Here is a 57,671-nt window from a genome sequence, read left to right as displayed (position 1 = left end):
TAAGACACAATTGTCTTCGTATTCCCAAAAGCTGTTTCCAATTTCCATATGGCTGCAAAAATTTTTTAAAATGTTTTTTCTTTTTTCTTCGCTAATAGGGGAATTTATGTAAAGATACACGTCATAGTCTGATTTTTCATCATAATTTTCTCCAGCACGTGAACCTCCCAATGCGATTGCTTCAACTTCTTCCAATAAAGATAATTCTTTAAATAATTGTTCTACCATTTTTCCTCCTAAATTTTAAATTTTATAAATTTTAACTATGTGAATATTTGCATAGTAAAACTATTTTAAAACCAAGTTCACAAATTAATGACTTTCCTGCTCAAATTCTTGACTAGATTGATAGTGAACTACTCCCGCTTTTAGAAGCGGGAGCTTCTTGGGAAGTATCTGCTTTTGCTAGCCAAATATATTTACCAAGCTCTTCGGGTAGTTCCTACCCTGCTTCCTTTTATTTCCCTAATATTTCAACATCGCTTTTCCAATGTCTCTTATATTCAATGCCGCATTGTAATCTCTGTCAATTTCAATTCCACAGCACTCACATTTATAACTTCTTTCTGATAATTTCAGCTCTTCTTTAACGTTTCCACATTTACTACAAGTTTTCGACGATGGAAACCACTTATCTATCTTCAAAAATTGTTTCCCTGAAAATATCAGCTTATACTCAAGCATCCTCAAAAACATTCCCCATCCATTATCTCCTACACTTTTCCCAAAATTTAATGCCTGACTCATCCCTTTCATATTCAAATCCTCAACAACCACAGCATTATACGTTTCAGACAATTTTTTTGATAATTTATGTAAAAAATCTTTTCGACAATTTTTGATATACTCATGCAATTTTGATATTTTCTCTTTTTGTCTATACCAATTTTTAGAAAATTTTACTTTTCTCGATAATGATTTTTGTAATTTTTTCAATTTTTTCTCCAACATCTTAAAATATTTTGGATAATCAGCTCTTTGGTTTTCAGAACTGACAAATAATTCAGACATTGAAAAATCAAGTCCAATCACTTTATCATTACTTGGATTTTTTTGGATTTCTTTTTCAAATTCCGTCAAAATAAAAACATAGTAATTTCCATTACTGTTTGTTAGTGTTACCGACTTTATTCTATAATTCTTTGGTATTTCTCTATGATATTTCAATTTTACTCTTTTCAATTTTGGCAAAACCAAATATTTGTTTTCCTCTATTCGTATCGAATTGTTCACACAATTTGTCGTATAACTTTTAACATTATTCTTTTTAGATTTGAACCTTGGAAACTTTGCTCTCTTCTGGAAAAAATTCGTAAACGAGCGTTTTACATTTAATTGAGCATTTGCAAGTGCCAAACTATCTACTTCTTTCAAAAATTGATTTTCACTTTTCAAACTGGCAGGTGTAATTATTTTATTTTTTCCAGTTTCTTCATAAATTTTATTCGCAGTGTACAAAATTGTATTGTAAACAAAACGAACACATCCAAAAGTCTTGTTTATCAATAATTCTTGATCTTTATTTGGATAAATTCTGTATTTGAATGCTAAATTATATTTCATAAAATTACACCTCCTTTTGATTTTGAGTATTATTTTTAATTATTTCTTTAGAAATTTATCATTAAGATTTCTCTTCAATATTTTATACAAAAATTGTATCATAGACGTATCCTTTTTTCAATTTTTTTACAAAAAAAGCAATTCATCTCCCACTTGTAGAAAGCCTACGACTTCTTGCTGTCTTTTTGTTAAAAAAGTTCGAGTATATTTTATCACTAAATAGTTAATTTTTCTATAATTTTTTGGTTATCAAAAGTATTTAAAATTTATTTGAGAATCGTGCTTATTTTGTTTAAATCTGGAATTTGCTAAGTTTTATCAGTATAATATTATTTCCTATTTAAAGAAATGTGTTTAATCAGTTTCATTCCAAAAAAATCACGACATTCTATACTAAATTATAAAGATTATTATATTTAATACTAAACCCTTTTTGAAAATAGGAATAAATTTTTATAATAGAGTTGTTTGATAATTAATTCATAATCATTCAACTAAATTATTTTTTATTATTTTTTGGACATTTTATTAATAAATATTTTTTCATATTACTATGTTTTTTCTTTTTTATTTTCGTAGGATTGCTCATTGCCGCAAATCCTACAACCTATGGCTAGTCTACGACATTTTTCTGCACTGACAAAAAACTCGCTATGCTCAAACAGTTTTGCCAGCACAGAAAAATGCTCCGACGGATTAATTTATACTAAAATCTGTTTAAAAAGTAAAAATTATGTTTTAATCATTTGAAAATATTAAATAAGCAAAATTGTAAGGGCATGGCGTCTGATGCCCTTACGTTACAAAAAAATTGAATAAAAAAAAGTCATAATATTTATAAATAAAATTATAAAAGTCTTTAAGATGGATACTTAAGAATTAAATTTGATTTTTTAACAAAGTTATCAAATTAATTATTATAGAATTTTACTTCTATTTTTTAAATGAGATTTAGCATATTTATAGAAGTGAAAAAATAATTTGATTATCAAAATAAACAGTGGTATAATATTCATAAAGTTTGAAGTAAGTATAAAAAATCTTGAGTAAATTTAGCATAAAAAAAATCAATCATTAATTAAAGTAATAAAAAAGGCTGGATTATTTATCTTATTATTCATTTATTTTATTCTTCGATGTATATTTACTGGACAAAAATATATGTATGAGTTATAATAATATAAAAAATATATGATTGGAGAAATAAATGTGGATGTACATCATTTAAAAATTTTTTTTGAGGCGTGCAAGGAAAAGAGTTTTACTAAAGCTGCAAAAAATTTATTTATAAGTCAATCTGCGGTATCGATACAAATAAAAAAACTGGAAACAAAATTGGGAATCCAGCTTATTGAAAGAAATTCGAAAAATTTCAGGCTAACTTTTGCAGGAAAAGAGCTTTATCGGATGTCAAAGGATGTTTTTGACAAGATTTTACGGGTGGAAAAGGAAATGGAAAAAATTTCGCATTATGGCAAGGGTAAAATTTGCATAGGGGCGACTCATAATATTGGAGAGCCTGTGCTGCCTAGAATTATGGTGGAATTTAAAAAGCATAATCCCGAGATTGAATTTGACTTGTATATCAAAAACCGTGAGTCGCTTGTAAAGCATCTGAAGGAAGGAACAGTTGACGTTGCACTAATGGAGGAATATTTCATTGAGGATAAGGAAATAAAGGTTATTGAAACTGAGGAATATCCATTTGTTGTCGTAGCAGGTAAGGAAATATCAGATTACAGGGAACTGAAGGAAATGCAGCTGTTAAAGCGGGATACTGTGCTGACAAGCAAATATCTGGATTTGTTTGAAAAAATAATAGGATTTAATCTGGAAAACAGAATTGTCATAAATGGAAGCATTGAAACAATGAAAAATCTTATAAAAAGCGGGCTTGGGTTTGCAGTTCTTCCGTATTACAGCGTTTATGAAGAAATCGAAAAAGGCGCATTAAAAATTATTCATAACTTCGAAAAATCTGAAGATAAGTTCCAAATCGTCTATATTCGTGAAAATGGTGAAAAAACAGGAATTTCTAAATTTGTAAAATTTGTGAGAGATTATAAGATTACTCCAGCATTATTTTCAGTAAAAAATAAGTAATAATTTAAATAAATAATTTATAAATAAATTTTGGGAGGAAAATTATGTTAAAAGAAAATATAAGAAATTCGTATTTAACAGCTTTTGAAACTGTAAAGGCATTTGTAGAAAATGATGAAAATATTGAAAAGACAGAAAAAATATCGCAGGAATTGGCACAGGCTTATAAAAACGGCAAAAAATCAATGATTGCAGGAAATGGTGGAAGCAACTGTGATGCGATGCACTTTGCAGAAGAATTTACAGGAAGATTTAGAAAAGATAGAAAAGCATTGCCATCTATAAGTATTAGCGATTCTTCACATATTACATGTGTTGGAAATGATTACGGCTTTGACTTTATTTTTGCAAAAGGTGTGGAAGCATTCGGGCAGGAAGGTGATTTCTTCTTTGGAATCTCAACTTCAGGAAATTCCAAAAATATAATCGAGGCTGTAAAATCAGCTAAGGAAAGAAATTTGAAAACAGTGGCATTACTTGGAAAAGATGGGGGAAAATTGAAGGGAATGTGTGACTATGAATTTATAATTCCCGGTGAAACATCAGACAGAATTCAAGAAGTTCATATGATGATTCTGCATATCATAATTGAAGGTGTAGAAAGAGTTTTATTCCCTGAAAACTATTAAAAAGCAGTATTTATATAGCTATCGAATAGGCCTAAATAATTTAAAATAAAATCTAAAATTAATAGGCTAGACAATTAAGTAATTTTACTACAGTTTCATTTTTAATAAATAGTATTTTATAAGAAATTTAACAGTTTTAGGTGGTATACTTCGTATCGAAATAAATTTTGAGGAAAAGAGATGGTGTAAAAATGAAATTATTGAAAAAATCTATGCTAGTATTGTCTGTAATGACATTAATTGGAGGAATGAGCTTTGCTGCAACAGCCAAGAGAAGAACGGGTAAAAAACCTGCTGCAAGAAGAGTGGCTTCAGAATCATATACTTGCAGTTCTGAAAGAATAACAGTTTCATATCCGGCAACAAACGCTGCCAGAGTAGTGACTAAAGCAGGAAATGTTTATAACTTGAAAGTGGCAGTATCAGCCAGTGGAGCAAGATATGTTTCCAAAAATGGAAATATCGAATTCTTTAAAGGTGGAAAAGATGCTATTTATAGAGGGCCTAATGGCATTGAAAAATCTTGTAGAAGAAGATAATAAAGCTAATATTTAAATGAAAAACATAATTGACAGATCGGCTAAATTAGAAGATTTGAAAATTATGTTTTTTTTGCTATGTTAAAAGCGTAATTAAAGATGCGGATTTATTTCGGGATTTTCAATCTGAACTGTCACATGCTCTATTCCATATTCATTTTTTAGGAGTTTTACCACATTATTTACAATCTCGTAATCATTTACGCCATCATATTCGTCAAGCAAAATATGAAATGAAATGCTTATGTTCTCTTCTGAAATATTCCATAAATGAAATTCGTGAATATCCTTTATTTTATCAATTGTCAAAATTTTATTATAAATTTCGTTAATGTCTAGATTGTTTGGAACAGCTTCCATTAAAATAAAAAACGCCTCTTTTGCAATTTTTAGCCCTCCAGTGAAAATAACAACGCTGATAATCACACTTATTATTATGTCAAAAATAACAAGATTAGTTAATTTCAAAATAACTGCAGCAATTATGACTCCGACAGAATTTAATGTATCGCCTAAAAAATGCCACAAAGCACTTTTTACATTAAGATTCTTTTCTTTTTTCAAACTTCTCATAAGTACAAACATAAGTATGATATTAACTAGAAGTCCAATTACTGCAATTGTAAACATTGTAAAAAAATCAACATGTTCTGGATTGAAAAGCCGTTTTATAGCTTCAATAACTATTCCAACCGATATTATCATAAGAGCCAGTCCATTTATGAATGCAGAAATTATCTCGATTCTCAAAAATCCGTAAGTAAAATTTTTGTTTGGCTTTTTAGCTGAAAAAAATACTGCAATAATGCTGAATAAAAGTGCAACAACATCCGAAAACATATGAAATGAATCTGAAATAAGTGCAAGCGAACCGCTAAATATCCCGCCAAACAATTCAACTAAAGCAAAAAATAATGTCAGTAAAATTGAAGTTATCAAAGTTTTCTTTGATTGTGCCTGATATTTATAATGCTTTATATGATGATATTTAAAATCAATTTTTTCTTTATTCATCTTATCTTTCCTTCTTTCCTCTAAAAATATTTAATCTATTTTAATTATATAATAGGAGTTTTTTTATTTCAACAACATAATTTTATTTTATAGTAAAACTATTTTAAAATCTTAAAATTATTTTTAATATTGTTGCAGATTGCAATTTTGTATGGTAAACTTTTGTTAGAAATAATAAATTTAAAATTGAAATGTATTCAAATTATATTTTTGTAATACCAAAGTTAAGCAATAAATTTAAGATAAAGGAGAAATATAAAATGTCAAATATATTTGAAAAAAAAGTCAGAATAAACGAATTGACAAACTTGAGAAAAGAACTTATGCAGCAGGGGAATGTTGTGGAAGAGGTTAAAGTGTTAAAGGAATTAGCAGAACTTACAGAAGAGGTTTTTGGTGAGGAAAGTGATGAAAATATTAAAATTTTGAATGAAGTTGGGGGAACTCTTAAATATGTTGGGGAGTTTGACACAGCGAAAGATGCTTTGCTGAAGGCACAAGGCTTTATTGAGAAAAAGTACGGCAAAGACAGTATTCCATATGCGACTTGCAGCCTTAACCTAGCCGAAGTTTACAGATTTATGAAAAAATATGATGAAACTGAAGATATGTACCTTAATACTATGAAAATTTATGAAAATAATAATTTGCAAAATGACTATGTTTATGCGAGCGTGTGCAATAATTTGGCTTTATTTTATCAGGAGCTTGAAAGATACGAGGAAGCGATTGAATTACAGGAAAAAAGTCTAAGGGTACTGGAAAAAGTTGGAGAAAATCCTATTCAGTATGCGATTACATTAAGCAATCTTGTACAGCCTTACTTGAAAGTAAAAAACAAAGAAAAAGCAGAGGAATACTTGCAAAAATCACTGGAACTAATCGAAAAGGAAGTTGGAAAAACTCATAATTTGTATGCGGCAGTTCTGAATAATATGGCGACTTTTTATTTTGCAGAAAATGAATATGAAAAAGCATTGGAATTATTTGAGGAAAGTTCTGAAATTTGTGAAAAGACGTTTGGTAAAGAAAGCAATAATTACAAAAATATTTTGGAAAATATTGAAGTTGTGAAGGAAAAAATGGTTTAGATTTTTGGAAGAAGGAGAAAAAATGGATTCAAATAAAATAAAAGGACTGGAACTTTCAAAAAAATATTTTGAAGAAGTTTATCTGCCAGTTATAAAAAGTGAATTTCTAGAAGTTTTTGAAAAAATGGCGGCTGGACTTGCGGGAGAAGGTTCAGAGTGTTTTGGGTTCGATGATGAAATTTCGCAGGATCATGATTTTGGGCCGTCCTGCTGTATTTGGCTAAGTTCAGAAGATTATGAAAAATATGGACTAAATTTGCAAAAAAGGCTTAATGAATTGCCGAAGGAGTTTTTGGGATTTAGAGCATTGAATGTGAGTGAATTTGGAGATGGACGGCGTGGTGTCCTTAATATGGAAGACTGGTTTTTTAAATTTTTGGGGGATGTAAAGGCGCCTGAGAATTTGTATGATTGGCGGTTAATTCCAGAAGAATTGCTAGCAACGGCGGTTAATGGAGAAATTTTTATGGATAATTTAGGACAATTTACAAAAATTAGAAATGATTTAAAAAAATATTTTCCAGAAGATATACGGCTTAATAAAATTGCCACAAGATGTATGAAAATGGCACAATCTGGGCAGTATAACTATTTGCGGTGCATGAAAAGGAATGAAATTGTGGCAGCAAGGCTGGCAGAAACCGAATTTATAAATGAGGCAATACATATGATTTTTTTATTAAATAAAAAATATAAACTTTTTTATAAATGGATGCCAAGAGCCTTAAAAAACTTGAAAACCTTGGGAGAAAAAACTTATTTTCTAATTGAAGAACTGGTAAAATTGCCAACTGGTGCAGTTAATCGGAAATTTCAAATTATTGAAGAAATAAGTGCTAATGTAATTTTGGAAATGAAAAATCAAGATATTGTTCCAAGACAATTAACAAGCGACTTTTTACAGGATTATGGGTCTTTTGTGCAAAATAAAATTGAAGATGAAAAATTAAGGAACTGGAATCCTGCGATGGATTAAAATAGAAAATTTAAAAAACAATCGACAAAATTAAAGAATATTGGATTTTAAAATAGGAGAATTGAAAATGGAAAGAGAAATTAGTAAAAAAGAAAGTTTTATTAGACAAATTTTAAAAAGGGAATGGGAATTTTTTCAAAATGTGCATCATACGGAAGGAAGGGCAGAATGTCAGGATAATCCGCAGGAATTTGAAATTATGAGAAGAAGCCAATGGGAAACATTGCCTGATGAAATTCTGGAAAGTTATTTGGAAGACTTGATTTTGGCAAAACATCGTGGCGAAAACATTGTTCAGGATAAATATGCCAGAATGATGAAATACAGTTCGCCAAAGGAATATGAAATAATTAAGGGTTACTTGCCTGAAATCTCGCAGGAGAAAGAAGAATTGGTGCAAAAAATAGTAGAAATTTATTTGCATTGGGAAGAAGAAATAATAAAAAAATATCCAAAAGTTACTTCAAAAGGGCGCCCTTTATACTCAAAATATGACACACCAAACTATACTTCAATTGAAACTTACTTGAAGGGAGAATTATCATCATATTCAGTAAAAACATTGAAATTATATTATGAGTATATCCAAAGCTGTGTTACAAATAATGTAAACTTGGCAGAAAATAATTTGGAAAATATTGTACTGGAAAAAGGATATAAGACGATTGATGAAGCAGAGAAAAGTTTATAAAATTTGGAAAATAAAGTTGTTTAAAAAACGGGGAATAATTATTTAGTTAAGGAAAAGGGGAAATTTATGAATGCTGTGTCAGTAAAAGGAATTGTGAGTATAGATGGAAATTTTTTATTGAGGCAGAATGAAAGGAACGAATATGAACTGTTGGGAGGAAAGCTGGAAAAAAGTGATAGTGATTTGGAAAGCAGATTGAAACAAGAGTTTTTGGAAGAATCAGGAATAAAAGTGGATGTGGAAAAAGGATTGGAACCTTGTTTTTTAAGTGTGAATAATAAAAAAATATTGATTGTTCCTTATATTTGTAAAATAAAGTTTATTCCAGATATTTTGTTTGATGAAGATGGCGGAAAATTATTTTGGATAAACAAAGCAGAATTGGAAAATTTAAATATGCTAACAAGTTATCTTGATTCAATTAATCAGGTTTCTCCAAGAGATTCGGAAATAAAAATAAATGGAATAAAACATTTTTATGAAGATTATCAGTTTTCTATTTTTGTCAGAATTTTAAATCAAAATTGTGAAGCGATAGAAATAGTAGAAGTTGAAAATCAGATGCTTTTTGAGATAAAACAAAAATATGAAATTAAAAAAAATAATAAATTAGTATTCAATAACTGTGTTGTAGAAGGAAATAATCTGTATATTGATTATAGTTATAAGGTATAAAATTGTGGAAAAAGTTTCTTATTCATTGAATGAGGAATTTTTTTTGTAAATATATTTTTTATAAAAAATAATTTGATTTTTTCAAAAAATGATGTATAATAATATTAATTAAAAATTAAATTTTGTATAAAAATAGTTTTTTAAAAGGGGGAAAAATGAGAATAAAGGGGAATAACAAGGGGTTTACACTCATTGAGGTTTTATTATACATTTCGATTACGGCGATTTTATTTATGGTGGTTTCTGTGAATTTACAGAAACAGAGGCAGAATCAGGAGTTCGCAATTCAAAAGAGGAATATTAGCCAGTTTATCAGAAAAATTCAGCAGTATGCACAGCACAACAGGAAGGAATATGTGCTGGATTTTAAAATATCTGAAAAGACAGCTTATTTTCTAGACGAAAAAAATGGGAAAAAGGATATTGTTGATAAAATGAAGATTTCCAAAAACTTATCTTATATGACAAATAATTCTAATAAAAATGCTGATTTTAGAAGACGTACTACAAATGAAGGGAATTTTGAAAAAGGATTTTCCGTTTATTTGTTGGATAAAAAGGGAGAAAAAATTTATTACAGAATTTCTACAAACACAATAAATGCGGCGAAATATCCGATTATAAGTATTTACAGGGCTAAAAAGCCGATTAATCTTTCGGATGACTATTCAAAGGCTAACTTGTGGGAGGAGGAAATTTAGATGAAAAATGGGGGAAATGTTGAGAATAATACAACAACTGGACAAAATAATAAAAAAAGAGATTTTGAAAATATAAGATTTCGTAAAATTGTGAAAAAATCTAATAAAAATAAGAATTTGAAAAATTCTGGAAATACAAAAGTGAGTAAAAATAATAACAGTAGCAAAACTCAAGAAAATGTAAATAAATTTGAAAATAAGGAATTTGACAAATATATTTTGGAAATGCAAAAATTGAGGGAAAAAGAAGCTAGAAAAAAGCATATAAAATCTGAACTTTCACGCAAGAAACAAAATTTAGTAAAATTTTTTAATATGCAAGTTGGAATTGAAGAAGTGAAAAGAACTTGGCAATTTGGAATTTTAATTTTGGCAGGGATTTTTTTGTTTGCGTTTTATTTGAATTTTGTTACTTTTAAGGGGGAACTTTCTGGAGAAAATACACTTTATGTGAAAATTGATGGAAATCGTGGAAGTGTCTTGAAGGTTAATAACAAATATTTGAAAAACCAGGCGAGTATTGAGAATAAGAAGGGGCTTGAATATGGATTTTACCTTATGCGGTACAAAATTAGGAAAATTGTAAATAAAAATGGCAATATTAAGATTGAAGGGAAACTGCTGGGATATAAAGAATCACGATTAAATGGAGTCCGCAAATATATTTTGGAGATTTTTGATAATTTATTTATAACTGAAGAAAATTTGTATGCTTTTTCACGTGCTGCGGTTCTGGGAGAAAAGGCGGAGGTTTCTAAGGATATGAAGGATAAGTTTAAATACACGGGACTGGCTCATTTGATTGTAATTTCTGGGACTCATATAAGTCTGGTTGTTATTGGAATTGTGAAAATTTTGGATGGGCTGTCGCTAGGGTACAGGTTTAAGTATTTGATGGCACTTGTTGCACTCACTTTTTACTGTGCATTAATTGGATTCTCGCCAGGAATTTTACGTGCCTATATTATGGGAGCGATGATGATTTTGGCAAGGATTCTTTTTGAGCAGGAAGACAGTAAAAAATCCCTTCTGGTGTCGTTTATTGTTATAATTGTGCTAAATCCGTATTCACTTTTTGATATTTCAATGCAGCTTTCGTATGCGGCAGTTGTGGCAATAATATTTGTAAATCCTGAATTTAAGAAAATTTATCAGGAAAAAATTTTGGATAAAATAAAAAACGAAGTTTTGAGAAATACTGTAGATTTGATATTTTTAAGTTTAACAATACAAATTACAAGTATTCCATTATTTTTTTATTATTTTGAAAAACTGCCTTTATTTTCGTTTTTATTAAATATTGTGGGAATACCAATCGGAACAGTTGTTATACAATGTTTATTTTTTATTGTGCTTCTAAATATTTTTAAATTATCTTTATTTAACAGCTCGATTGTTTTTGTTACAGAAATTATTTTTAAGGCTTTTGAAGGATTTATTTACGCTGGGAGCAAAATTCCGCTTTTGCAGCTTAATATTAACGGGAAAGCACCATTATGGACGGTTTTTGCATATTATGGAATGTTATTTTTTATAACATTTTTTATAATGCCGTTGTTTACTGCAAAAATTGATATGTACTCAAGCTCCTTTAATACTGAAACAATAAAATAATTTTGGAAATTGATTTTAAAATATCATTACTATAAATGAAAATTATAATGATAAACATATTTTATAACTTTCTGTTTCGTGGTATAATAAAAAATAATAAAATTTGAAAGGAATATAAAGTATGAGTTTATCAAATTGTCCTAAATGTGGATCCGAATATGTTTATGAGGATGGAAATATGCTAGTTTGTCCAGAATGCTTTTACGAATGGGCTGAAAATGGAGAAGAAAGCGATGATGAAAACGTTGTAAAAGATTCAAACGGAAATATTTTGCAGGATGGGGACAGCGTTACAATTATTAAGGATTTGAAAGTAAAAGGTGCATCATCAGACTTGAAAAGAGGAACAAAAGTTAAAAATATAAGATTAATTGACGATGGGATTCATAATATCGACTGTAAAATAGATGGTTTTGGAGCGATGAAACTGAAATCGGAATTTGTGAAAAAAATATAAAAAACAGAATTGGAGAAAGAATGAAGTCAGGATTTATAACAATTGTTGGACGTCCAAATGTTGGGAAGTCTACGCTTATGAATAAGCTTGTGAAAGAAAAGGTTGCGATTGTGTCGGATAAGGCTGGGACGACTAGAGATCAGATAAAAGGGATTGTAAATATTGGAGAGAATCAGTTTATATTTGTGGATACGCCGGGGATTCATAAGCCTAAGCATTTACTTGGGGAACATATGACTAATGTAGCGTTAGAGGCACTTGAAAATGTGGATTTGATAATGTTTATGCTGGATGGGACACAGGAAATTTCAACTGGGGATATGTTTGTTAATGAAAATGTGCGAAGTGTAAATACACCAATTGTACTTGTTATTAACAAAATTGATAAAATGACGGATGAGGAAATTGAGGAGAAGAAAAAGGAAATTCGTGAAAAATTGGGAGAGTTTGATGAAATAATAACTCTTACGGCGGAATATGCGATTGGGATTCATAAAATATTTGAAGTTGCCAAGAAATATTTGTCAAATGATGTATGGTTTTATCCAGAAGATTACTATACAGATTTACCAGTAAATAAAATCGTTGTGGAAACAGTCAGAGAGAAAATTTTACATCATACAAAAGATGAAATTCCGCATAGTGTAGCTGTGGAGATTATTAATGTAGAAACAAAGCCTACAATTAGAAAATATGATATAAATATTTATGTTGAAAGGGATAGTCAAAAAGGTATTATTATTGGAAAAGATGGGGCTATGCTTAAGAAAATTGGGATAGAGGCTAGACGTGAAATTGAGCATCTGATTGATTTGAAGGTTAATTTAAAATTGTGGGTAAAAGTTAAGAAGAAATGGAGAAAAAATAAGAAATTTCTTGATGAAATGGGTTATGGGAAATAATTTTATTTTTAGGTTATATTAAATAATTATAAAAATTGAATAATAACAATCTTTATATTAAACCCTATTTAAAAATAGGAATAAATTTTTATAATAAGGTTGTTTGATAACTAATTCATAATTATTCAACTAAGATTGTTTTTTATCCTTTGTTAGAAAAGATTGTAATAAATTCGTTATTTAAATGGGGGTTAGTATTACTATAGCAGGGGCTTGTCAGAAAGTAATAAAAAATAAAAAAATCAAAAATTGTATTATTTGAGAGTTTATAAACTTTTATAAATAACCAAAAGGTTTGTATTGAAAGGAGGAAAAATAGAGATGGATTTTAAGATACATTCAAAATTTAAGCCCACTGGAGATCAGCCTCAGGCTATCCAAAAAATTGTGGAAAACTTGGAAGATGGTATTACAGATCAGATTTTGCTTGGGGTTACGGGTTCGGGAAAGACATTTACAGTTGCGAATGTTATTGAAAAAATAAATCGTCCAGCTTTGATAATGGCACCGAATAAAACACTTGCAGCACAGCTTTACAATGAGTACAAGCAGTTTTTTCCTGAAAATGCTGTTGAATATTTTGTGTCTTATTATGATTATTACCAGCCTGAAGCGTATATTATGCAAACTGATACGTATATTGAAAAGGACTCTTCAATTAATGATGAGATTGATAAATTACGGCATGCAGCAACAGCAGCACTTTTGAATAGAAGAGATGTTATTATCGTGGCTTCGGTTTCGGCAATTTATGGATTGGGATCGCCAGAGGCATATAAAAAGAGATCGATTCCGATTGATGTGGAAACTGGGTTTGAGAGAAATGAGCTTATAAAAAGGCTGATTTCACTTAGATATGAGAGAAATGATATTGCTTTTGAGCGTGGAAAATTCCGTGTGAAAGGTGATATTCTTGATTTACATCCATCTTATCAGGATACAGGATACCGTTTTGAATTTTTTGGAGATGATTTGGAAAGCATTTCAGAGATTAATACGCTTACTGGACAGAAAATTAGAAATATAAAAAGAATCACAATAATGCCTGCAACTCACTATTTGACAAATGAAGATACAAAAGTGATGTTTGAGGCAATAAAAAAGGAAATGGAAGAAAGAGTGCATTTTTTCCAAAAGGAAGGAAAACTGCTGGAAGCACAGAGAATTGAGCAAAGGACAAAATATGACTTGGAAATGATTGAGGAAATTGGTTATTGTAAAGGTGTGGAAAACTATTCCAGATATTTGACTGGAAAAGGTGAAGGAGAAGCGCCTGATACGCTGATTGACTATTTTCCAGAGGATTTGGTTGTATTTTTGGATGAGTCGCACATTTCAGTTCCGCAGATAAATGGGATGTATAAGGGAGATAGGGCAAGAAAGCAGTCTTTAATTGACAATGGATTCAGGCTTCCAAGTGCTTACGACAACCGTCCATTAAAATTTGAGGAATTTTTTGAAAAAGTTCCGCAAGCTGTGTATATTTCAGCCACTCCAAGCGATTATGAGCTGGAACATTCAAATGGTGAAGTTGTAGAGCAGCTTGTACGTCCAACAGGAATTGTAGAGCCAAGTATCGACATTCGAGAAACAAAAAATCAAATTGATGACTTGATGGATGAAATAAAAACAAGAACGGCAAGAAAAGAACGGATTTTAGTTACAACCTTGACAAAAAAAATGGCAGAAGAACTGACAGATTACTATTTGGAATATGGAATAAAAGTAAAATATATGCACTCTGACATTGACACGCTAGAAAGAACAGAGATAATAAGAGGCTTGAGGAAAGGTGAATTTGATGTTCTGGTTGGAATAAACTTGCTGCGGGAAGGGCTGGATATTCCAGAGGTTTCATTAGTAGCAATTTTGGAAGCAGACAAGGAAGGATATTTACGTTCCAGAAGATCTTTAATTCAGACAATGGGACGTGCTGCAAGAAACGTGGAAGGACACGTTATCCTATATGCTGACAGAATAACAGGTTCTATGCAGGAAGCCATTGACGAAGTAAACAGGCGGCGTGAAGTTCAGGAAAAATACAACTTGGAACACAACATTAATCCAAAATCAATCGTAAGAGAAATCGCAGAGTCGATTGTAGACTATGAAATTGAAAAAGAAAATGAAGCAAACAAAGCAATTAAGCAGTATAAGAGTGAAAAAGATGTGGAAAAGGAAATTAAGAAACTTGACAAGCAAATCAAGAAATTGGCAGAGGAACTTAATTTTGAGGAAGCTATTAAGTTGAGGGATAAAATGAATGAATTGAAGAAGTTGTTAATTGAACTGTAATTTTTATTTTTATAAGAAATATATATTTAAGAATTTTGGATTAATGATTTTTATTAATATTTGTTTTTTTCTTTCTTATAAAGCAAAGGGGAACAGTCGCCATCCCCTTTGCAAACCCGGCTTGTCTAAGAATTTTTTGGGAATAAAAACTAAACTCGCTTTTTAATAAGAGTTTTTGCTAACTCTTTAAACGGTTGTAATTTTAATCTTTTGAAAAAGCTCAAACAGTAGTTTTTATTCCCAAAAAATCACGACATTTTTAATTTAATTGTAGTATGCAGCTTAATTAATTTTTAATAAAAACTTTATTAAAAAATTATTTAAAATAAAGTATTGAAATTTTTGGTAGGAGTAATAAATTGAATAAAAACAAAAAAATAAAATTTCCAGATTGGATGTCGTTGTTTCCGTTTTTTATTTCACAATTAATATTGTATCCGATAGCTTTGTATACAAGAAAAGTAATAATAGAAATTAATAGTGCTAGTCCGATATTAGTATTTTTGCTTCATTTTTTGAATTGGCAATATTTTTTGTAATAACTTTGGCTTTGCCACTAATAGTGTTTTTTGTACTTGGGGTAATGTATGATTTTGAAATTAAAATGAAAAGTGTTTTTTATCTTTTGGGCAGTTTAATATTGATGTATATTTTTTTGATATTAATTTTCAATATGAAAGAATTGTTATTGTTAATAGGATGTTGTATTGCATTTGGATTGGGATTATTAGTAAAATAGTTTAAGAATAAAAAAGGGAGTTGATATGATGTTTATTTTGAAAATGTTGTTAGAAATAGTAATAATGCTTATTTTGTGTGTGATTTTAAATCTAATTTTTATGAAGAAAATTCTTAGAGTAAAAAATAAGAAGAAATTGCCTTTAAAAAAGGTAAAAACTGTTGTGTTTGATGTAAAAAAATTGAAGGAAGATGTGGCTATGCCGGCATTAAAGGGGAAAGAGAAATTATCGTATTATCAAATATTGCAAGGATTAAATAATCTTGCGGAAGATAAAAATATAAAAAAAGTGATTATTGATGTGGATAAGTTGAATTTGACACTTTCCCAGCTGGAAGAAATTTCTAAAATTTTTGATAAGATTAGGAAAAATAAGGAAGTAGTAGCGATAGGAACGCTTTTTGAGGAAAGTCGATATAGACAGGCTATGCTTGCTGATAAGATTTTTATGTTTGACACAAGGCAGTCAACTCTTATTTTTAGGGGATATTTACATAAGGAATTTTATTTGAAGTCGTTTCTGGAAAAGTTTGGGATAAGGATGAATGTGCTTCATATTGGTGATTATAAGGTGGCTGGAGAAAAATATAGCCATAACCAAATGTCAGAAGAGAAAAAGGAATCAATTAAAAATATAAAAGATAAAGTTTTTAAAGATTTTGTGGAATTGGTAAAAAGTAAAAGAGGGACTGATATTGAAAATGAGATATTGAGTGGAAATTTGATTTTTGCTGGGAAGAAAAAGGCTTTGGAATATAAATTGATTGACGGTGTTGCTGATTATGATGAGATTGGGATAAATTATAAGGAAGACACTGTTTCAATTGAAGATTACATTATAATGTCAAAAAATAAGAAGGAAAAGGCGAAAGATACAATTGCTGTGATAAATCTTGAGGGCGTTATTGATATGAAAAATCCCAACAAAAATATTACCTATGATAATGTTTGTGAAAAACTTGAGGAATTAAAAGAAATAAAGAATTTGAAAGGGTTAGTATTAAGAATAAATTCGCCTGGTGGAAGTGCTTTAGTTTCTGAAAAAATATACAAGAAATTAAAAAAATTGACTGTGCCGATATATGTTTCAATGGGAGATTTGTGTGCAAGTGGAGGTTATTACATTGCTACAACTGGAAAAAAATTATTTGCAAATAACTTCACTTTGACAGGTTCAATCGGTGTTGTGATGATGTATCCTGAAGTTGTAGGAACAATAAAAAAGTTAGATGTTAATTTGGAAGGATTTGGAAAGGGTGCTGGCTTTGATATGCTGAATCCATTTGAAGAATTAGGAGAAGATTCAAAAGAGAAATTAATCCATAATATGAATGAAGTTTATGGCGAGTTTAAGGAACATGTAATGGTAGCCAGAGGAATGAATGACGAGGAACTTGAAAAAATTGCACAAGGAAGAGTGTGGCTTGGAAGCGAAGCCAAAAATATCAATTTAGTTGATGAAATTGGAACTCTTGAAGATTGTATAAAATCAATGGCAAATGATTTGAGGTTAGATAAATATAAAGTAAAAACTGTGAAATTGACACAGACTTTGAAGGAAACTTTGTCAGATATAAAAATGCCGTTTGTATCTGAGGAAATTAGAGAAAAGGTTGAATTTTTACAAGGGAATATGAATAAGGTTTTGTATTATGAGAGTGATTTTCAACTGTAGGAAGTTTTTCAATTTGGAAAGAAATGAAACTGTTCAGTAATTATATAAATTTGGACATATAGTAAAACTGCCTTAAAACTGAACTCAGAAGCTATGACTATTTTACTCAAACCCTAGATTTTTATAATTTTTAACAGTTCTATTTTAAACGGGTTCGAGTATATAATGAAATAAATATTATTCGCAAGGGATTAAACACAATTGTTAAAGATAAAGTGTATTGAATTGTCAGACAAGTCTAATGAAGCAAAAATGCAGATTTTTAATAGAACCTTTTTAAAATTTAGATATTTTTATATTTTTATTATAATTTTAGCTAAAATATCTAAAAAATACTATATTTTTTGAATATGATAAACTTTATAAATTAAAAAATTTGAAAAATGTAAAATTTTCAATTATAAAAAATATAATTTTAGTGTTAACTTGAAAAAAACTTTATTTTTTTAGAAATATAAGGTATAATGTAATAAATATTTAAAAAATAGGAGTTTTTTTATGAATAATTATTTGGAATTGTCAAAATTATACTATCAAAAAGCTAATATTGAAGGAGAATTGAATAAAAGATTTGAAAATCCATGTGTTTATAAAACATCCTTATATATTTCGCCAATTTTACGAGGAGAAAGAGTTTCGGAGGAAGTGGAATTGTTTTTTTTACCAATAAAAAATGTATTAATGTTACAAGATGAAATAATCCAAAATAGTAGAGATATTTTAAATTTGTCTAACGAACTGCCTGAAGTGGCTTTAAATTATTGTGTAAGAGAAATTATGGTTAATGAAATAATAAAAAGTAATGGTATTGAAGGGGTTTATACAACAAAAAAAGATGTGTATGATAGCATGAATTCCAATAAAAAATATAGATTTTCAGGAATTGTAAAAAAATATAAGCAAATAACAGAAAATAAGATTGAAAAAATTAATTCAGCAGAAGAAATACGAAAAATATACGATGAAGTTTTTAGTGAAGAAATTATGATTAATCCAGAGAATCAATTAGATGGAAAATTATTTAGAAAAGGATTGGTTTATGTTACAGATTCCAGCATGAAAAATGTTCATTTAGGCGATTCAAATGAAGAACTGATACTGAAGCATATTCAAAATCTAATAATATTTATGAATAAAAAAGATATAAATTTCTTGTTAAAAGCGTGTATTACTCATTATTATTTTGAATACATTCATCCGTTTTATGATGGAAATGGACGATTTGGAAGACTGATTTTCTCAATGTATCTGGCAAGAAAATTAGATGTATTTACGGGATTGTCACTATCTTATGCAATTTTTTCTGAAAAGGAAAAATATTCAAAGTTATTTCTGAATACTTCAAATTCTAAAAATTTTGGTGAAATAACATTTTTTCTTATAGGCATGTTGGAACTAATAAAAAAAGGACAAGAAAGTATAATGAAAATGCTGGAAGATAAAATGGAGAAATTGAATTTTTCGAGAAATTATTTGAATAATCTTGATTTAAGCGATTTGGAGAAAGATATAATGTTTGTATATATTCAAAATCATATTTTTTCTAATTCTGATTTAGAAGATAAAGAATTATGTAAAATAATAAATATGAGCAGACCTACACTAAAAAATAATATAGAACAATTAATAAAAAAAGAATACTTGACAAAAATTTCTAAAAAACCAATAACACATGTTTTAAGTGACAAATTACAGAAAGTTATTGACTAAAAAAAATTAGTAGATATTGATTAAATTAATAAAGTTTAGATTTTAAAAATTAAAATTGAAAGAGGAGATAAAAAAATGAACAAAATATATTGTTACCCAAGATGCACAACTTGTAAAAAGGCTGTAAAATGGCTGGAAGAAAATGGGATTGATTACGAATATAAGCACATTGTGGAAGAAACACCATCGAAGGAAAATATTAAGAAATATTATAAAGAAAGTGGATTGCCGTTAAAAAGATTTTTTAATACAAGTGGAAATGTTTATAAAGAGCTGAACTTGAAGGAAAAATTGGCAGAGATGTCAGAAGATGAACAGTTTGAGCTACTTGCAAGCAATGGGATGGTGTTGAAAAGACCGCTTTTGGTAGGGAAAGATTTTGTGCTGGTTGGCTTTAAGGAAGCTGAGTGGATTGAGAAATTGAAATAAACTTGAAACCGTTTAGAATTTATGACTAAAGATTGAATAAATGTAGAGATTTGAAAATATAGCTATAATTTTTGAATTTGAAATATTTAGGATAAAAAGGTTTATTTTTAGAAAAAAGAATATTATTTTTAAAATTTTAAAAAATTGAAAAAATTTTTGTAATTGTATTGAAAATTAATGGAAAATATGATAAACTTAATAAGTTATTGAATAAGGGGATATTCCGCTTTTATTGTTGCTACCAGCTCTGGAATAAAATTTATAAGCAAAAAAAGTTTTTAAATTGGTGAGACTGGTATAGATAGAAAGAATATCTTAGAAAGAAGGGAGTGAATTTCTTGAAAGAGAAATTAATCGAATTAGTAGAAAAAGATTACTTGAAGGCTGACGTACCTCAATTTAAAGCAGGGGATACAGTTGCTGTTCACTACAAAGTCAAAGAGGGAAACAAAGAAAGAATACAGGTTTTTGAAGGTGTAGTTATTAGAATTTCTGGTGGAAGCGTTGCTAAAAACTTCACAGTTAGAAAAGTATCGCAAGGAATCGGTGTAGAAAGAATTATTCCTTTAAATTCTCCATTAGTAGAAAAAATCGAAGTTAAGAGAATTGGTAAAGTAAGAAGAGCTAAATTATACTACTTAAGAAACTTATCAGGAAAAGCTGCTAGAATTAAAGAAATTAGAAAGTAGCTTCAAGGCTAGCAAAATGCTAGCTTTTTATTTTTTATAAAAACTAACAATTTTAAAATTATAAATTAGGAGAGGAAAAATTATGAATATGTTATTATGGGGAGCATTTTATCTTGTTGCATCGTTATTTCTATTATTTTTCTTTTTTAAGGAAAAACAGGTTATTCATTGGATAAGAATGAAGGAAGATGAAATATTGCAAAAAGTGCCGCTTGGAAGAAATAATGGAAGTTTTACGGCGGGGAATATTTTAACAATAGTTGCGTTAATTATTACATCAGTGTTTTTTGTGATTGTAGATAAAACACCGGATTCTGATATTTTTATAAAAGTTTGGGGAATTTATGGAGTGTTTATTATAAATACAGTGTTTTATATTTTAAGAAAAGAGCATGAATGGATTTTTTTACTTAATCTTATAATGTTATTTCTGAGCAGATTAATGTTTAATATTATGGATATGAATTTTCATATTTACTTGGGAATAAATGTTATAATTTCATTGATTCTCATTTATTTATTTAAAGAACTGCCAAAAGAAAAAATTGATGAACAGACGATTTTAAAGGAAGCTGTACATGAAAATAAAAAATTGGAAAAAATATTGACAGAGGCAAAAGTAAAAAATGAAAATGCGGAAGAAATTTTCAAAAAAATATTTCCAAAGGAAAATATTACAGTGGAAGAAAGAATTGAAAGAGAAAAAAGAAAAAGAAGTACGTTTGGAAAAGCGCTTTCGAGAATTGACAACGCATTAATTGCAATTATTCTGGTAGGGCTTATACAAATGTTTTATATTGGAAATTACGTAATTCCAACAGGTTCAATGGAACCTACAATTAGAATTCAGGACAGAGTTTTCACAAATATGGTTAAGTACCATTTTTCATCACCAAAAGTCGGACATATAATAGCCTTTAAGGAACCGATGGAAAATAAACTGATGTTTACAAAGAGAATAGTCGGGGCGGCTGGAGATACTTTACAAATTGCAAAAGGGAAGATGACTATAACGGAATTTAAAATTGCAAACATTGACAAGGAACCAAGAGATCCTGAATATAATGGCGATAAAAAGCACGATAAACTTGAAGAAGCAAGATATGAGAAAGAATTAAAAGAATATCGTGATCGTGAGGTTCAAGAAGTTGGTGGAGCAATGATAATAAATGGACAAGAATCAGAAATTTTAAAAAGAGTAACACCTCAAAAATTATATTTGCCTGAAGGAATACTTATGAATAATAAAATTTATATTCCGAAAAAAGGCGATAAAGTAAAGCTAGACAAAGTTATCGCAATTGATAAGAAATTTTATGAAACAGTAAAAGGCGGCTTGGTTGCAGAAACTGACTGGAAAAGTTATTACGATGGAAAAGGTTATAAAAATTTGACTGGAAAAGAATTCCTGGAATTAATAAAAACAGATAAAAACTTTAAAGATATAATTGGGAGCAATGATATATACAAAGCTAATTTCAATGATGTATTAACTAACAAGTACTATACATTCACTCTAAAAGTGGAAGGCAGAGATGAAATGGTTATGCCGATTATGGACTTTAAGTATGATGATGAGTTGTTCAAAAGATTGTTAAATGGTGAAACTATAACGCTTGATAAGAATTATTACATGGCTATGGGAGATAACACTTCAAATAGCCAGGATACAAGATACTTTGGACTTGTAGCTGAACCTAGAATTAAAGGGGAATTGCTTGTGAGATGGTGGCCTTTAACTAGAATAGGGCTGTTATAATTTAGAAATTTTTGTAATATTTATAAAAATATTCGTGTTTTGATATTATGAATAAAAATTCGATAAAGTGAAAAAATGGAGAATAAAATGGAAAATATTGTGAGTGAATTGGTTAAAATTCATAATGAAAACTTTAAAAATAAAGTTGAGGATAAATATTTTTCTGAAATGATGTTAGGTGAGCAGTATGAGATATACTGCTTATTTAATTTTACGGGAGAAAATATTTTTGTGGAAAAATTAAAAAAAGAAGATAAAAATAAAACTTTAGAAAAAAGTCAAAAAGAAAAAACAGATTTGGGCAAAAATGAAAAAATTGAGAAAAATGTGTTGGGATATGTCGCATTTTATGGTACAATAGAGAGCATAGATATTTTTGAGGCAGCAATAAGAAAAGAATACCAGGGGCAAGGTTTTGGTGAAAAATTGTTAACTGAAAGTATGGAAAATTTAGTTAAAAATAACGAAAATGTGGAAATTAAAAACATAAATTTTTCAGAAAATAAATTTTTGCTGGAAGTTAATGAAAATAATATGAAAGCGCTAAAACTTTATAAAAAAATTGGATTTGAACAAATTTCTGTAAGAAAAAATTATTATGGAAATAATGAGAATGCAATAATAATGATGAAAATCATTTAGTTTTAGCATAAATAAAAGTAAGGGAGAAAAATGGGACAAAATAGTATTTCATTAGAATTAAAAAAACAGATAACACCAAGTATTTTTGTAATTGGACAGGAATATTATAATAAAAGTTTGGGGAATATAACTGCACTTTTTGCCGATGGGAACTTTATGACGGTGGAAGGGGAGTATAAGGAGAACAGCCTTTGCAAGACGTCGATTACAGTGGAACAGAAAAAAGGGGAATTTGTTGAGGCGAACTGTGATTGCATGTTTTTTAAGAGCAATAAGAAAAATTGCTGTAAACACATTGTAACTTTGGGAATGATGGCAGACCATTCTGAAAAAATTTCAAAGGTTATTGGGACTGATGAAATTGAAATGATGTTTGAAGACGATTTTGAGGAAGATAATAAAAAATTAGCCAAACTTAAGGAAAAAGAACAAAAGACTAAAGCTGAAAAAGCTGCTAAGCGAAATTTGGAAAACGATAATAAAAATAAATCAAGACAAAGAATAAAATTAAAAGATGAAAATATAAATATAAAAAAATTAGATAAATTAAGTGAAGTTTCTGAAAAAACAGGAAATATTGAAAATAATGAGTTGCAAAGTATTGATAAAAAAAGTAAGAATTTGGAAGCTAGATTTGAAATAATTGAAGGAAATGCTAAAAATACTGTAAAAGATGGGAATGTAAAAGTAGAGATGGATTTTCAAAATTTTCAGAAAATTAAAAATAATGAGGAAATAGTGGAAAATATTGAAAGTGTTTCTGAAAAAATCAATGAAATTTATAATTTACATTTGGAAAATCAGAACATTAAGGCGGAAGAACAGCAGGAAATGCGACTGGAAGTTGAAATTGACGAAGGAAGTTATAGCGACTATAAGTATGGATATGACTATAATCAGGAAAATACTGCCCGAGGATATATTTTACGGTTAAAAACTGGGTTAAAGAAAACTTACTATGTGAAGGATATTTTAAAATTTATTGAAGCGGTTGTAAAAGACAAGGAATATGAAGTAACTTCTAAAGTTACTTATAATCCAAAAACTTATTTTTTCAATGATATAAATAAAAAAATCATTCACGCAATTTACGAGTACAGCAAGGAAATTCAAAGCGTAATTGACAGCGGAATTAAGGACAAAAAAGGGCTAAAAGTGTATGAAATGCTCCTAAATAGGCTGCTTGCCGCTATGGAAAAAGGAAAGAGTCTGGCTCTTCTGGGAGAGCAGAAGCAGATAATGAATTCATATGAACCGTTATTTATACTGGAAAATGATAAAATTACAATGAGAAATATTGAAAAAATTTCTGAAAATAGTCCATTTTATACTTTTTCAAATGACACAACGAAAGTCTTTAAAATGGATAAAAATGAAATGAAGTTTTTTGAAAAATTTGATTTTTTAGATATGGAGCTGTTTAATCAGCTGTCTTGGGAGGAAAACCAAAAATTAAGAGCAGTTCTGGAGTATGAAAATATCAATGTTGCCGAATATATTGACGAGGACGGAAATATTGATATTTTTGTTACGGAAACGGATGAAAAGGAACTTGTAAAAATTAATTTGTCAAATACTGTATGTGCAGTTGAAAAAAATGGAAAATATTTTATTCCAAGAAAAAATGTCAGCTTATTTGAAGAGCTGAAAAAACTTGTGGAAAGCTATTCCTTTGTGAATATGGAATTGGCAGAAGGCACTTATAATGTGAATTATGAAGGATTGGGGAAAATTTCGGAATATATTGACAAAAAGTATGCAGACAAGGTAAAAATTCATCTGGATAACAAAATAAAAAATGCACGGAATATAGACGTTCATGTTGGAATAAAAAAGGCAGAAAACAATTTTTTGAATGTCAGCTTTGACATTGAGGGAATAAAGACGGAAGATGTAGAAATTGTGATGGAGGCAATTAAAAATGAGCAGAAATATATAACGCTTTCGAGCGGGGAACTTGTAAAAATTGCTAACAAAAGTATTGAAGAGTTGGTTGGAATTACAGATTCCGTTTCCAATCTGAAAGTTGGAGAAAATAAAATTTCTAAAATAAAGGCGCTGCAGCTTGCCCAAATTTCAAAAAACATTCAGGATGAACTTGTAAAAATGGATGAATTTAAGGATTTGTTTCATAAAATAAAAAATCGACAGGAAATGGAGCCGCATAATATAAATGCGCAATTATTTCCATATCAGAAATTAGGGTTTAACTGGCTGAAAGATATGTATGATATTGGATTTGGTGGGGTTCTGGCTGATGATATGGGACTTGGTAAGACTTTGCAGACAATTTCGTTGTTAAATGAGATTTATCAGGAAAATAGAGGTTTTTCGGCATTAATTATTGTTCCAAGTTCTCTATTGTACAACTGGAAGGAAGAAATTATCAAGTTTACAGGGATAAGTCCAACTCTGATTGAAGGAACGGCGGCTCAAAGGAAAGAGATTATTTCAAGAAGGTCAAAAGGATTTCTGATAACAACTTACCAGGCCTTGAGAAATGATATTGAAGAGTACAAAGGCAGGGATTTCGATGTAGTAGTGCTGGATGAGGCTCAAAATATAAAAACAACTACTTCTCAAATAAAAAAAGCCGTTATGAAAATCAACAGTAAAGTAAATTTCGCATTGACGGGAACCCCGGTAGAAAACAACATTCTGGAACTATGGTCAATCTTTGATTTCGTAATACCAGGATACTTGGACAATTTGACAAAATTTAAAAAAACTTACAAGGAAGCAATTGTAAATCCAAATTCTTCCAAAATACATAATTTACGTGAAATTATTGCTCCATTTTTACTGAGAAGAACAAAAAAGGAAGTGCTTACAGAATTGCCAGATAAAATTGAGTCGAATATAGTTGTAACATTGAGCAACGAGCAGAAACAGTTGTATATGTCGTATATAAAGCAAGCTAAAAGTGAAATGAAAAAATTTAACGAAAATGAAAATAATCGCATGAAAATATTGGCTATCTTGACAAAACTGCGTCAAATATGTAATTCTCCGAGTTTATTCAAGGAAGATTACAGGGGTGATGTGGCAAAACTCGAAGTGCTGCGTGACTTAATGCCGGATATTATCGAAAACGGGCATAGGCTATTAGTATTTTCGCAATTTGTAGGAACTTTGAAGGAAATTGAGAAAGAGCTTGCAAGCATGGGAATTGAGTATTTTTATATTGACGGAAGCGTAAAATCAAAGGAAAGAGTGGATATTTGCAATAAATTTAACGCTGGGGAGCGTCAAGTGGTTCTAATCTCGCTAAAAGCAGGAGGAACTGGATTAAACCTTGTTGGAGCAGATGTTGTAATTCATTATGATCCGTGGTGGAATATTGCTGTGGAAAATCAGGCGAGCGACAGGGCATACAGAATTGGACAGAAAAAAAGTGTGCAAGTTATAAAACTTGTGACAGAAGGCACAATTGAGGAAAAAATTATAAAAATTCAGGAAAATAAACGTAAGCTGAGTGAAAATCTGCTGGAAAGCAAGGACGGGGAAAAAGCGTTATTCGAGATGAGCGACAAGGAATTAATGGAATTATTGAGCTGAAATTGAAAATTTTAATTATTAATAAATTTTAGTTGCATTTTTCAAATTCATTTGGTATAATAATTCTAGAAAATAAATATGGAGGTGGCATTATAATGCTAGATAAAATTAAATCAATAGTAGTAGATCAATTAGGAGTAGACGAAGATCAAGTAACAGAAGATGCGTCTTTCGTTGATGATTTAGGAGCTGATTCATTAGACACAGTTGAGTTAATCATGGCTTTTGAAGAAGAGTTTGATATTGAAATTCCTGATGAAGATGCACAAAAAATTAAAACAGTTAAAGATGTAATTGAATATATTGAATCTAAACAATAGATAAAACTTTTGGGGGTGTTCCCCCTTTTTTATTGAAAAAAAAATGAAAAAATGTTAAAATAAAGTTATTGTAAAAAAGTTATTATTTAAAATAATAAAATAAATTAATATAATCTATTTCTAAATATTAATTAAAAGTTTTTTTTCATGTCATGTTATGGATTATTTTGATTAATAATTGTTTTTTCTTTTATATTTTTTAATTTCTTTTGACGTAAGGGCATCAGACGCCATGCTCTTTTTCGCAATAACAGTTACTTTAACATGTATAACTGGTTACTGCTTAGAGATAATGGCGAAACGTTCTACGAACTACCCCGCTTTACGCAAAACTTTTTTATAAAGAAAAAATAAAACTCGATTTTGAATCAAGGTTATTTTAACACCAATAAATGTTTATGATTTAAAATATACTCCAAAATCTCAAACAGTTATTTTTTCTTTAACGAAATTTTGCTTATTATTTTCAGTATCACAATTGTTGTAATTAAATTAAAGACGTCGTGATTGTAAAGGGAATGACGACTGATCCCCTTTACGTTTGAAAAAAGAAAAAATACAAAAATTAAAGAAAACCCCTTTTATTAATAACAATTTATTTTATAAAATTTAAAATTTGTATTTAGAATTAGAAAAAAATAAAAAATGAGAGGTGTATTAATGAGAAGAGTAGTTGTTACAGGAATAGGACTGGTAACACCATTAGGAACTGGAAAAGATAAGGCTTGGAAAAATTTGCTGGCTGGAGAATGTGGGATTGATAAAATTACGCAATTTGACAGTTCAGAGCATCCAGTGCATATTGCGGCGGAAGTAAAGGATTTTGTGCCAGAAAATTATATTGAGAAAAAAGAATTGAAAAAAATAGCCAGATTTTCTCAATTTGCGATTGCTGCATCAAAGGAAGCGCTGGAAGATGCAAAATTGGAAATTACAGATGAAAATGCGGACCGGATTGGAGTAATTATTGGTTCTGGAATTGGCGGGCTGGATGTAATTGAGCAGGAAGTGGAAAAACTCGTTACCAGAGGGCCTAAAAGAGTATCGCCATTTTACATTCCAGCGGCTATTTTAAATATGGCTTCGGGGAATACTTCAATTTATACAGGAGCAAAAGGGCCTAATAAAACAGTTGTTACAGCCTGTGCTTCAGGAACAAACTCAATTGGAGATGCTTTTCAGGCAATCTTATTAGGAAAGGCTGATGCAATGATAGCCGGAGGGACAGAAGCGACAGTAACTCCCTCAGGAATAGCAGGATTTGCAAACCTGAAGGCATTGTCAACTAACCCAGATCCTAAAACTGCATCACGTCCATTTACAGCGGATAGAGATGGATTTGTACTTGGAGAAGGTTCAGGAGTGCTAGTTCTGGAAGAGTTGGAGCACGCCAAAAAACGTGGAGCAAAAATTTATGCGGAAGTTGTCGGATATGGGGAAACAGGAGATGCCTTCCACATGACAGCGCCATCAGATGGCGGAGAAGGAGCGGCAAGAGCATTTAAGATGGCTTTGGAGCAGGGGAATATTAAGCCTGAGGAAGTTGGATATATCAATGCACATGGAACATCTACACCTGCGAATGATAAAAATGAAACTCAGGCGATAAAATCAGCATTTGGAGAGCATGCATACAAGCTTGCTGTAAGTTCTACGAAAGGTGCAACTGGACACTTGCTAGGTGGAGCGGGAGGAATTGAAGCGGCATTTCTGGCACTTGCAATTTCGGAAGGGATTATGCCGCCGACTATAAATTATGAAAACCCTGATCCGCTGTGTGATTTGGATTATGTACCAAATAAAGCAGTAAAACGGGATATTGAAGTAGGAATGTCAAGTTCGTTAGGATTTGGCGGACATAATGCGGTTTTAGCATTTAGAAAATATAAATAATAAAAATATTTGAAATGACTAAGGGGAGAATAGGTATTGATTTTCCCCTTAATTAAAGTGTAATAAGGTAAGCAATGAAAAATAAAGGAGGTGAAAAAATGGAAACAGGTGCAAATAGGGACGCTAAGGAATTGATGCAGAAAATAGGATATGAATTTAAAAATGAGGAATATTTGGAAGAAGCGTTGACACATAGATCCTATTCCAACGAAACGGAAAAAACTAGAAGATTTAACAATGAAAAGCTGGAATTTCTGGGAGATGCGGTGGCAAATCTTATAACGACAGAATATATCTACGATCTTTATGAGAAAAAAACGGAAGGAGAACTTGCCAAACTGAAAAGTAAAATTATAAGCGAGCCTGTGTTTTCCACTATTGCAAGTGATATGGAGCTGGGAGAATATTTGTATTTGAGCAATGGCGAGATTATGTCTGGCGGGAGAAATAGGAAATCTATCCTAGGTGATGCGTTTGAGGCGCTGATTGGTGCAATTTTTAAAGATTCAGATTATTATACTGCGAAAAATGTGGCATTAAAGCTTTTACTTAAAAAAATAAATAAGCTTGAGGAAATAGAGGGAACTGGTGACTATAAGACAGTTCTGCAGGAATTTGTTCAAGGAAAGTATAGAAAAATGCCAGAATACAAGCTACTTAATACGAAGGGTCCTGATCACGATAAAATTTTTGAAATTTCTGTAAGCTGGAATAATAAAATTTATGGAGTGGGAACCGGAAAAAGTAAAAAAGAAGCTGAGAAACATGCGGCAAAAGAAGCGTTAGCTAGATTGAAAAAATAAAAGCAGTAAAAATAGGAGAACAAGATGGTAAAAGTGGCATTGTATCCAGGAAGTTTTGATCCAGTAACGAAGGGACATATTGATATTATAAAACGTTCTTCAAATTTATTTGACAAGTTAATAATAGGAATTTTTAAAAATTCTACAAAATCAAAAGCCTGGTTTTCGGATGAAGAAAAAGTCGAAATGATAGAAGAAATTTTGAAAAAAGAAAATATTAATGCTGAAATAAAAATTTTTAACGGATTATTAGTTGATTTTATGTATAAGGAAAACGTAAATATTCTAATAAGAGGATTACGTGCTTTATCAGACTATGAATATGAACTGCAGTTTACCTTGACAAATAAGACGCTTTCAAAAAGTGAATTTGAAACTGTATTCCTGACTGCTTCGAGGGAATATCTGTATTTAAGTTCAAGTCTTGTGAAGGAAGTTGCATTAAATAAAGGGGACTTAAGCTTTTTTGTTACAGGGAATGTGGAAAAACGTTTGATTGAGAAGGTTAAGGAATTGGAAATTTAAAATTTATTATAAGCCAATAAAAAGGTAAAAAACATAATTTTGTTAAAAAAGTTTGGTAATATAAGACAAGTAAACAATAAAAGGGGAGCTCAAAATGGCTGTAAAAAAAGGAAAGACAAAATACATATGCTCAGAATGCGGCTACAGTTCGTTAAAATGGCTGGGAAAATGCCCTAACTGCGATTCGTGGGGAACGTTTGAAGAGGAAATCGACATAAAGAGCACTTTTAAAAATGTGGAATCAAAGGAAGTTTCGATTAGCAAAATAACGGAAATTAAAATAGAAAAGGAATTTCGGATGGTAACGCCTTTTGAGGAGTTTGACAGGGTGCTGGGAGGCGGACTGATAAAGGGGGAAGTTGTGCTGATTACTGGAAGCCCAGGGATTGGTAAATCGACTTTCCTGCTCCAGCTGTCACAGGAATATGCAAAAATTGGGAATGTATTCTATGTTTCTGGAGAAGAGTCGCCACGGCAGATAAAGCAGCGTGCAGAACGTGTCAATGTAAAAAGCGAAAACCTGTATATCCTGAATGATACTAACATTGAAAAAATCGAAAGCGTAATTTTAAAGGATAAGCCGAAAGTTGTTGTAATTGACTCAATTCAGACGCTTTATTCGGAAAATGTAAATTCCATTCCTGGAAGCGTGACGCAGATTCGGGAAACAACTTTAAAAATCATTGAAATCGCTAAAAAAAATGAAATTGCATTTTATATTGTGGGACACGTTACAAAAGATGGAAAACTGGCGGGGCCAAAATTGCTGGAACATATGGTGGATGCGGTGCTGCAAATTGAAGGGGAGGAAAACAGTTATTATAGAATTATCCGTTCGATAAAAAACCGTTATGGCTCCACAAATGAAATTTCAATTTTTGATATGAAGGAAAATGGAATTAGTGAAGTGAAGAATCCGTCTGAATTTTTTATAAGCGACAGGGATGAAAAAAATATCGGAAGCATTATTGTGCCGATTTTTGAAGGAAGTCGTGTATTTTTATTTGAAGTGCAGTCGTTACTGGGAACGCCAAATTTCGGAATGCCGAGACGGACTGTTGAAGGATATGACAAAACTCGTGTGGAAATATTGAGTGCAGTTTTATCACGTTCCTTGAAGGTGGATGTAAATTCAAAGGACATTTATATAAATATTCCAGGCGGAATTGACTTGAATGACAGAAGTTCTGACTTGGCGGTAGTTTTCTCGCTTCTGTCATCAGTAAAGGGAGTGCCGATAAGCCAGAAAATAGCCGCTATTGGTGAATTGGGATTACGTGGTGAAGTGAGAAAGGTTTCATTTATTAAAAATAGAGTAAATGAATTGGAAAAAATGGGATTTGCAGGAGTATACCTTCCAAAAAGCCATAAGGCAGACTTTGAGAAGGAAAAAACAAAGATAAAACTTAACTATATAAGCAACATAAATGAACTTGTCGAGAGGATAAGATAAGCCGACAGAGCAAAATAGGCGAAAGGATAATAAAATGGTAAAAAAGGTAGTGAACAAGAAGAAAATATTGGAGCACATATTTGAGAGAATAGCACCAGGAACAGCTTTGAGGGAAGCGATAGATAAAATTCAGGAAGCAAAGCTGGGAGCGTTGATTGTGCTTGGAAACCCTAGTGATTTGAAGGATGTAATGGGAGGCGGATTTGAACTGAATACAGTGTATTCGCCGCAGAAGGTTTATGAACTGTCTAAAATGGATGGCGGAATTATTTTGTCAGAGGATATAAAAACAATTTATGGGGCAAATATTCAATTGCAACCAAATTATTCGATAGAAACAGATGAAAGCGGAACAAGACATCAGGCGGCGCATAGAATTGCCCAGCAAAAAGGGAATCTAGTTGTAGCGGTTTCCGAAAGAAGAAATAAAATAACAGTATATTATGGAAAGTTTAGATATTTGCTAAATGAAATTGGAGATCTGCTGACAAAATCTTCACAGGCGATAACGGCTCTTGAAAAATATTCCCTTGCGATTGAAAAAAACCATGTAAATCTGTCCATTCTGGAATTTGACAATATGGTAACGCTTTATGATATTGTGGAATGTGTTAGAATGTACGGACTTCTTTTCAGAATGTCGGAAGAATTAATTGAATATATGGCAGAGCTTGGAAGTGAAGGGCGGCTCATAAAGATTCAGTATGAAGAGATCATGTTAAATAAAAATGAGAGCTTTGATGCCCTTATAAAGGATTATCAGGTAAGCAATGAAAAAGCTGAAAAAATTGGAGTGAGAGTAAAATCCTTAACGAAGGAGGAATTGCTGGATGATGAAAAAATCGTGTGTCTACTTGGATTTGATACAAATATCATAACTTTGGATGAAAAGATAGAGCCGCGTGGATACGGACTTTTGAGCAATATAACAAAAATAAGTAAAAAAGACAGGGAAGTTCTTGTAAAGGAATTTTCAAACGTTCAGTCAATCTTGATGTCAACTGCCTCAGACATTGCTAAAATAAAGGGAGTCAGCAAATACAAGGCTGAACACATTAATAAATCATTGAAGCGGATAAAAAACAAGGCGGCAATTGACAGGGAATAAATTATTAACTAAAACAATAAAAAAGTTAGAAAAACAGAAAAATAAAGAATATTAAGAAAGCAGGTAAAAATGGAAGATAAAAAAGTGACTGTTGGAGGGCAGGCTGTTGTGGAAGGGGTTATGATGAGAGGGCCTAAGGCTATTGCAACGGCTGTCCGTAAGCAGGATGGGAGTATTGTTTATAAAAAAATAACACTTACCGAGAAAAATAATAAATGGTTAAAAGTGCCTTTTGTGAGAGGAGTCATAGCGCTTTATGATGCAATGGTTGTTGGGACGAAGGAGCTTATTTTTGCATCAAATCAGGCTGGACTGGAAGAGGAGAAATTGACAGATAAACAGGTTGGATTTACTGTTATGACGTCGATTTTATTGGGAATTGCGGTATTTATGTGGCTACCGTCTGCTGTCGGAGGTTTTTTCTTTAAAGACGACATATTAAAGGCAAATATCGTTGAGGCTGCCATAAAATTAGTCCTTTTTCTGGGATATATTTATGGAATTTCGTTTTTAAAGGATATACAGCGGGTTTTTGAATATCATGGAGCAGAACACAAGAGCATTATGAACTATGAAATGAAAAAGGAATTGACACCAAAAAATGCAAAGGCATGTACACGATTTCATCCAAGATGCGGAACAAGCTTCCTTTTGCTTGTAATGTTCATAAGTATTCTTGTATTTTCGACAGTTGACTTGTTTTTCAAGGTTCCTTCAGGACATCTTACAATGATACTTTACAAGCTGGCGACAAGAATTCTATTTATACCGCTTGTTGCTGGACTTTCTTATGAAATACAGCGTTGGACAAGCTACCATCTGGACAACATTTTTGCAAAAATAATAGCTGTTCCAGGAATGTGGCTGCAAAAGATAACTACAAGCGAGCCTGATGAAAGCCAATTGGAAGTGGCAATTGTAGCTTTGAATGTGGCGTTAGGGAATGAAGTTACGAATGCGACGGAAGTTTTTGAATAAAAAATAAAAATATATTGCACTCTTATAAGGGGGTGCTTTTTTTGTGTTTTAACTTTTTAAGATTTAACTTGATTTATTATCATGAAAAAAGAAAGTTTTATATTTTATATCATAAATTTTACATAATCTATTTATATCTTCCATTAGTAAATACCAGTATTCTTTTTTATTCTTTGTATAGATATCCTGATATAGCTGATTATACTCGGGAAAATTTTTTGAAATAAAATCTAAAATAATTTTTTTGTATCTTCCTCTTAGATTTAAATTTTCAAAATAAATAAAATCGACTGTATCTTTACAGGTAGCAATAATTTCTTCCAATTGTGTAAGCATCGGAAAAATAGGAGATATAAATAAATACACGGGTATATTTTCTCCTTTAAGTTTTTTTAGAATTTCAATTCTGCTTTTAATGCTTCCTGCACAAGGTTCGATTTGCCTTCTTAAATTGTCATTCAATGTATTTAATGAAATTCCTACAGTAATATTTTTAATTTTTTTTAATAAATCAATATCTCTAAAAATCAGTAAAGATTTTGTTAAAATTTCTAAATGAATATGTTCATTATTTGCTTGAATGAAAAGTTTTAAAATATTTCTTGTAGATTTATACTTTATTTCATATGGATTATAAGGGTCTGTAACTGAACTCATTAATATTTTTTTATCACTATTTATTTTCTTAAGATATTTAACAAATTTTTCTTCATTAAACTTTTTAACATCTAAAAATTCTCCCCATTTTTCAGTATGGTTAGTAAATCTTTTCATAAATTCTGCATAACAGTAAATACAGCCATGGTTGCACCCAACATAGTTATTTATAACATAATCCGTATCTGGTAGTTTGGATTTAGTAATTATATTTTTTGAGACTATCTCCTTTATAATTATACTCATTTAGAATCACTCCGTTAAAATTTATATTTTTTCTTCTTTAAGTTTTTTTTATTCTTTCAACATTATTTATCATTTTCATCACCAGTATTATTATACCCTGATATTGGTCTTTATACAAGGTTGTCGAACAGGTCTATTATAAAATTATAGAGAAGGCTGGTTTTTTCCAGTCTTTTTTTTGCAAAAAAAATTAATCTAAATGAAAAAAAATAGAGTTTTTTTAAAAAAATTTAAGATAAGGAAATTATTATGTAACACAATGAAAAAGTAACTTTTTTGTAAAAATATTTATATAATTCTAATTTAAAACTAAATTTAAATATTTTAAGAAACTTTCTTGTATTTTTATTAAACTGTATTTTAATTTTATAATAAAAAACAAAAAAAAAAAAAAAATAGAAAAATAATTTAATAAGAAAAAAATAATTGACTTTTTGAAATTTTTTGGTAAAATAGTAATGTAATAAAGTTATGTGAAATCCTTTGAAGCTGAACTCGAAAACTATATTAAGTCCTGGATTTGATTAGTTTTTAGCAGTTCGCTTCTAAAAAAATTTGAGTAGATTTCACTAAAATCTTATTTTTATAAAATTATATTTTTAAAATTTATCTAGTCTTTAAAAATCTATGAGAAATAATTAGCATTTTATTAAAAAAATAGTTATTTTGTTTAAAAGTTAAATTATTTTGAATATGTTTAGGTAGTTTTAAAAATATAAATTATGTAGGATATTAAAACAAATAATATTTTTTAATAAAAAATCATTTTAAATCACTAAAAATCACTTATCCAAAATTGCTTTAAGATTATACGAGATATTGAATATATAGTTTTAATGCAATTTTATTATATTTGAAATATTATTTTTTTGTTTTATATCAATCATATAAAAAAGGAGATTTTTTAATTTTATGAATTAAAACTTTATTATCATGAAAAAATTCTTACAAGGAGATGTATTAAAATGACAAATAGCATCAGAAAAATAAAGCAGGATTTGCGAGCCTATGCAAAAAGATGTAAAGATGTGCATTATACAGAAGACCTGTTAATAACATTTTTAGTTACTGGAACTCTTTTTGTAACAAGCAATCTGTTCTCGGCTTCAGCAAATACAAGCATTGCAAGCCAAAAGCAGGCAATTTCTACATCAATTAAGACAATACATCAGCAAGTCAAAGCAACACGAAAAGAAAATGACAAATTACTAAAAAATACAAATCTTGAACTTATCCAGTTAATGGAACAAGGGGATCACGTTGTAAAATCTCCATGGAGCAGCTGGCAGTTTGGAATGAACTATATGTATAACGACTGGCACGGACACTACAAAGGACGTGGAGATAAGGAAGAAAAATATCCATATGAAGGGATATTTGAAAGAAGTTCAAATGTTTATGAAAGAACTGTATCGCCAGATAGTGATAAGTATTCGTTGCTTTCAAAAACAAGAGGTCTAAAATCAGCTACAGGATCAGCTGGCAACTATGGGATAGCAAGTACAAAGGTGGTAAAGGAACCAATAGTAGGATTTGAGGTAAACGCAGGAATTAATCCGAGATCAATAAATAAAGCACCTTTGACATTGGCACCACCGACAGCGTTGAAACCGGATGTGCCTGAGGCGATACAGTTTACACCGCCTACGCCGACAGTTCCGACGATAGCGAGTTCAAATGTGGAGATTACCACAGTAACATTGACAGATTATTGGAATGATGGTGGAACTGATGAAGTAGGAGGTGTAAGACGTGGTTATGGTAGTTATACTATGAATGAAATAAATCCAACTTCACTTGCAGGACATTATACTTTGGATAGTAATACAGAATCCGATCATGATCGCAAGAGATCAATAATTGCTGGTACCGCTCCAATACATCGTGCTGAGGCAGTGGCTGAATTTGTGACTCAAGGAGATTACACAATAGCTGGGGGAGTCACTATGGATATAAATAGCAATAGAAAAAGGGCTGTAACAATAGATTCATTCTATGGAAATCCCCATGGACTACTTAACCTTACTAGTAATGCAAATATAAATTTATTAGCCACTGAAACTGCAGGAATAGAAATTCAATCTGATAACAGTGTCAGTTCGAATTGGCCTCAACCATATAGTGATGCTAAGGTGTCCAATCCAGGACATGCTAATCCATATACGCGTATATCAGCTACAGCAACAAATAAAGGTACAATTATTGGGACAGCTAATCAACAAGTTGGAATGATATTTACTGATGAAGGTGGGACACTCGGTGGAGATGGAAGTGGTGCTACAAATGATAATAACATAATGTATACTTTAATAAATGGTAATGGGGGTAATATTACTATGAATGGAGACCAGTCCACAGGATTTGGATTGGGAGTTATAAGTGGATTTAATGTAAAAGCTATTAACGAAGGTACAATAACTTTGAACGGCCAACAAAGTTATGCTATAGGAGTAGGACTAACAGCTAGCAGTACAAGAACTCCAAACGGAAATATATGGCTAGGCGACGATACAGTTTTAGAAAATAATGGAACAATTAATGTAAATGGAAATAAATCAGGAGGATTTGCAATCCAAAGTTATGTTCCTAAGGTTGAAAATAATAATAAAATTGAAATTACTGGAAATGAATCTTTTGGAATGTATTCTAATGTGACAAATAATCCAGGTAGTAAAGCTGTAAAATTAACTAATACTACAAGTGGGACAATAACTATAAAAGGATCAGCAACCGGTTCAACAGGATTAAGAGTAGAACACAAAAATGATCAGGTTATAAATAGAGGTGTTGTAAACATAGAAAGTAGTGGAAATAATAATGTAGGACTTTATTCAACAGCCGGAAAAGTTATAAATGCCAGTAATGGTAGTGGTACCGATGCTGGAGTAAATATTAAAACCGGTGGAAATGCTGGTATGATGGTTGATGGTGATGTTAACGCAGTTGGAGAAAATAGTGGAACTATTAAAGGTGAAGTTGATGGAGTTATAGGATTTGTTGCTAAAGGTAAAGGTTCTGGTAGTTCAAATCAATCTAAAATAACTAATACTGGAAAATTAACAATAAAAGGTGGAGTAACTGCTGATAAGAAAGGGACTGCGGGTATAATTGCAACTAATGGTGGTTTAGTAGAATCAACTAATACTGCAGCTGATGGTGCAACGATAGATGTTAAAGGTAATAAGTCAGTAGGATTTTATTCTGATGGAAGTGGTTCATCAATACAAGCGGATGGATTTAATGTTACCGCTAGTGATGGTGCAGTAAACTTTATTGCATCAGATAATGGAAACATTTCTTTAGGTGGTAGTGGAAACTCTACTGCTGTTACGGGAGAAAAATCATTATTGTTCTATTTTGGTAATGGAACTAAGGCAACTGGTAAAGTATCTATAAGTGGTCCAGTAACTGCTACAATCAAAGGATCAAGTGATCCAACTAAGCGGGGAACTGCATTTCTTTATACAGCAAGTTCACCATACGCTCCATTTACTTCAGCTGATATAAGTACATGGGTAACTAACCATACTGGAAGTAATAAATTTAATAATTTAACTTTAAATACAGAAAAAGATTCCAGATTATTTATAGTAGATAATGCAACAATGAATCTTAGTGATACAGTAGCAAGTGGTTTAAAAACAACATTAACATTAAATCCCGCTTCAAATATTGATCCGGAAACAAAAACATTTATGTTGTACAAAGGTCTTTTGAATTTAAATCAGGATATAAATTTGGATAATGCTACAGATGCGTATAACCAAGTTGAGCTTTCAAGTTCTAAAATTAGCAATAAACAGTCTTACACAATGACAGGTACAAAAGCTGGACAAGTTGGAATGGCACAGGAAAATGCTGATGCAAATAGAGCTGTAGTAACTCTTTCTAATGAAGGAACTATGAACTTAAGTGGTGATAAATCTGTAGGAATGTACGCAAAACACGGTGTGATTAAAAATGAAGCAACTGGCGTAATGAATATGGGAACTAATTCGACTGCCCTTTATGGAGTGGGTGATTCAGAATTGACAAATGATGGAATAATAAATCTTGGAAGTGGTTCAACAGGACTGTATTCAGAAAGTACAGCAACACCATCAGCAGAAATGAAAAATACAGGAACAATAAAGAGTACACAGGCAAAAGCTATCGGTATGACATATAACGGTAACGGAACTGGAGCTACAACAGATACGAGAGTAACAAATTCAGGAACTGTTGATTTATCAGGTGATCAGTCAGTTGGTATTTATGGAATGGGACAAAATTATCAAATACTTAACAACGGAAAAGTAACAATAGGAGATTCTGCTAATTTATCTTCACCGAGTGTTGGCATATTTACAGATGTTTCAACTATTAGTATAAAAAATACTGGGGTTGTAAAAGCTGGAAATAATTCGATTGGAATATATGGTTACAATTCTGAAAATGCAGGTGATATAACTGTTGGAAATGCAGGAATCGGTATCTATTCTAAAGGTGGAGATGTAAACTTGACAGGCGGAACAATAAAGACTGGCTCTGAAGAAGCTGTTGGAGTTTACAGCGCAGGAACAGGACAAAAAATAACAAATACTGGAACAGCGTTTGATTTAGGAGAAAATTCATTTGGATTTGTAAATGTAGGTAGCGGAAATGAAATAAATTCAACTATTGCAAATGTAGGACTTGGAAAAGATAACGTATATGTTTATTCAAACGATGCCACAGGAAAAGTTATAAATACAACAAATATAACAACAAATGGAGATAGAAACTACGGAATTTACTCTGCGGGAACTGTAACTAACAGTGGAAATATTGATTTGACAAATGGACTTGGAAATGTCGGTGTTTACAGTATTAAAGGTGGTACAGCAACAAATACGGGTACAATCAATGTAGGCGCTTCTGACAGCAAACAAAACTTATTTTCAATAGGTATGGCTTCTGGATATAAGACATCAGATACAGGAACAGTGATAAATAAGGGTACAATCAATGTAAATGGTAAAGAAAGTATAGGTATGTATGCAAGCGGATCAGGAAGTCAGGCTATAAATGATACAGGAGCCACAATAAATCTTGGTGCAGACAACACTACAGGTATTTATGTTGACAATGGAGCTACTGCAATAAATAGAGGTACAATAACAACAGTTGGATCACCTACGAGAGCAATCGGTATTTATATGGGTAAAGATACAAAACTTCAAAATACTGGTACAATTAATATAAATTCTGATAGTGGGGCAGGAGTCTATCTGAAAGGTACAACAGTGGCTAACTATGGAAACATAACAGTATCTGGTGGTGCTAAGCATCATGAAGAATTTACGACACCAAAAACAGATAAGGTTGTAGGAGGAGTGAAAATTGATGCGCCTGCGGGAGCCTCAACTGCCACAATTACTTTAAATGGTGTACCTCAAACGCCAGTAGTTGTAAATACAATGGCAAAAAATCCAATATCTGTATCAGCATCCAGCATTGGATTATATGTAAACACTTCGGGTGTTGATTATACGAAATCAATCGATGGATTGGGTCAACTGACAAATAAAGCAGATTTGATTATTGGTACAGAAGCTACAGAAGTAACAAATAGTAAATATATTTTAGTAAATGATCCTAACATAATAAATCCATATAAGCAAGCTATGTTACAAAACAACAACGTAAAATGGAATGTTTATTCAGGTTCATTGACATGGATGGCAACACCAACATTGGATAAAACTAATAATTCAATAACAAGTCTGTATCTAGCTAAAATTCCATATACAAGTTGGGCTGGAAATGAAGGAACACCTGTAAATGGTACAGACACGTATAATTTTGCAGATGGGCTGGAACAAAGATATGGCGTAGAAGCCTTAGGTACAAGAGAACGTGAATTATTCCAAAAATTAAATGGAATAGGAAACAACGAGGAAGTATTGCTGTACCAAGCATTCGACGAAATGATGGGACACCAGTATGGAAACCTTCAACAAAGAATCAATGCAACTGGAAACATACTGGACAAGGAATTCAGATACTTGAAACATGACTGGAGAAATCCGTCTAAGCAAAACAACAAGATCAAAGTATTTGGTGCAAGAGATGAGTACAACACTGATACTGCTGGAATCATAGACTATACAAGTAACGCCTACGGTGTGGCTTACGTTCACGAAGATGAAAAAATCAAGATGGGTAACTCAAGCGGATGGTATGCAGGAGCTGTAACAAACAGATTCAAGTTTAAGGATATAGGACATTCAAGAGAAAATCAAACTCAGCTTAAAGCAGGAATCTTTAAGACAATGTCGCCTAAGAAAGATTACAATGGAGCATTGCAATGGACAATCGGCGGAGATGTATTCTTTGGAATTAATAATATGAAACGTAAATATCTGGTTGTAGACGATATATTCCAGGCAAAATCTGACTACAACTCTTATGGTGCGGCATTAAAGACAGACTTGGGATATGACATAAGAATGAGCGAAAGAACACATTTACGTCCATACGGAGCATTGAAGATGGAATACGGAAGATTCAATGACATCAAGGAAGACAGAGGGGAAATGAGACTGGAAGTAAAAGGGAACGACTACTTCTCAGTTAAGCCGGAAGTCGGAATGGAATTCAGATATGTACAGCCGCTTGCAGTGAGAACAAACCTGACAGTGGGATTGTCAGCCGCCTATGAAAACGAATTAGGCAAGATGGCAAGCAAGAACAACCAAGGAAGAGTAAGATACACAAGCGCAGACTGGTTTGGAATAAGAGGGGAAAAGGAAGACAGAAGAGGAAATGGTAAATTTGACTTGAATATCGGAGTTGATAACACAAGATTTGGAGTGACAGTAAATGGAGGATATGACACTAAAGGAAATAATGTAAGAGGTGGAATAGGATTCAGAGCTATTTACTAGGGCGAAGAATCATGGAAAAGTGAAGAACTTTAACACCTGAAAATGTAACAGATGTTTGAGTTAGAAGCTTAAAAAGAATGAAAGGACAGTGGAACTTAGGTTTTGCTGTTCTTTTTTCATAATTTTTTTAATATTATTTGACTTTTCTTCAAAATATAAATATAATGTGGTTAATAATAAAAAAGAGAGGAATTGAGGGGATATGATTAAAAAGGGAAAAAATGAGAAAATAGAAAAAAAGAAAAATTTGCCAGTTGGAATTGACAATTTTGAAGTAATGATACAAAATAATTACTATTATTTTGACAAAACTGGGCTAATTGAAGAAATTTTGGAAAGCGGGACGACAAGAATTCTGTTTACAAGGCCACGTCGATTTGGAAAATCGCTTAATATGTCGATGTTAAAATATTTTTTTGATGTGAAAAATAAAGATGAAAATAAAAAACTTTTTGAAAATCTAGAAATTTCTAAAAGTGAATATTTTGATAGACAAGGACAGAATCCAGTTATTTTTATCAGTTTTAAGGATTTTAAGGAAACAAACTGGGAAAATGGTTTCAACAGTATAAAAGAGGAAATAAAATCCTTATACAATGAATTCAGATTTTTGCGGGAAAAACTAGAAAAAAGTGATTTAATGGATTTTGATAATATATGGCTTAAAAAAAAGGAAGGTAATTACAGCCGTGCCTTATCAAACTTGTCGAGATATTTGTTTGAATACTATGGCAAGAAAGTTGTTTTACTAATTGATGAATATGATAAACCAATAATAAAGGCACATGCAAACGGCTATTATAATAATGTGATAAATTTTTTCAAGACTTTCTTTGAAAAGGCAGTAAAAGGAAATGATTATGCAGAAATCACGGTAATAACGGGAATTTTACGAATTGCTAAAGAAGGAATTTTTTCTGGGCTTAATAATTTGGAAGTTCATACCATATTAGAAAAAAAATATAATGAATATTTTGGAATCTTGGAAAATGATGTTGAAAATGCTTTAAAATATTATAATTTAGATTTTGAACTAGATGAAGTAAAAAATTGGTACAATGGATATTTGTTTGGAGATATAAATGTGTATAATCCATGGTCAATTATTAATTTTTTGAAATACAGGGATTTAAAAGCCCATTGGGTAAATACTTCAAGTAATGATGAAATTATGAATTATTTGGAAAATTCAGACGAGAAAATTATTTTTGAACTGGAGGAATTGCTTAGCCATAAGAGCATAAGGAAGGAAATTTATGATTTTGTGACGTTTCAGGATATAGACTATGCCTTGAACTTAAATAAAAACAATTATGGATTTGAAGTTAGGGAAAATGGGAGAAATTATGAAATTGAGCAGGATTATTTTATGAATGACTTCGGACATGCGAATATTTGGCAATTTTTCTTGCATAGCGGATATTTAACCGTTGAAAAGAAACTTGGAAGAAATGTTTACGACTTGAAAATTCCAAATGAGGAACTGTTTGATTTTTTCAGAATCAGATTTTTGTATAGAACGTATCGGGGACATTACAGATTTTATGGACTTGGAGAGCATTTGATTAATGGAAATTATGAAAAATTTAGATTGGAAATAAGGGAACTTTTAAAAAATGCGATAAGTTTTAGGGACTTGAAGGAAGAAAATTCTTATCATCTGTTTGTAATTGGGCTAGTTTCGATAATGTCAGAAAATTATCTTGTCAAATCAAATATGGAAAGTGGAGATGGAATTCCTGATTTGGTATTAAAGCCAAAAGATAAAAATAAAAAAGCATTTATATTTGAATTTAAGTATTCGAGAGCAAAAGATAGCAAAAATTTGAAGAGAACTGCGAAAAGTGCCTTGAAGCAAATAAATGACAGGAATTATTTTGAAGGGTTAAAATATGAAGGTTATAAGGAAATTGTGAAAATTGGAATGGGATTCAGGAAAAAGGATGTGGAAGTTGTGGTTGAGGAAGAATAACTAGAAAAAGCGGGTATGAGATTATGATGTTCATACCCTCTAAATTTTTTTATAAAACATTTTCATCAGTTGAGAAATATACTAAAATATGTTATTATTAAAGAACAAAAAATGCAAGAAATGAGGGAAATTATGGAACAGACAGTATTTTCCGTAAGTGAGATAAATAGGGAAGTTAAATTGTTTCTGGAAGGGACAAATACCTTTAAGAATATTTTTATTGAAGGGGAACTTTCTAATATTACGTATTATCGTTCGGGACATTTGTATTTTACGTTAAAAGATGCAAGTGCAAGCGTAAAATGCGCTATTTTTCGTTATAAGTATAGAGGAGTGCCTGAGGACTTGAAGGAAGGGGATTCGGTAAAAATCCGTGGGAGCGTTACGCTTTATGAGGCGAATGGAAGTTATCAGATTGTGGCGGATTTTCTTGAAAAGAGCAATTCTTTAGGGCTGCTTTATGAAAAAATGGAAATGCTTAAAAAAATGTATTTTGAAAAGGGATATTTTTCTGATAAAATAAAAAAACAGTTACCTAAATTACCGATAAATATTGGAGTTGTAACGGCTGATACAGGAGCTGCGATAAGAGATATTATAAACACGACGCATAAAAGATTTCCAAATGTGAATATTTACCTTTATCCTGCAAAAGTTCAGGGAGAAGGGGCTGCACAGGAAGTTTCAGCAGGGATTGAGTTTTTTAATAGAATGAATGAAGAAAAACAGCTTAAAATAGATACGCTTGTTGTTGGACGTGGCGGAGGAAGTATTGAGGATTTGTGGGCATTTAATGAGGAAGCTGTGATAGAAGCCATTTATAAATCGGAAATTCCTGTAATTTCAGCGGTAGGACATGAAATTGACAATCTTCTTTCAGATTTAGTCGCTGATAAACGGGCGGCTACACCAACTCAGGCGGCAGAAATCCTGATTCCTGAAAAAGAAAAATTGACAGATGAACTGGAAAGTAAAAGGAATCTTTTGAGTAAATTACTTTTAAACAGGGTTGCAATGATGAAAAAAGAGCTGGAATACAGAAAAAATAACTACTATATAAAGAATTTTGCAAATATTCTGGACAATAAAAAATTTGACTTGATGGAAAAGGAACAGAAATTATCAAGAGAACTTAGAAGAATTGTACAAAAGTCAAGGGAACAGCTGGATTACCGAAAACAGAGATTTGATAGAATTAATTTACAAAAAATAATTTTAAGTGAAAAAGAAAATTTAAAGAAAAAATCAGCTGAATTAAATCAGATAATGCTGGAATTTTTTGAGAATCGAAAAAATGAACTGAAATACAAAAAAGCGCAGCTATCTAAATATTCTGTAAGTGATATTTTAAAACAAGGGTATACGATAACTCGAAAAAATGGGAAAATTGTCAAGAGAGGGATTGAACTTAGCAGGGAAGATAAGCTGGAAATACAATTTTTAGATATTAAGAAGAAAGTGGTTGTTAAGTAACTGATTATTAAAAAATATCAGATAAAGGTATTGATTTCTTTACTTTTTTATACTAAAATATACAAAATGTATATTTTGTAAAAGGAGAGGTTTAAGATGGATTTTTATCTTTTAGAATTTAAATTAAATGGAATAAAAAATATTGAAAAAAAAATTGCAATTAGTTTTTATAAGCAGGATATTCGGAAGTTTAACAGGGAAAATTATAATGTTAAGGGAATTTTTGGAAGAAATGGAATTGGGAAGACTGCTATTATAAAGGGAATTGAAATTTTGAGAAATATTGTATTAGACAGTGACTATTTGATTTTAAAAAGTAGTTTGTTAAATGAAATAATAAATAAGAAGCTGAAAGAGTGTTATTTGTCTTCTGAATTTTTGATTATTGATAAAAATAATAAAAAACATATTTTTGAACATTCAATAAATTTAAAAATAAAAAATGGGAAAATTATTATTACAAAGGAAATAATAAATAAAAAAAAGCTAGATAGAAAAGAGATATTAAAAACATTAATTATAGAAAATGGAAAGATAAACAAAGAGAAGTCAAATTATTTTAAAAATTTAGATGAAATAGAAAAGTTATCAATGAATTTACTGGATAGAAAAAGTATAATAAAACTGATTATTGATAATGCTGAAAAGAACATTGAAAAAGAGGGAACAAATGAACTAAAATCTGAAAAATTTGAATTTATATATTTATATGTATTGTATTTAAAAATTAATGTATTTACTCATTTGGAAGACAGTCATTATAAAATGGTTTATATCAATTTTGAAAATCAAAATTGGCTTGATAAAATATATGTTGATTATGTAAATCAAGAAGCTAAAAAGAGAAATATCTTATTTAGAACAAAAGAAGAAATTGAAAATTTGAATAAAAGTCTAGAAAGAAAAGAAAGATTTTTAAAATTATTTAATCCTGAACTAAATAAAATAGAGTTTGAAAAGAAAGATTTTGATGAAAATTATTATGAAATTGAATATGTTTTCAACTACAAGGATTATAAGATAAATTTTGAATATGAAAGTATGGGAATGAAATCACTGTTTAGATTATTTGATGTTTTGGATACGATTAATAATGGTGGAATTGTATTTGTTGATGAAATAGATATGAGTATTCATGATTTATATTTGAATAGGTTAATTGAGTTTTTTGCTGAAAATGGGAAAGGACAGTTTACGTTTACGGCTCATAATACAAGTATTTTGGATACTTTAAAAAAATATAAAAATTCGATAGATTTTATAACTGAATATCAGGAAATAAAGCCTTGGATAAAAAATGGAAATTATTCTCCAAGAAAGCAGTATTTGGAGGGGATGTTACCAAATATGCCATATAATATTGAATATTATGATTTTTTTGAAATATTTGATACATCTGAAGAGGAGGGTTAAGGGGGAATTATGAAACTGTGGCTATTTTTGGTTGAGGGAAATTCAGATAAAATATATGTTGATAAAATTGTCAAGTATTATGTGGAATCTGAAAAATTGAAGAAAGAAATTAAATTAGAGTGGATTATTCTTGATGGGAAATATAATTATAATAAAAAAGAAAAACAGATTAAACAGAAAATAAATAAATTTAAAAATCAAAATAGAAACTCTGATTATGAAATCATTTATGTGATTGATTTGGATAAATTTAAAAGAGAAGAGAAAGATAGAATATTTTTAGAAGATATAAAGAAATTTATTCAAAAAAATAAATATAAATTGATAAAGAATAATGAAAATATTGAAATGATTTTGAAAATTGATAATAAATCTAAGAATAAAAAGGAAAAGGTTAAAATTGCTGAAAAATTTATAATGAAAGAATCAATTGAAAAATATTTAAGGATTGAAGAACCTGAAAATGTAAGTATTGGAAGTAATATTTTTAAAATATTGGATATTTTAGAAAGCGAGGTATAAAAATGTCTAAAAGAGAAAATTATTTATCGTGGGATGAATATTTTATGGGAATTGCATTTTTGTCTGGAATGAGAAGCAAGGATCCGTCTACACAGGTCGGAGCATGTATCATAGATGAAGATAAGAAAATAATAGGAATCGGATATAACGGATTTCCGATGGGAAGTTCGGATGACAGTATGCCTTGGGGTAAAGAAGGGGAGTTTTTGGAAACGAAATATCCTTATGTTGTGCATGCTGAGCTGAATGCTATTCTTAATAGTATAAAATCGCTCAAAAATTGTATTATTTATGTGACACATTTTCCTTGCAATGAGTGTGCGAAGGCGATTGTCCAGTCGGGAATAAAAAAAGTGATATACTTTTCTGATAAGCATAAGTCGCTTGATTCAACAAAGGCTTCGAGAAGGATTTTTGAAAATGCACAGGTGGAAATGGTTCATCTTGAAATTGGGAAAGAAAGGATAAACATACAGTTTAAAGATTAGATGCGGCTGTAATTGCTTCAATTGTACTTAATAAAAATGAACAGTGAAAGATTTTATAATTCTTTTGTAAGTTAAAAAGGTTTTGAGTACAAAATAAAATAATTTTTAAGGAAAGGAATAATTGGAAAATGGTTAATATCGGAAATGACTGGGATGAAATTTTTGAGAAAGAAAAGGAATTTGAAAAAGACTATTACTTAAATTTAAGAAAATTTTTAGTAAAAGAATATAAAACAAAAACGATTTATCCAGATAAATATGAAATTTTTTCTGCGTTTAAGCTGACAAGCTATAAGGACTGCAAAGTTGTAATTCTAGGGCAGGATCCATATCATGGCGAAAATCAGGCACATGGACTGGCATTTTCTGTAAAGCGGGGAGTTGCCTTGCCACCTTCCTTAAAGAATATTTATAAGGAAATTGAAAATGAATTTGGCTATAAAATGAGTAAAAATGGGTTTCTTGAAAGCTGGGCAAAACAGGGAGTGCTACTTTTAAATACAGCACTTACCGTGGTTGCTGGAAATGCCAACTCACATTCAAAAATAGGCTGGGAAATTTTTACAGATAATGTGATAAAATATTTGAATAATCGTGAAGAACCAATAATTTTTATACTTTGGGGAAATAATGCCAAAAGCAAGAAAGCCTTTATCGATACAAACAAGCACTACATTTTGGAAAGTGTTCATCCAAGCCCGTTGTCTGCAAGCCGTGGATTTTTTGGATGTGGGCATTTTAAGAAAGCTAATGACATTTTGAAAGAGCTGGGGAAAGAGGAAATTGACTGGCAGATATAAATTTGATAAAAGAAATTTTAATTGCAGAAGGGAGGAACCTTTGTGAATTTTAGAAAATCGACTTACGATGATGTGGATAAAATTTTAGAAATTATTGAAAAAGCAAAAGTTGAATTGAAGAAGTTAGGGCTGGATCAATGGCAAAAAGGCTATCCCAATAGAGAAGTCGTTGAAAACGATATAAAAAATGAGTTTAGTTATGTTTTGGAAGAAATTGCTGAAAAGGACAATAAATCTGAAAATCAGATTTTTAAAAAAATTATCGGAACGATTGTTTTGTCGCCTGAAAAGGAAGAATCATATTCTAAAATCGAAGGAAAATGGATAACAAACGATGATTATATCGTAATCCACAGGCTGGCAGTCGATTCTGAAATAAAAAATAAGGGAATTGCAACAAAAATATTGGAATTTTCGGAAAAAGAGTGCATAAAAAATAAAATACTCAGTATAAAAACAGACACACATGAAAATAATGAACCAATGAAAAAATTCCTTGAAAAAAATGGATTCAGTTATTGCGGCGTGATTTATTTGGATAAGGAGCCTGATGTTGGTGAAAAGAGAATTGCCTATGAGAAAATAATAAAAATACCACATAAATTATTATAAAAAATTTATAGATTTATTTGATAATTTATTTTAAAAATTTCTCTTTGAACACTTTAATTAAGATTTTATTTTGGAACATTTTAATTAATAATTGTTTTTTTCTTTAGTTTTATGCTTTTTCTTTTTTTTAAAGCAAGGGAAATCAATCGCCATTTCCCTTTATTTCGCAATAACAGTTATTTTAACATATTTAAATAATGACATATTAAAGAGAATAGCGAAAGTGCTACGCACTATCCCTGACTCGTCTAAGCATTTTTTTGAAATATTCCCAAATAAAATTTGGGAAAGTAGTCTGAACTTTATTATTTAGATAAACCTGAATTACTACGAAAACGAAACTCGCTAACACTCACTTTCGCAAATAAAGATTAGAACAACTCTCTAAAATATATTTGCTATGAAGGTTCTGGCGAAAGAAACACATAAATGTGTTTAGTCGTTTTCATTCCAAAAAAATCACGACATTTTGAATTTAATTATTGTAGTATAGTTTGAATAAAATAGATATGTAAAATAAAAAATAAATGTTTGGAATTAGAATATTGAAATATAAGTTGTTAAAAATAAAAAGAGAAAAAAAGGAGTGTGAGATTGTTATGAGATTTGAAACAAAAACGATACATGGGATAAGAAAAGAAAAAAAGAAGGAATTATGGGGAACGAATGTTAATTTTGCCTCAACTTTTCCTGTTGCAGAATTTGGAGTGACGCAGGAATTTGAATATTCAAGAGTTTCGGCACCTACGAGAAGTGAACTGGAAGAAATACTTGCGGCATTGGAAAATGGAAAGTATGGATACGCCTTTTCATCGGGAATGGCAACTATAACATCTGTATTTACAATGTTTTCGGCTGGAGATCATGTTATTTTGGGACAGGATATTTATGGCGGAACTTATAGGATTGTTCACGATATTTATTCAAAATTTGGAGTAGAATATACTTTCGTTGATACAACGGACTTGGATAATATCCGAAATGCGATTAAGGAAAATACAAAGGCCATTTTTATCGAAACTCCGTCAAATCCATTGCTTGATGTTACAGATATTAGAGGAGTCGTAGAAATTGCAAAACAGCATAACCTGATAACAATTGCAGACAACACTTTTATGACGCCATACTTGCAAAAACCGCTTGATTTTGGAATTGACATTGTAGTTCACAGTGCAACTAAGTTTTTGTCTGGGCACCATGATCTGCTGGCTGGGGTTGCGATTACAAATGATGATGGACTTGCGGAAAAAATTAAATTTTCACAGGTTGCGGCTGGAGCTTTAATTTCTCCATTTGACAGCTGGCTTTTGATGAGAAGTCTTAAAACATTGAAACTTAGAGTGGAAGCGGCACAAAAGAATACTGAAAAACTGATAGAATTTTTTCAAAGCCATGATGCAGTTGATAAAATTTACTATCCGACTTTGGATACAAATAAAGGTAAAAAAATTCATGAAAGTCAGGCAGCAGGCGGAGGATCAGTATTTTCATTCACTTTAAAGGACGATTCAAAAGTAAAAACGTTTTTTGAAAGCCTGAATGTGGCATTGTTTGCGGCAAGTCTTGGTGGAGCAGAAACACTGGTAACTCATCCGAGTACGATAACTCATGCAGAAATGCCCGAAGAAGAAAAGGAAGCGAGAGGAGTTACAAATTCATTAATAAGAATTGCGGTTGGATTTGAAAATACTGATGATTTGATTGAAGATTTTAAACAGGCGTTGGAAAAATAAAAAGTAAAGGGAAAATAGATGACAGCGAGAAGAAAAAGAACTAAAAGACGTTCAAAAAATGGAAACAAAAAACTAATTGCCGCAATAATTACAGTGTTATTGGCAATATTTGGATTTGCATACAATGGAGCAAATTCAAACTCGAGCAAGAAAAGATCAGCAACAAGCCATTCCAAGAAAAATACGGCTACAAGAAGTAAAAAAAATAACTCTTCAAATGCTAAAACTGTGCAGAATCCAGCTATTCTGAAAGGTTATCAGGCTATAAAAGTCAGCGATGGCGATACTATGAATGTTCAGAAAGTGGAAAATGGAAAGTTTGCTGGAGAAGTTATAAAAATCAGGATGTTTGGAATTGATGCTCCTGAAAAGACGCAGGATTATGGTAATGAAAGCAAGCAGGCGCTGGAAAAGATGGTAAGTGGAAAGGTGCTTGAAATTGAGGAGAAAAACAGGGATAGATACGGCAGAACGGTGGCTGTAGTCTATGCTGACGGGAAAAATATAAATGAGGAAATGGTAAAAACTGGAAATGCGTGGTGGTATCAGGAATACGATAAAAATGATGCTAGAATGCAGGCCTATCAGGAAAATGCCAAAAAGAATAGACTTGGGCTGTTTGGAAAAAGAGGGTATGTGGAGCCATGGAATTACAGAAGGGAGAAAAAGGCGGCGGCAACAAGCAGAACAAAAAGTAAATAACGGGTTTAAGTAATTTTATAAGCGAATAAAAAAAGAAGTATAAAAGAAAAGGATGATGAAATGTTTATAGATGAAAGTGTGATTACGGTAATTTCTGGAAATGGAGGAGATGGAGCGGCTACATTCAGACGTGAAAAATTTGTGCAGTTTGGAGGGCCTGACGGCGGAGATGGCGGAAAAGGCGGAGATATTGTCTTTATTGCTGATCCAAATATTAACACGCTTGTGGATTTTAAGAGCAGTAAAAAATTTAAGGCACAGGATGGTACAAAAGGCTCTGCCGCACGTTCTACTGGAAAATCAGGAGAAGACTTGATTATAAAAGTTCCAGTTGGAACGATGATCAGGGATTTTGAAACAAATAAGCTGCTGCTTGATCTGGACAATCCAAATGAAAAAGTAATATTTTTGAAAGGTGGAGATGGCGGACGTGGAAATATTCATTTTAAGTCATCAGTGAAAAAAGCTCCAAGAATAGCAGAAAGTGGGCGTGAAGGAACAGAATTAAAAATAAAGATGGAATTAAAGCTGCTTGCTGATGTGGCTCTTGTAGGTTATCCAAGCGTCGGAAAATCAAGTTTCATTAACAAGGTGTCGGCTGCCAGATCAAAAGTTGCAAGTTACCATTTTACAACATTAAAGCCTAAATTGGGAGTTGTCAGAATGGGAGATGAGGAAAGTTTTGTAGTGGCTGATGTGCCAGGACTTATTGAAGGGGCTCACGAGGGAGTGGGACTTGGAGATAGATTTTTAAAGCATATTGAAAGATGTAAACTGATTATTCACATTGTGGATATTTCAGGGCTGGATGGACGTGATCCTAAGGAAGATTTTGTAAAAATAAATCACGAATTAAAAAATTATAGTGAAAAATTGGCAACTAAGCCTCAAATTGTTGTGGCTAACAAGATTGATATGCTGTATGAAGATGAAAAATATGATGAATTTGAAAAATTTGTGAAGGAAAACGGAGCAGAATACGTGTATCCAGTTTCCGTAATCGCAAATGATGGATTAAAGCCGGTCCTATCAAAGGCGTGGGAGTTAGTTCAGGAAATACCTAGGGAAGAGCTGGAAGAAGTTCATTCTGTGGAAGAACTGATTCAGGAAAATAATAGGAAAGATGACTGGATTGTCAAGAAAACAGCGGATAATGTATTTGAAGTGGATGGACGGATTGTGGATGATGTGCTTAAGAAATATGTATTTATCGGAGAAGAGGGAATAATAAATTTCCTTCAGAAGATGAGAAGCCTTGGAATGGAAACAGAGCTTGAAAATGCAGGTGTTGAAGAAGGGGATATTATAATTATTGCTGGATATGAATTTGAATATGTGATTTAGTAATAAATTTTTATAAAAATATTTGCAAAAAAAGAAAAATGTGGTTTACTTATAATAGGGAGGATAAAAAATTAGAAAATGCAAAAAAAATTAAAAGGGATTGTCATTGCAGGCGCAACAGGAGTAGGAAAAACGGATTTGTCAATAAAACTTGCAAAGCGGCTAAATGCAGTGATTATATCGGCGGATGTATCTCAGGTTTATAAGGAACTGGATATTGGAACAGCAAAGGTAACTCATGAGGAAATGCAGGGAATACCACATTATATGATGGATCTTGTAAACCCTGACGAAGATTATTCTGTGGGAGACTTTGAAAAGGCTGTAAACAATATTTTGAATAGAAATTGTGAAAAAAAGGAGAAAAATGTCATTATCGCAGGTGGAACAGGACTTTATATAAAATCAATTACAGATGGATTTGCAAAATTGCCTTCAAAGGATGAAGAAATCAGGGCTGAGCTGGAAAGTAAAAGTATTGAAAAATTACAGGAAATTTTAAAAAGCCTGGATAAAAAGTCCTATGATGAAATTGATTTATCCAATAAATTACGGTTAGTCAGGGCTATTGAAGTCTGTCTTTTGACTGGCGGAAAGTTTAGCGAATTGCGTGTTCAAAATGTCAAGAATAATAATTATGAATTTCTTAAAATATTTCTTACACGGGATAGAAAGGAACTTTATGAGCGGATTAACAAGCGTGTGGACATTATGATTTCAAAAGGGCTTGTCGAAGAAGCAAAAAAAGTATATAATAAGTATAAGAAAAGCCTTTTCAAAATATCTTCAATAGGCTACAAGGAATTGTTTTCCTGTTTTGATGAAAAAATGATGTTGAAAGAAGCAATTGAAGAAATAAAAAAGGAAAGCAGAAGGTATGCAAAAAGGCAAATGACCTGGTTTAAAAAAGAAAAAAAATATATTACTTATAATTTGTCAGAAATGTCTGAAAATGAAGTAATAGAGGATATTCTCACAAGATGGGAAAAATTTTAGAAAGGAGATTACGGGATTTGTCCTGTATAAAAATATGAAAATACTAGAATATTTAGCGCCTGAAAGGGTAAAATTGAATTTAGAAGGAAAAACGAAGATTGAAATCATTAAAGAAGTGGCACAGTTATTTGTAAAAAGCGGAGTGCTTGATTCAGAAAATCTGGAAGAATTTGTAAGAGAAATAAATGAAAGGGAAAAACTGACACCAACTGGAATGCAGGACGGCATAGCGATTCCTCATGCGAGAACACCTCTTGTAACAAAAATTTCCCTTGCGTTGGGAATTTCGAGTGAAGGTGTAGATTTTGAAAGTATGGATGGAGAACCTTCAAAGTTAATCTTTATGATTGCAGCTCCAGAAGAAACAAAAAAAGAACATTTAGATTTATTGGCTGAAATTTCAAAATTATCTTATGAAGAAGAATTGGTTGAACAAATTGAAAATGTTAAATCAGCAGAAGAAATTTTTGAAAAATTAAAAAATATTTAAAAACAATATTATGGAAGAAAGCTGTATTTACTGATTTTATTTAGGCTTAGAATATAAAAAAAGAAAATTTTTGTATTTTATTTGAAAAATTAATTGTATTTTTTTATATAATTTGGTATAATAATAAATAAGTGATGATAGGTAAGTGATTTAATAGTGATTTCATATTCATTTATTGTTATGGAATTAAATAATTAGGAGGAAAATCGAATGAAAAAGACAATATTCTTTTTAGTTGGAATAATGATGGTTTCGTCAATAGGTTTCTCTGCTGAAAAAAAGAGCTTAGAAAGCAGCTTAAATTCAATTGAAAACCAATTCAATGAATTAATGAGAAAAGAAGAAGCGCAAAAAGAAAGCTATAGACAACAAAAAGCACAATTGGAAGCTGAAGTTGAAGATTTAAAATCTAAACAAGCTGACAGAGAAAAATTATTAGAAAAATTAAGAGTGGATTCAGAAGTTAGATGGCACAGAGATAAATATAAAAAAATACTGAATAATTCCGAAACTCTTTATAAAAACATAAACAAATCTATTGCAGCAAAAGAACAAAAAATTGCAGAATTGGATACATTATTATCAGTAATGAATTAATTGAAAGGAATGGTAATTAAGAGATGAAAGCAAAAAAATTATTATTGTGTGGAATAGTGGCAGTATTATCTGTGCCTATGATGGCAGCTTCTCCACAAGAAATATTAAGACAAGCTAGAGATGATTACTACAAAAGTTTAAAAACACCTAAAGAACCAAAAATGACAACTGAAAAATTAGTTACAATTGATGACGATGGTGTTGTAGAAGAAAAAGAAGTAGTTAAAAGAAAATCTCCAATTGAAAAATTAGAATACAACGCAGCTAAAGCAGCAGATAGAGTAGACTTCTATGAAAGAGTAGTAAGAAGTGTACAAAGAGAAGAAAAAGAATTAGGAGAATTTGACAGCGTTCTTGGAAGAGATGGCGTTAAAAATGCTCCAAAAAAATATAGAAGAACAACTAAATAAAGTTTAAAGAATTAAAAATTTAGTTATTTTGAAGGACAATATTTTTTATAAATATTATATTCAAGAAAGGAAAATCAATGAAAAAAATATTAGGATTAGTAGCTGTAATGGTGTTAGCGATGAGTCAAGTATCATTTTCAGCTCCAACAAATACTGATGCCGCTGTGCAAAGATTAGTTAAAGTAGCTAAGCAAAGACAAGCGCAACAAGCTAAACAAGCAGCAAAAGGCGACGTTGTAGAAGAAGTGGTAGTAGTTCCAGTTGAAGAAGTGGCTGAACCTACAGGTGTGAGTCAAGATGCACGTCAAAAAATAGAAGCTGCTAGAGCGCAAGCAAAAGAAAGAGCAGAAAAAGCAAAAGAAGCGGCTCAACAAAGAAAAACAAGAACAAAAGATTTAAGAGCTCAAAGAAAAAATATGTCTGAAAGTAAAATGATGGACGTAGAAATTCAAAGAATTAGAAAAAGAGTAGATCAAATCAACAGCAACATTGAAAAATTCCATAAAACAAACGAAATGTTAGATCAAATGGAACAAAGATTAGATACTATTCAAAATAGAATGAACTAAAAGTTAAAGAGAGAAAAAAATAAAATTGGATGTTTAGAAAGGAAATGAAAAATATGAAAAAGTTAGCATTATTATTCGTAGGATTAGGAGCTTTGTCTTGTACAAACGCAAAATTAGTAGATTATAACACAACTAGATTGAACCATATAGAAGATTATTTAAAAGAAAATAAACCAAATCCAGGTAGCCAAAAATACAGATCGTTAGAAAGAGAGGCTGAAACATGGTTAGACGAACAACAACAACAACAACAATAATAATTGCATTAGGGTTGTTAGTTGCTTCACCATTAATGGCAAGAAGGCTGACAACTACTCAAATGAGAGAGAATACAATTAGAATTAATGCTCTTGAGTTAGAAGAACCAGCTCCAGAACCAATTCCAGAACCAGAACCAGCTCCAGAACCACAAGTTTGGGCATTCGATTCTGGAAGATTAAACTTCGATTTTGATAAATCAGTAGTTAAACCTCAATACTTTGAATTATTGAGAAACGTTAAAGACTATGCTGAACAACATGACTTCAAATTGACAATTATAGGACATACAGACTCTAAAGGTTCTGATGCTTATAACATGGCTTTAGGTATGAGAAGGGCAGTAGCGGTTAGAGATAAACTGATAGAATTTGGATTAGATCCTGCAAGAATCATAGGTGTAGAATCAAGAGGAGAATCTGAACCAATTGCTCCAAATGATACTGCTGAAGGAAGATTTGAAAACAGAAGAATCGAATTCAAAGCTACAAAATAGTAATAATCATTAATTGATAAAAATATTTTTATAAATTGTCTAGTTATTTCTTTATTGAAACAATTAGACAATTTTTTAATTTATTTAATTTTTATTTAAAAAAACTAGATATAACAGTCCTATTTTAATTTTGGAATGTGTAAAATGACTTTAAATCCCCCATATTCACTATGTTTCATCATAATTTTACCATTATGGACATCAATAATCTGTTTTACAATGAGAAGTCCTAAACCGTGCCGCTGTTCTGTCGTATTTTTATCACAAACCATATAATGTGGGGCATTATTGAGTTTTTCCAGCTCTTTATCAGAAACTCCTGTTCCATTATCTTCAACACAAATTATGCAATTTTTTTCATCTTCTTTTACCGAGATATAAATTGTGCATCCATTTTCGTTGTGATTGATGCTATTTTGAATTAAGTTCGCTAGAGCTCGTTTTATCAAATTACTGTCGATATTGGCAAAGCAAGATACAAGTTCATTTTTTGTCTTCCACTCTATCGGAAATTTTTCATCGATATCCATATTCAAAAAATCAACGACAACTTGCCTAACGACTGCTACTAGATTTTCTTTTTTCTGCTCAAAAGGCTGCATATTATATTCTAATTTTGAAGCAAGATTCAAATCATTTATTAAATTTTTTATACGCTCACTTTGTTTCAAAATGACAGAAAGCTTTTTATCCGTTTCATCTGATAAATTTAAAGATGTTTTCAATTGACTTGTATAGCCCATTATCATTGATAGTGGAGTACGAATATCGTGGGAAACTCCTGCAATCCAGTTGGCTCGTGCCGTGTCTTTATTTCGCAATTGTTCCCTTTGATTTTGCAAAATTTCAGAAGTTTTATTTATACTTTTTGCAAGTTCTGATAAAACGCCTTTTTCTTTAACATGTACAGGCGTATCTTTATCCAAATTTTGTATGCCTTTTATTATTGGATTTACAGAACTTAAAAGTTTAGAGTTGGAAATAATGTATATTAAAAATACAAAAATTATGTTTAGACAAAAAAGTATAAGTAAAAATTTTGGAATATTTTTAACAAGTCCGTATTTCCAGTTGGCTACTGGGTATTTCCAATAACTATTTTTAGGATAGCCTAGCACGAGTAAATTATTTTCAACTTTAGAAGTGAAAACAGGATAATTTTTTATGTATGCATGTGAAAATATGGCAATATCAGATATTGAGTATTCTTTTGGAATATCATCAGGTAAATTGTCTGTTTGCCATATAACTTTCTTTGAATCGTTGTCAATCAAGATTGCCCATATATTTTGTTTTTTTAAGTCAGCAGTCATTTCGTCAGGCAAAGTATATTTACCATTTTCAAATTTCAACATACCTGCTACTTTAAACGTATAGTCCATAGGAGGCTCCTTTGATACGTATTTAACAATCCATAATCCGTATAGAAAAATATTTAATAATAGAAGTAGGAC

General features: G+C 30.9%; 49 protein-coding genes (1 of these 49 only partly in view). 44 read left to right on the top strand and 5 right to left on the bottom strand.

Annotated features, from left to right (window positions below; translation table 11 throughout):
- Positions 1-228 carry the beginning of a DUF4037 domain-containing protein gene (locus HW275_RS02220; protein WP_178934765.1) on the bottom strand. The gene continues 555 nt to the left of window position 1, outside the view, so 228 of the gene's 783 nt are visible here — the first part of the coding sequence; it begins with the start codon at positions 226-228; the stop codon falls past the left edge of the window.
- Positions 229-465: 237 nt separating this feature from the next.
- Positions 466-1,563, bottom strand: coding sequence for an RNA-guided endonuclease TnpB family protein (locus HW275_RS02215; RefSeq protein ID WP_178934763.1), 1,098 nt, complete (start codon positions 1,561-1,563; stop codon positions 466-468).
- Positions 1,564-2,772: 1,209 nt separating this feature from the next.
- Here HW275_RS02215 and HW275_RS02210 point away from each other — a divergent pair.
- The 3 genes from HW275_RS02210 (at position 2,773) to HW275_RS02200 (ending at position 4,834) form a co-directional block, all read left to right on the top strand.
- The gene (locus HW275_RS02210; protein ID WP_178934761.1) at positions 2,773-3,666 is read left to right on the top strand and encodes a LysR family transcriptional regulator; all 894 of its coding nucleotides are present in this window, start codon (positions 2,773-2,775) and stop codon (positions 3,664-3,666) included.
- A gap of 44 nt (positions 3,667-3,710) precedes the next feature.
- Positions 3,711-4,295 carry a D-sedoheptulose 7-phosphate isomerase gene (gene gmhA, locus HW275_RS02205; protein WP_178934759.1) on the top strand — a complete coding sequence of 195 codons (585 nt, stop codon included), beginning with the start codon at positions 3,711-3,713 and terminating at the stop codon, positions 4,293-4,295.
- A 191-nt stretch (positions 4,296-4,486) separates the two neighbouring features.
- The gene (locus HW275_RS02200) at positions 4,487-4,834 is read left to right on the top strand and encodes an MliC family protein (protein ID WP_178934757.1); all 348 of its coding nucleotides are present in this window, start codon (positions 4,487-4,489) and stop codon (positions 4,832-4,834) included.
- A gap of 93 nt (positions 4,835-4,927) precedes the next feature.
- On the opposite strand, the gene HW275_RS02195 is transcribed toward HW275_RS02200, so the two are convergent.
- Positions 4,928-5,848, bottom strand: coding sequence for a cation diffusion facilitator family transporter (locus HW275_RS02195; RefSeq protein ID WP_178934755.1), 921 nt, complete (start codon positions 5,846-5,848; stop codon positions 4,928-4,930).
- A gap of 260 nt (positions 5,849-6,108) precedes the next feature.
- On the opposite strand from HW275_RS02195, the gene HW275_RS02190 reads away from it, so the two are divergent.
- The 23 genes from HW275_RS02190 (at position 6,109) to HW275_RS02080 (ending at position 33,531) form a co-directional block, all read left to right on the top strand.
- On the top strand, positions 6,109-6,939 hold the full coding sequence (locus HW275_RS02190; protein ID WP_178934753.1) for a tetratricopeptide repeat protein: 831 nt from the start codon (positions 6,109-6,111) through the stop codon (positions 6,937-6,939).
- A gap of 22 nt (positions 6,940-6,961) precedes the next feature.
- The gene (locus tag HW275_RS02185; RefSeq protein ID WP_178934751.1) at positions 6,962-7,915 is read left to right on the top strand and encodes a DUF4037 domain-containing protein; all 954 of its coding nucleotides are present in this window, start codon (positions 6,962-6,964) and stop codon (positions 7,913-7,915) included.
- Positions 7,916-7,982: 67 nt separating this feature from the next.
- Positions 7,983-8,606, top strand: coding sequence for a DUF4125 family protein (locus HW275_RS02180; protein ID WP_146996333.1), 624 nt, complete (start codon positions 7,983-7,985; stop codon positions 8,604-8,606).
- Positions 8,607-8,672: 66 nt separating this feature from the next.
- On the top strand, positions 8,673-9,281 hold the full coding sequence (locus HW275_RS02175) for a hypothetical protein (RefSeq protein ID WP_178934748.1): 609 nt from the start codon (positions 8,673-8,675) through the stop codon (positions 9,279-9,281).
- 155 nt (positions 9,282-9,436) lie between these two features.
- Complete coding sequence (locus HW275_RS02170) at positions 9,437-9,982, top strand: type II secretion system protein (protein WP_178934746.1); 546 nt, start codon at positions 9,437-9,439, stop codon at positions 9,980-9,982.
- The gene (locus tag HW275_RS02165) at positions 9,983-11,596 is read left to right on the top strand and encodes a ComEC/Rec2 family competence protein (RefSeq protein WP_178934744.1); all 1,614 of its coding nucleotides are present in this window, start codon (positions 9,983-9,985) and stop codon (positions 11,594-11,596) included.
- 121 nt (positions 11,597-11,717) lie between these two features.
- Complete coding sequence (locus tag HW275_RS02160; protein ID WP_178934743.1) at positions 11,718-12,053, top strand: zinc ribbon domain-containing protein YjdM; 336 nt, start codon at positions 11,718-11,720, stop codon at positions 12,051-12,053.
- 20 nt (positions 12,054-12,073) lie between these two features.
- Positions 12,074-12,955: a GTPase Era gene (gene era / locus HW275_RS02155; RefSeq protein ID WP_178934742.1), complete on the top strand. Its 882-nt coding sequence runs from the start codon at positions 12,074-12,076 to the stop codon at positions 12,953-12,955.
- A gap of 321 nt (positions 12,956-13,276) precedes the next feature.
- Positions 13,277-15,250 carry an excinuclease ABC subunit UvrB gene (gene uvrB, locus HW275_RS02150; protein ID WP_218975077.1) on the top strand — a complete coding sequence of 658 codons (1,974 nt, stop codon included), beginning with the start codon at positions 13,277-13,279 and terminating at the stop codon, positions 15,248-15,250.
- A 767-nt stretch (positions 15,251-16,017) separates the two neighbouring features.
- A complete protein-coding gene (gene sppA / locus HW275_RS02145; protein ID WP_178934741.1) occupies positions 16,018-17,664 on the top strand; it encodes a signal peptide peptidase SppA in 1,647 nt (548 codons plus the stop codon).
- A 498-nt stretch (positions 17,665-18,162) separates the two neighbouring features.
- Positions 18,163-19,374, top strand: coding sequence for a Fic family protein (locus tag HW275_RS02140; protein WP_178934740.1), 1,212 nt, complete (start codon positions 18,163-18,165; stop codon positions 19,372-19,374).
- Positions 19,375-19,449: 75 nt separating this feature from the next.
- Complete coding sequence (locus HW275_RS02135) at positions 19,450-19,803, top strand: arsenate reductase family protein (protein ID WP_178934739.1); 354 nt, start codon at positions 19,450-19,452, stop codon at positions 19,801-19,803.
- A 338-nt stretch (positions 19,804-20,141) separates the two neighbouring features.
- A complete protein-coding gene (gene rplS, locus HW275_RS02130; protein WP_178936391.1) occupies positions 20,142-20,492 on the top strand; it encodes a 50S ribosomal protein L19 in 351 nt (116 codons plus the stop codon).
- Positions 20,493-20,574: 82 nt separating this feature from the next.
- The gene (gene lepB, locus HW275_RS02125) at positions 20,575-22,251 is read left to right on the top strand and encodes a signal peptidase I (protein ID WP_178934738.1); all 1,677 of its coding nucleotides are present in this window, start codon (positions 20,575-20,577) and stop codon (positions 22,249-22,251) included.
- A gap of 87 nt (positions 22,252-22,338) precedes the next feature.
- Positions 22,339-22,893, top strand: a complete 555-nt coding sequence (locus tag HW275_RS02120; RefSeq protein WP_178934737.1) for a GNAT family N-acetyltransferase — start codon at positions 22,339-22,341, stop codon at positions 22,891-22,893.
- 30 nt (positions 22,894-22,923) lie between these two features.
- Positions 22,924-26,451, top strand: coding sequence for a DEAD/DEAH box helicase (locus tag HW275_RS02115; RefSeq protein ID WP_178934736.1), 3,528 nt, complete (start codon positions 22,924-22,926; stop codon positions 26,449-26,451).
- Positions 26,452-26,546: 95 nt separating this feature from the next.
- Entirely contained in the window at positions 26,547-26,771 is a 225-nt protein-coding gene (locus tag HW275_RS02110) for an acyl carrier protein (RefSeq protein ID WP_026746598.1), read from the top strand.
- 660 nt (positions 26,772-27,431) lie between these two features.
- Complete coding sequence (gene fabF / locus HW275_RS02105; protein WP_178934734.1) at positions 27,432-28,664, top strand: beta-ketoacyl-ACP synthase II; 1,233 nt, start codon at positions 27,432-27,434, stop codon at positions 28,662-28,664.
- 98 nt (positions 28,665-28,762) lie between these two features.
- Positions 28,763-29,467, top strand: a complete 705-nt coding sequence (rnc, locus tag HW275_RS02100) for a ribonuclease III (RefSeq protein WP_178934732.1) — start codon at positions 28,763-28,765, stop codon at positions 29,465-29,467.
- Positions 29,468-29,491: 24 nt separating this feature from the next.
- Entirely contained in the window at positions 29,492-29,992 is a 501-nt protein-coding gene (coaD, locus tag HW275_RS02095) for a pantetheine-phosphate adenylyltransferase (protein WP_178934730.1), read from the top strand.
- 94 nt (positions 29,993-30,086) lie between these two features.
- Positions 30,087-31,445, top strand: coding sequence for a DNA repair protein RadA (gene radA, locus HW275_RS02090; protein ID WP_178934728.1), 1,359 nt, complete (start codon positions 30,087-30,089; stop codon positions 31,443-31,445).
- A 34-nt stretch (positions 31,446-31,479) separates the two neighbouring features.
- The gene (disA, locus tag HW275_RS02085) at positions 31,480-32,553 is read left to right on the top strand and encodes a DNA integrity scanning diadenylate cyclase DisA (protein WP_178934726.1); all 1,074 of its coding nucleotides are present in this window, start codon (positions 31,480-31,482) and stop codon (positions 32,551-32,553) included.
- Between the two features lie 69 nt (positions 32,554-32,622).
- Positions 32,623-33,531, top strand: coding sequence for a DUF1385 domain-containing protein (locus HW275_RS02080; protein ID WP_178934724.1), 909 nt, complete (start codon positions 32,623-32,625; stop codon positions 33,529-33,531).
- 63 nt (positions 33,532-33,594) lie between these two features.
- Here HW275_RS02080 and HW275_RS02075 read toward each other — a convergent pair whose 3' ends face one another.
- Positions 33,595-34,434 carry a radical SAM protein gene (locus HW275_RS02075; protein ID WP_178934722.1) on the bottom strand — a complete coding sequence of 280 codons (840 nt, stop codon included), beginning with the start codon at positions 34,432-34,434 and terminating at the stop codon, positions 33,595-33,597.
- A gap of 965 nt (positions 34,435-35,399) precedes the next feature.
- Between HW275_RS02075 and HW275_RS02070 the strand changes: the two genes are divergently transcribed.
- The 18 genes from HW275_RS02070 (at position 35,400) to HW275_RS01985 (ending at position 56,217) form a co-directional block, all read left to right on the top strand.
- A complete protein-coding gene (locus HW275_RS02070) occupies positions 35,400-41,342 on the top strand; it encodes an autotransporter-associated N-terminal domain-containing protein (protein WP_178934720.1) in 5,943 nt (1,980 codons plus the stop codon).
- Between the two features lie 202 nt (positions 41,343-41,544).
- A complete protein-coding gene (locus HW275_RS02065) occupies positions 41,545-43,314 on the top strand; it encodes an AAA family ATPase (RefSeq protein ID WP_178934718.1) in 1,770 nt (589 codons plus the stop codon).
- Positions 43,315-43,446: 132 nt separating this feature from the next.
- On the top strand, positions 43,447-44,787 hold the full coding sequence (gene xseA, locus HW275_RS02060) for an exodeoxyribonuclease VII large subunit (protein ID WP_178934716.1): 1,341 nt from the start codon (positions 43,447-43,449) through the stop codon (positions 44,785-44,787).
- Positions 44,788-44,883: 96 nt separating this feature from the next.
- Entirely contained in the window at positions 44,884-46,200 is a 1,317-nt protein-coding gene (locus HW275_RS02055) for an AAA family ATPase (protein WP_178934714.1), read from the top strand.
- A 9-nt stretch (positions 46,201-46,209) separates the two neighbouring features.
- On the top strand, positions 46,210-46,722 hold the full coding sequence (locus HW275_RS02050; protein ID WP_026748492.1) for a hypothetical protein: 513 nt from the start codon (positions 46,210-46,212) through the stop codon (positions 46,720-46,722).
- 2 nt (positions 46,723-46,724) lie between these two features.
- On the top strand, positions 46,725-47,210 hold the full coding sequence (locus HW275_RS02045; RefSeq protein WP_178934712.1) for a dCMP deaminase family protein: 486 nt from the start codon (positions 46,725-46,727) through the stop codon (positions 47,208-47,210).
- Positions 47,211-47,338: 128 nt separating this feature from the next.
- Entirely contained in the window at positions 47,339-48,010 is a 672-nt protein-coding gene (locus tag HW275_RS02040) for a uracil-DNA glycosylase (protein ID WP_178934710.1), read from the top strand.
- Between the two features lie 42 nt (positions 48,011-48,052).
- Complete coding sequence (locus HW275_RS02035; protein ID WP_178934708.1) at positions 48,053-48,622, top strand: GNAT family N-acetyltransferase; 570 nt, start codon at positions 48,053-48,055, stop codon at positions 48,620-48,622.
- 599 nt (positions 48,623-49,221) lie between these two features.
- Complete coding sequence (locus HW275_RS02030; RefSeq protein WP_178934706.1) at positions 49,222-50,355, top strand: PLP-dependent aspartate aminotransferase family protein; 1,134 nt, start codon at positions 49,222-49,224, stop codon at positions 50,353-50,355.
- A gap of 18 nt (positions 50,356-50,373) precedes the next feature.
- Positions 50,374-51,057 (top strand): thermonuclease family protein, encoded by a 684-nt coding sequence (locus HW275_RS02025; RefSeq protein ID WP_178934704.1) that lies wholly within the window; start codon positions 50,374-50,376, stop codon positions 51,055-51,057.
- Between the two features lie 60 nt (positions 51,058-51,117).
- Positions 51,118-52,401 (top strand): GTPase ObgE, encoded by a 1,284-nt coding sequence (gene obgE, locus HW275_RS02020; RefSeq protein ID WP_155282591.1) that lies wholly within the window; start codon positions 51,118-51,120, stop codon positions 52,399-52,401.
- 78 nt (positions 52,402-52,479) lie between these two features.
- On the top strand, positions 52,480-53,397 hold the full coding sequence (miaA, locus tag HW275_RS02015) for a tRNA (adenosine(37)-N6)-dimethylallyltransferase MiaA (RefSeq protein WP_178934702.1): 918 nt from the start codon (positions 52,480-52,482) through the stop codon (positions 53,395-53,397).
- 34 nt (positions 53,398-53,431) lie between these two features.
- Entirely contained in the window at positions 53,432-53,887 is a 456-nt protein-coding gene (locus HW275_RS02010; protein WP_178934700.1) for a PTS sugar transporter subunit IIA, read from the top strand.
- A 210-nt stretch (positions 53,888-54,097) separates the two neighbouring features.
- On the top strand, positions 54,098-54,484 hold the full coding sequence (locus HW275_RS02005; protein ID WP_026748480.1) for an adhesion protein FadA: 387 nt from the start codon (positions 54,098-54,100) through the stop codon (positions 54,482-54,484).
- A 56-nt stretch (positions 54,485-54,540) separates the two neighbouring features.
- A complete protein-coding gene (locus HW275_RS02000; protein ID WP_304181527.1) occupies positions 54,541-54,894 on the top strand; it encodes a hypothetical protein in 354 nt (117 codons plus the stop codon).
- Between the two features lie 77 nt (positions 54,895-54,971).
- Positions 54,972-55,463 (top strand): hypothetical protein, encoded by a 492-nt coding sequence (locus tag HW275_RS01995; protein ID WP_178934696.1) that lies wholly within the window; start codon positions 54,972-54,974, stop codon positions 55,461-55,463.
- A gap of 53 nt (positions 55,464-55,516) precedes the next feature.
- Positions 55,517-55,720, top strand: coding sequence for a hypothetical protein (locus HW275_RS01990; protein ID WP_178934694.1), 204 nt, complete (start codon positions 55,517-55,519; stop codon positions 55,718-55,720).
- Positions 55,687-56,217, top strand: coding sequence for an OmpA family protein (locus HW275_RS01985; RefSeq protein WP_178934692.1), 531 nt, complete (start codon positions 55,687-55,689; stop codon positions 56,215-56,217). Before HW275_RS01990 ends, HW275_RS01985 begins: the two co-directional genes overlap by 34 nt.
- 119 nt (positions 56,218-56,336) lie before the next feature.
- Here HW275_RS01985 and HW275_RS01980 read toward each other — a convergent pair whose 3' ends face one another.
- Positions 56,337-57,599, bottom strand: a complete 1,263-nt coding sequence (locus HW275_RS01980; RefSeq protein WP_255459984.1) for a sensor histidine kinase KdpD — start codon at positions 57,597-57,599, stop codon at positions 56,337-56,339.
- Positions 57,600-57,671: the final 72 nt, after the last annotated feature.

This window comes from Leptotrichia sp. oral taxon 223 (assembly GCF_013394795.1).
In the GTDB taxonomy this organism is placed as follows: domain Bacteria; phylum Fusobacteriota; class Fusobacteriia; order Fusobacteriales; family Leptotrichiaceae; genus Leptotrichia.
Note: the sequence above shows the minus strand (reverse complement) of the source record. Positions and strands in the feature narration are given on the sequence as shown.

What these genes read in the sequence shown, in the direction of transcription:
- HW275_RS02025 (WP_178934704.1), top strand. Translation starts at nt 50,374, where the DNA reads ATGACAGCGAGAAGAAAAAGAACTAAAAGACGTTCAAAAAATGGAAAC.
- sppA (WP_178934741.1), top strand. Translation starts at nt 16,018, where the DNA reads ATGTTTATTTTGAAAATGTTGTTAGAAATAGTAATAATGCTTATTTTG.
- lepB (WP_178934738.1), top strand. Translation starts at nt 20,575, where the DNA reads ATGAATATGTTATTATGGGGAGCATTTTATCTTGTTGCATCGTTATTT.
- HW275_RS02160 (WP_178934743.1), top strand. Translation starts at nt 11,718, where the DNA reads ATGAGTTTATCAAATTGTCCTAAATGTGGATCCGAATATGTTTATGAG.
- HW275_RS01980 (WP_255459984.1), bottom strand. Translation starts at nt 57,599, where the DNA reads ATGGACTATACGTTTAAAGTAGCAGGTATGTTGAAATTTGAAAATGGT.
- gmhA (WP_178934759.1), top strand. Translation starts at nt 3,711, where the DNA reads ATGTTAAAAGAAAATATAAGAAATTCGTATTTAACAGCTTTTGAAACT.
- uvrB (WP_218975077.1), top strand. Translation starts at nt 13,277, where the DNA reads ATGGATTTTAAGATACATTCAAAATTTAAGCCCACTGGAGATCAGCCT.
- miaA (WP_178934702.1), top strand. Translation starts at nt 52,480, where the DNA reads ATGCAAAAAAAATTAAAAGGGATTGTCATTGCAGGCGCAACAGGAGTA.
- HW275_RS02120 (WP_178934737.1), top strand. Translation starts at nt 22,339, where the DNA reads ATGGAAAATATTGTGAGTGAATTGGTTAAAATTCATAATGAAAACTTT.
- HW275_RS02055 (WP_178934714.1), top strand. Translation starts at nt 44,884, where the DNA reads ATGGATTTTTATCTTTTAGAATTTAAATTAAATGGAATAAAAAATATT.
- HW275_RS02180 (WP_146996333.1), top strand. Translation starts at nt 7,983, where the DNA reads ATGGAAAGAGAAATTAGTAAAAAAGAAAGTTTTATTAGACAAATTTTA.
- rnc (WP_178934732.1), top strand. Translation starts at nt 28,763, where the DNA reads ATGGAAACAGGTGCAAATAGGGACGCTAAGGAATTGATGCAGAAAATA.
- HW275_RS01990 (WP_178934694.1), top strand. Translation starts at nt 55,517, where the DNA reads ATGAAAAAGTTAGCATTATTATTCGTAGGATTAGGAGCTTTGTCTTGT.
- HW275_RS02190 (WP_178934753.1), top strand. Translation starts at nt 6,109, where the DNA reads ATGTCAAATATATTTGAAAAAAAAGTCAGAATAAACGAATTGACAAAC.
- era (WP_178934742.1), top strand. Translation starts at nt 12,074, where the DNA reads ATGAAGTCAGGATTTATAACAATTGTTGGACGTCCAAATGTTGGGAAG.
- HW275_RS02065 (WP_178934718.1), top strand. Translation starts at nt 41,545, where the DNA reads ATGATTAAAAAGGGAAAAAATGAGAAAATAGAAAAAAAGAAAAATTTG.
- HW275_RS02175 (WP_178934748.1), top strand. Translation starts at nt 8,673, where the DNA reads ATGAATGCTGTGTCAGTAAAAGGAATTGTGAGTATAGATGGAAATTTT.
- HW275_RS02170 (WP_178934746.1), top strand. Translation starts at nt 9,437, where the DNA reads ATGAGAATAAAGGGGAATAACAAGGGGTTTACACTCATTGAGGTTTTA.
- HW275_RS02165 (WP_178934744.1), top strand. Translation starts at nt 9,983, where the DNA reads ATGAAAAATGGGGGAAATGTTGAGAATAATACAACAACTGGACAAAAT.
- HW275_RS02080 (WP_178934724.1), top strand. Translation starts at nt 32,623, where the DNA reads ATGGAAGATAAAAAAGTGACTGTTGGAGGGCAGGCTGTTGTGGAAGGG.
- HW275_RS02195 (WP_178934755.1), bottom strand. Translation starts at nt 5,848, where the DNA reads ATGAATAAAGAAAAAATTGATTTTAAATATCATCATATAAAGCATTAT.
- HW275_RS02040 (WP_178934710.1), top strand. Translation starts at nt 47,339, where the DNA reads ATGGTTAATATCGGAAATGACTGGGATGAAATTTTTGAGAAAGAAAAG.
- HW275_RS02075 (WP_178934722.1), bottom strand. Translation starts at nt 34,434, where the DNA reads ATGAGTATAATTATAAAGGAGATAGTCTCAAAAAATATAATTACTAAA.
- fabF (WP_178934734.1), top strand. Translation starts at nt 27,432, where the DNA reads ATGAGAAGAGTAGTTGTTACAGGAATAGGACTGGTAACACCATTAGGA.
- HW275_RS01985 (WP_178934692.1), top strand. Translation starts at nt 55,687, where the DNA reads ATGGTTAGACGAACAACAACAACAACAACAATAATAATTGCATTAGGG.
- HW275_RS02200 (WP_178934757.1), top strand. Translation starts at nt 4,487, where the DNA reads ATGAAATTATTGAAAAAATCTATGCTAGTATTGTCTGTAATGACATTA.
- xseA (WP_178934716.1), top strand. Translation starts at nt 43,447, where the DNA reads ATGGAACAGACAGTATTTTCCGTAAGTGAGATAAATAGGGAAGTTAAA.
- HW275_RS02045 (WP_178934712.1), top strand. Translation starts at nt 46,725, where the DNA reads ATGTCTAAAAGAGAAAATTATTTATCGTGGGATGAATATTTTATGGGA.
- HW275_RS02030 (WP_178934706.1), top strand. Translation starts at nt 49,222, where the DNA reads ATGAGATTTGAAACAAAAACGATACATGGGATAAGAAAAGAAAAAAAG.
- HW275_RS02110 (WP_026746598.1), top strand. Translation starts at nt 26,547, where the DNA reads ATGCTAGATAAAATTAAATCAATAGTAGTAGATCAATTAGGAGTAGAC.
- HW275_RS02140 (WP_178934740.1), top strand. Translation starts at nt 18,163, where the DNA reads ATGAATAATTATTTGGAATTGTCAAAATTATACTATCAAAAAGCTAAT.
- HW275_RS02050 (WP_026748492.1), top strand. Translation starts at nt 46,210, where the DNA reads ATGAAACTGTGGCTATTTTTGGTTGAGGGAAATTCAGATAAAATATAT.
- coaD (WP_178934730.1), top strand. Translation starts at nt 29,492, where the DNA reads ATGGTAAAAGTGGCATTGTATCCAGGAAGTTTTGATCCAGTAACGAAG.
- HW275_RS02005 (WP_026748480.1), top strand. Translation starts at nt 54,098, where the DNA reads ATGAAAAAGACAATATTCTTTTTAGTTGGAATAATGATGGTTTCGTCA.
- disA (WP_178934726.1), top strand. Translation starts at nt 31,480, where the DNA reads ATGGTAAAAAAGGTAGTGAACAAGAAGAAAATATTGGAGCACATATTT.
- radA (WP_178934728.1), top strand. Translation starts at nt 30,087, where the DNA reads ATGGCTGTAAAAAAAGGAAAGACAAAATACATATGCTCAGAATGCGGC.
- obgE (WP_155282591.1), top strand. Translation starts at nt 51,118, where the DNA reads ATGTTTATAGATGAAAGTGTGATTACGGTAATTTCTGGAAATGGAGGA.
- HW275_RS02215 (WP_178934763.1), bottom strand. Translation starts at nt 1,563, where the DNA reads ATGAAATATAATTTAGCATTCAAATACAGAATTTATCCAAATAAAGAT.
- HW275_RS01995 (WP_178934696.1), top strand. Translation starts at nt 54,972, where the DNA reads ATGAAAAAAATATTAGGATTAGTAGCTGTAATGGTGTTAGCGATGAGT.
- HW275_RS02135 (WP_178934739.1), top strand. Translation starts at nt 19,450, where the DNA reads ATGAACAAAATATATTGTTACCCAAGATGCACAACTTGTAAAAAGGCT.
- HW275_RS02185 (WP_178934751.1), top strand. Translation starts at nt 6,962, where the DNA reads ATGGATTCAAATAAAATAAAAGGACTGGAACTTTCAAAAAAATATTTT.
- HW275_RS02115 (WP_178934736.1), top strand. Translation starts at nt 22,924, where the DNA reads ATGGGACAAAATAGTATTTCATTAGAATTAAAAAAACAGATAACACCA.
- HW275_RS02010 (WP_178934700.1), top strand. Translation starts at nt 53,432, where the DNA reads ATGAAAATACTAGAATATTTAGCGCCTGAAAGGGTAAAATTGAATTTA.
- HW275_RS02070 (WP_178934720.1), top strand. Translation starts at nt 35,400, where the DNA reads ATGACAAATAGCATCAGAAAAATAAAGCAGGATTTGCGAGCCTATGCA.